Raw genomic sequence first — 57,671 nt, forward strand, 5'->3', positions numbered from 1 at the left:
AAGCTCAGCTGTTACTTGATAAGGTTGGGTTAAGCCATCGTGTTGATCACCGACCTTCAGAGCTTTCTGGTGGTGAAAGACAGCGTGTGGCAATTGCTCGTGCATTGGTGAATAAACCTGCTTTAGTTTTGGCTGATGAGCCGACAGGTAACCTTGACCACAATACCGCCCTGTCTATTTACGACTTAATGCGTGAGCTCAACTGTGAATACGATACTGCCTTTTTGGTGGTGACTCATGATGGTGAGCTAGCTGGCAAGATGGACCGCCAACTGCACATGCAAGATGGTTTACTGGTTAACGTAGAAACAGAGGAGAGCTAAGTGTTTTCTTCTTTATCTCTATTGATAGGTGGTCGATTTAGCCGAGCTAAACAACGAGACAAGATGGTCTCGTTCATCTCTTTGTCTTCGACGATCGGTATTGCGGTTGGTGTGGCGGTGATCATTATTGGTTTGTCGGCCATGAATGGTTTCGAGCGTGAGCTTGAATCGCGCGTGCTTTCTGTTATTCCACACGGTGAGTTTGAGGGGGTGAATGAACCAGTCACTCGCTGGGAGCATGTGATTACACAGTCTGAGCAACACGACAAGGTTGTGACAGCAGCGCCCTATGTGAAAATTACAGCACTTGCTGAAAAGGGCAAAGAGCTGAAAGCAATTGAAGTGCGCGGTGTTGACCCTAAACGTGAACAAGAAGTATCAAGCCTGTCTAACTTCATCGACAAACACGCTTGGAGTGAATTCAAAGCGGGGCAACAGCAGATCATCTTAGGTTCTGGTGTCGCGAATGTGCTTGGCGCTAAAGTCGGCGATTACCTAACCCTGATGATTCCGACGGTGAACGGTACGGTGAAGGTTCAAGCGCCAAAACGTGTTCGAGTTAAAGTCGTTGGTTTGCTGACTCTTAATGGACAGATAGACCACAGCTTGGCTCTAATCCCGATTGGTGATGCACAAGTTTACGCAAACTTAGGTGAGGCGGTCACTGGAGTTTCATTGAAAGTCACCGATGTTTTGAACGCGAATTCTATTGTCCGTGAGGTTGGTAATCAGCTTGATGTCTATGTATATCTGCGTAGCTGGCAACAGAAATTCGGTTTCTTATATCGTGATATCCAATTGGTGCGTACCATTATGTATCTGGTCATGGTACTGGTTATTGGTGTGGCTTGTTTCAACATTGTTTCGACATTGATGATGTCGGTAAAAGATAGAGCATCAGAGATCGCTATTTTAAGAACCATGGGCGCATCGAACGGTTTGGTGAAACGCATTTTTGTATGGCAGGGTGTGTTTTCTGGTGTATTAGGCAGCTTGGTTGGTAGTGCGGTAGGCGTTTTGGTAGCACTTAACCTAACGACTCTTATTAAAGGGCTTGAAAGGTTACTCGATCATCAGTTTTTGTCTGGTGATATCTACTTCGTCGATTTTTTGCCATCACAACTCAATATGATTGATGTTGTTGTGGTTTCAGGTACTGCAATTACTTTGAGTGTACTTGCTACATGGTACCCAGCATCACGAGCAGCCAAGTTAAATCCGGCCTCGGTGCTTAGTTCTAAATAACGTCCGTTTCTAGTAACAAATAAATCGTCTTGCTCCAGATGCAAAAAAGGATCCCCCGATGGGATCCTTTTTTATTGAATTCAAACTGCATTTCTTACAACTTTCCTTACATGCCAATATTGCAGAGGTTAGTTGTTCATCTGATTTTTGCTTGTATGCGTTTTAAGTAAGGCACATACAAGGTTAGGTTTAATACCTAGCTTTTCGCTTCTTCCAGCTTCTTACTACTGAATAGCGCCATAAGCCACGAATGCCAAAGTAGCCAATCATTGCTGAAACCACGCCACAAATTAGACAACCTAATAGGAATGGAGGTCCTATAGTACTCATTTGCGCCAAAATGAAGTCCCACGACAGTTCGAAATGAAATTCTTGAGGTGGTACATGCATAATAAAAGCCCCTACTTTATAAGCAAAGTAGAAGAGTACAGGCATGGTGACTGGGTTGCTTATCCAAACGAGTGCAACAGCCAATGGCAGATTAACGCCACACGCAATGGCAAGGCCTGCAGACATAATCATTTGACTTGGTAGAGGGACAAACGCCATGAATAACCCAACAGCGAACGCACCAGCCGCAGAGCGACGATTAAGACACCACAAGTTGGGGTTGTACAAAACATTGCCAAAAACTTTCAATGCTTTCTGACGCTTGATGAGCTCATGGTCAGGCATAAATCGTTTGATAAACTTTCTTGGCATAGGAGGAAGCTACTCTCTTGTTTAACACTTGGTTCTTGATTTCATTTGCTGCGACAGCTGTGTCAGCAAGCTTTTGGCCTGTGATGCCACATTGGGTTGGGGCACCATTGATGATGTTATTACTTATAACGTCAACAAAGTATAGCGTTTTCCGGAGTGCAAGAGGTTCAGTAACAGCATTGATACTAGTTATCTGCCTAGGGAATGCGATTGAAATGCAGACAGGTCGATTATTTCAATCAGGACAGAATACTACCATAAATGCTTCGGTTGTTAGCCTTTTTAGTGAAAATAGCCATGGTTTTGAAAGTGTAATAGTAGCTAGATCAATTGGTGGCGAAAAACTAATCTTCCCTCAATTGATAAAATTGAGGTTATTTACACCTTTCAAGTTGACGCTTGGAGATAGTGTCCATTTGTCCGTTTCAATAAAACCGGTGTGGGGCAAACTCAATGAGGCGGGATTTGATTTAGAAAAATATCTGTTTAGCACTGGTATTGTTGCCAATGCAACTTACAGAGCGGGTACCAAATATCGAATCTATTCTAGTACGAATTTACGATCCAAGTGGTTTGAAAATAGCCTTCAAAGGTTAAATCAATTGGAGAATAGAGATCTCATGATGGCTTTAGGTTTTGGTTATCGAGAACTTATCCTCCCTGAACGTTGGGATTTACTGAAAAGCAGTGGGTTGATCCACTTAGTGGCCATTTCAGGACTTCATATTGGCATTGCTTTTGGGATCGGTTATCAACTGGGAAAGCTCGCTAGGTTATTATCACCTCAGCTTCTTTGGTTACCGACGTTACTAGGACTTGGGTTGGCGTATTTCTACAGTTGGTTTGCTGGGTTTACGTTGCCAACGCTGAGGGCTTTGGTGATGTGTGTTGTTGCGAGCTATTTTTTGTGGCGGGGTCAAAATATAGGCGTGATTCGGTATGTTACTTTAAGCTTATGCGTTGTTTTACTTATATGGCCGTTTTCAGTTTTGTCGAGTAGCTTTTGGTTATCCTTTGGCGCACTAGGGGTGGTTCTTTATATTGCTCTAAATAATAATTCATCATCTTCAAATCTTACATTGATGAATCGAGGGTTAACCCTTACTAAGATTCAACTAATGTTGACGATACTGATTGCTCCCCTTTCTATACTGTTCTTTAAAGGAGTCAGTTTAGTCTCTGTTTTTTATAACTTACTCCTTTTGCCGTGGGTTTCGATAGTGACGATCCCATTGCTGTTTTCGGCAATGTTTATCAGCCTATTATCTGAATCAGCACTTTGGGCAAGTAGTATTGCACTGATGGCAAACGTTCTTGCTGATCAACTTTGGACGTTGGTTGACTTGTCGCTTGAGCCTCTGGTTTATAGCCTTCCTTTTTCTAAACGTTTTTGGATTCAAGTTGATGATCACACGATGGCGTTGTCTGTGTTTCTCATTTTATTCTTTGGTTTCATTAACAAGTACCTTAAACAGGCTCTATCGATATTCGTCATTGCGGTGTTTGTGCTGTGGTGGGAGTCGATCAGCCTTAAGCAGGATAGATTAACCATCGACATTTTGGATGTCGGACACGGGTTATCATTGGTTCTGGAAAAGAATAATCAAGTTGTGGTTTACGACCTTGGTAATGTGTGGGCCGGTGGCTCGATTGTCGAATCTTTGCTTATCCCTACATTAAATCGAAGGGGGATTAACGAACTAGATGGGGTGATTGTGAGTCATTTTGATTCTGATCACGCTGGTGGTTATCCGGCGTTACTTGGCTATTACGATCCAAAGTGGATAAGAACTAGTCAAAGCACAAATGCACCAGCGGAATCTAATCTTCGAGCATGTACTATCGGGCAAGTTTGGACTTGGCAAAATGTTGTTTTTGAAGTTCTTTGGCCTCCTGAACGCGTGGAGAGAGCGTATAATCCACATTCTTGTGTGGTAAGAGTATCAGAGCCCAGTTCAGGGTTCTCTATGTTGCTAACTGGTGATATTGAACTCGTCAGTGAGTGGTTACTTTCTCGTGAAGGAGAACGGCTTGAGAGCGATGTGATGCTGGTCCCGCATCATGGTAGCGACACGTCTTCTATTACTCGATTTCTCGAGGCGGTTTCACCTCAAGTGGCAATCGCTTCTTTAGCAAAAGGTAATCAGTGGGGGATGCCAAACTCATCTGTTATTGAACGTTATCGAGATGTGGGCAGTGTTTGGCTTGATACAGGAGAAAGTGGCCAAATAACCATCACTGTCAATCAGGAAGGTTGGAAATATCATACGATTAGAGAACAACAAGGTGGGCAGTGGTATAGGCAGATGCTTCGTAAGGGAGTAGAATAGATAGATTATTGTGAGAAAATTAAGCGATTTTATGTCAACACAAACAGATGAAACCACCTGGGTCACATTTAAAAGACTTTGGACTTATATTCGACTATATAAGGCTGGCCTCGGTGTTGCGGTTATTGCGCTTATTATTAATGCCGTCTCTGATACCTATATGATTTCCTTGCTAAAACCTTTACTTGATGAAGGCTTTGGCAACGCTGAGTCTGATTTTCTACGTACACTTCCTTTCATTGTTTTTGCCATGATGTTTATTCGTGGTGTCAGCGGTTTCGTTTCAACCTATTGCTTGAGCTGGGTTTCTGGCAACGTGGTTATGGAAATTCGTCGTAAAATATTTAGTCACTTCATGCATATGCCAGTTTCTTTCTTCGATAAAGAGCAGACGGGCGCATTGCTATCTCGAATTACTTATGACTCAGAGCAAGTGTCTGCCGCAACGAGTAAGGCTTTAGTTAGTATTGTACGTGAAGGTGCAAGTATTATTGGCTTGTTGACACTGATGTTCTGGAATAGTTGGCAGTTGTCTTTAGTGTTGTTTGCTGTCGCCCCTCTTGTGGCGTGGGCGATTGGCATCGTCTCGAAGCGATTCCGGAAGATTTCGAAAAACATGCAGACCAGCATGGGCCATGTTGCTTCTTCAGCAGAACAAATGCTGAAGGGGCATAAAGTTGTTCTAACATACGGTGGTCAAGATCTAGAAAAGCACCGCTTTGATAAGGTGAGCAACCAGATGCGTCAACAAAGCATGAAGTTGATCACCGCTCAAGCCGCTGCGAACCCGATTATTCAGATGATTGCTTCGGTTGCGATTGTGGTGGTTCTTGTGCTTGCTAGTGTTGATTCGATCAAGGCAGAGCTAACGCCGGGTACCTTCACGGTTGTGTTCTCTGCGATGTTTGGTTTAATGCGTCCACTAAAAGCGCTAACGAACGTAACATCTGAATTCCAACGCGGTATGGCAGCAAGTACCACGTTATTTGGTTTGATGGATCTAGATACTGAGCAAAACACCGGTACGTTGAAGCCTAAAACGGTAACTGGTGAGGTTGCTGTAAAAGATGTGACGTTTACTTATGATGGTGCAGAGAAACCTGCACTTGATAAGGTGAGTTTCAATATTCCGAAAGGTAAGACGGTCGCTCTTGTTGGCCGGTCTGGTTCGGGCAAGAGTACTATCGCTAACCTGTTTACTCGTTTCTATGACGTAGATTCGGGCTCTATCGAGCTTGATGGACACGATATTCGTGATTACGAATTGAGAAACCTACGTGAGCACTTTGCTCTTGTTTCTCAAAATGTTCACCTATTTAACGACACGGTGGCGAACAACATCGCTTATGCGGCAGAAGAGCAATATTCCCGCGAACAGATCGAACACGCCGCTAAGCTTGCTCATGCAAGTGAGTTTATCGAAGGCATGGAAAATGGCATCGATACCGTTGTTGGCGAAAACGGCGCGAGCCTTTCTGGTGGACAAAGACAGCGTATTGCGATTGCCCGTGCTCTATTAAGAGACGCACCTGTGCTGATTCTTGATGAGGCGACTTCTGCATTGGATACTGAATCAGAAAGAGCGATCCAGTCTGCATTGGAAGAGCTACAAAAAGATAAGACTGTATTGGTGATTGCTCACCGTCTATCAACTATCGAGCAAGCCGATGAGATCTTAGTGGTTGATGATGGCCAAATTGTAGAAAGAGGCGCGCACGCAGAACTTATTGAACATGATGGTGCTTACGCGCAGCTGCATCGAATTCAGTTCAGCGGATAAGATTAGGTCGTTGTTGTGATCGAAAAGATTTGGTTTAACAATCATCCGTTGAAATATCTTCTTTGGCCACTGTTGTGGCCATTGAGCCTGCTGTTCAAAATGATCAGTGGTCAACGTCGTGATGCGTACTTATCTGGTAAAAAAGAGACTTATCGACCAGCTCTACCAGTGATTGTTGTTGGTAACATAACCGCTGGCGGTAATGGCAAAACACCTGTTGTGATCTGGCTCGTTGAGATGCTGCAAGCCAATGGCTTTAAACCTGGTGTGGTGTCTCGAGGTTATGGGGCTAAAGCGCCAAACTATCCACTCGTGCTAGATGAAAATACGCCAGCCGAACATTCGGGTGACGAGCCTCGTTTGATCCGCAAGCGAACCGGTTGCCCTGTTGCGGTTGACCCTGTACGTGCAAATGCAGTGAAGGCTTTGCTGAGTGAAGGTGTTAATGTCATTATCACTGATGATGGACTGCAACATTATGCGCTTGAACGCGATATTGAGTTTTCAGTTATTGACGGTGCAAGACGTTTCGGTAATGAGAGCCTAATTCCACTGGGTCCATTGCGAGAGCCAGTATCACGTTTAGATGATGTCGATTTCTTGATTAACAATGGTGGAAAGGCGCAAGGGCGAGAGTTCTCAATGTCTTTGTTGCCTAGTGAAGCGGTTAATCTAAAGACTAGACAGAAAAAGTCAGTAGCAGAATTACCGAAGCTGGTGGCTTTTGCAGGAATAGGCCATCCGCCACGCTTTTTTAAAACATTAGACGAACTTGATGGTGATGTGGTTTTCACTCAAGGCTTCTCCGATCATCAAGATTTTGATAAAGATGAACTTCATACCTTAGCAAAGAAAGGTATGAATATGATTATGACAGAAAAAGACGCTGTAAAATGCGAAGAATATGCTCAAGACAACTGGTGGTATCTTCCAGTTTCTGCGCAGTTTGATGAAGATTCGCAACAGCAAATTTTAAAAAGAATAAAAGAGGTTATGGAATACTATGGATCACCGTCTGCTTGAGATCGTTGCTTGTCCTGTATGTAAAGGTAAACTAACTTTTGACAAAGATAAGCAAGAGCTTATTTGTAAAATTGACCGTCTTGCTTATCCAATCAAAGAGGGAATTCCTGTTCTTCTAGAGCCTGAAGCGCGCACTGTTTCGATGGATGAGGGTAAGTAATGTCTTATACGGTTGTTATACCTGCAAGATACCAATCGAGCCGTCTGCCAGGGAAGCCACTTGCTGACATTGGTGGAAAACCGATGATTCAATGGGTATACGAACAGTCAATGAAGACAGGTGCTGATAACGTTATTATCGCTACTGACGATGCCCGAGTTGAAAAAGCGGTTAAAGCATTTGGTGCCACTGTTTGTATGACATCACCGAATCATGACTCGGGTACAGAGCGTTTAGCTGAAGTGATTGAAGTCATGAAGATTCCTGATGATCATATCATCGTGAATGTTCAAGGTGATGAGCCTCTTATCCCACCTGCAATTATTAATCAGGTTGCAAATAACCTGGCGAATAGCACAGCACCAATGGCAACACTAGGTGTAGAAATTACTCACGCTGATGAAGTATTTAATCCTAACGCTGTAAAAGTGGTGACGGATAAAGACGGTTATGCACTGTATTTTAGTCGTGCGACGATTCCTTGGGATCGCGATGCCTACGCGAACAATGGTACAGCTGCGGAATCTCCTTTACTGCGTCATATCGGTATCTACGCTTACCGTGCGGGCTTTATCAATACTTACATCAATTGGGAACCAAGTACCCTTGAACGTATTGAGTGTCTAGAGCAACTACGAGTACTGTGGTACGGCGAGAAAATTCACGTAGACGTTGCAATGGAAGCGCCTTCTGCAGGGGTGGATACTCTAGAAGACTTAGAAGCGGTTCGCGCTATTATTGGTTAAATTTCTTCGAGCCACTACTTCTTTGCTCTACTAAATGCAAAATCATGAGCCTTGCTTATTGCGAGGCTTTTTTATGCCGATAGAAAATGTGCACGTGTCTACTCGCCTAAGCTGGCGGATATTGAGTCGATTGTATTTGCTAATGCATCATCCACTCTGAATTATATGAGATTTACCTCGCTCGACTTCCAATTTTTCTCTATAATATGCCGCCTATAAAGTAGTAGCGAATCGCTAGTACAGAATAAAATTTACGACAAAACGTGGAGTAAAAGATGCCTTCTCAAAGCCCAGTGATTACGGTTGATGGACCAAGTGGTGCAGGTAAAGGTACCCTGTGTATGTTACTAGCAGATAAGCTAGGCTTTCATCTTCTAGACTCAGGTGCGATCTATCGCGTACTGGCTTTAGCTGCAATTCACCACGGTGTCGATACTGAATCAGAAGAAGCTTTAGTACCGCTTGCAACTCACTTAGATGTGCAGTTTATTGCGGAAGGCGATTTGGTTAAGGTTATCTTAGAAGGTGAAGACGTGTCTGGTGAGCTTCGTAAAGAAGAGACTGGCATGGCGGCTTCAAAAGTGGCTGCTTTACCTCGCGTTCGTGAAGCTTTACTTCGTCGTCAACGCGCATTCAGCTCAGTTCCTGGTCTGGTCGCTGATGGCCGTGACATGGGAACGGTTGTGTTTCCTGAAGCTGAAGCCAAAATATTTTTAGATGCAAGTGCTGAAGAGCGCGCGAGTCGCCGCCTTAAACAGTTGCAACAGAAGGGGTTAGATGTTAAATTTGACGACCTTTTGAGCGAGATCCAAGAGCGAGACGATCGAGATCGTAATCGCCCAGTTGCGCCATTACGCCCAGCTGAGGATGCGCTTGTGCTTGATTCTACCTCGATGAACATCGAGCAAGTAGTAGAAAAAGCGCTACACTATATTGAATCGAAGCTGGCTGGGTAATTTCACCGAGCGAGTAAGAACGTTGGTCGCAAGGATGATGACCGGCGAATTTATCAACCCCATGCGGTAGGATACCCATGGACGTTTAATTATTGAAGATTAAATAATGACTGAATCTTTTGCTCAACTCTTTGAAGAGTTTCTATCTGAAACTGAATTCCAACAAGGCAGCATCGTTAAAGGTACTGTAGTAGCTATCGAGAACGGTTTCGTTCTTGTAGATGCTGGTCTTAAGTCTGAATCTGCTATCCCTGCTGAACAATTCAAGAACGCTGCTGGCGAACTTGAAGTTGAAGTTGGTGCTGAAGTAGACGTAGCTCTAGACGCTGTTGAAGATGGTTTCGGTGAGACTCAACTTTCTCGTGAGAAAGCTAAGCGTCACGAAGCTTGGATCGTACTTGAGAAAGCTTGTGAAGAAGCTGAAACTGTTGTTGGTATCATCAACGGTAAAGTTAAAGGCGGTTTCACTGTTGAACTTAACGGTATCCGTGCTTTCCTTCCTGGTTCTCTAGTAGACGTACGTCCTATCCGTGACACTGCTCACCTAGAAAACAAAGAGCTAGAGTTCAAAGTAATCAAGCTAGACCAGAAGCGTAACAACGTTGTTGTTTCTCGTCGTGCTGTTATCGAATCTGAAAACAGTGTTGAGCGTGACGAACTTCTTGAAACTCTACAGGAAGGTACTGAAGTTAAAGGTATCGTTAAGAACCTTACTGACTACGGTGCATTCGTTGATCTTGGCGGTGTTGACGGTCTTCTACATATCACAGATATGGCTTGGAAGCGTGTTAAGCACCCATCAGAGATCGTTAATGTTGGTGACGAAATCCTAGTTAAAGTTCTTAAGTTCGATCGTGAGCGCACTCGTGTTTCTCTAGGTCTTAAGCAACTAGGCGAAGATCCATGGGTAGCAATCGCTAAGCGTTACCCAGAAGGTCACAAGCTTTCTGGTCGTGTTACAAACCTAACTGACTACGGCTGCTTCGTTGAAATCGAAGAAGGCGTTGAAGGTCTAGTACACGTTTCTGAAATGGATTGGACTAACAAGAACATCCACCCTTCTAAAGTTGTTAATGTTGGCGACGAAGTTGAGGTTATGGTTCTTGATATCGACGAAGAACGTCGTCGTATCTCTCTAGGTCTGAAACAGTGTAAAGCTAACCCATGGCAGTCATTTGCAGAAATGCAAGCTAAGGGCGACAAAGTTACTGGTAAGATCAAGTCTATCACTGACTTTGGTATCTTCATCGGTCTAGAAGGCGGTATCGACGGTCTAGTACACCTATCTGACATTTCTTGGAACGCTGCAGGCGAAGAAGCTGTACGTGAATACAAGAAAGGCGACGAAATCTCTGCTGTTGTTCTAGCAGTAGATGCAGAGCGTGAGCGTATTTCTCTTGGCGTTAAGCAAATGGAAAACGACCCGTTCAACGCATACGTTGCTGACAACAAGAAAGGTGTTCTTGTAAACGGTACTGTAACTGCAGTTGACGCTAAAGGCGCTACTATCGAGCTAATCGAAGGCGTTGAAGGCTACCTACGTGCTTCTGAAGTTTCTCGTGACCGTATCGAAGATGCATCTCTAATCCTAAGCGTTGGCGATAGCGTTGAAGCGAAGTTCACTGGTGTAGACCGTAAGAACCGCGTAATCAACCTATCTATCAAAGCTAAAGATGAAGCTGATGAGCAAGAAGCAATGGCTTCACTGAACAAGTCTGATGAAGGCGCGTTCGGTAACGCAATGGCAGACGCATTCAAAGCTGCTAAAGGCGAATAATAGCTTCTCATTAAGAGAATTATAGCTATATAGCTAAGAAAGGAGCCGTAAGGCTCCTTTTTTTTTGCTTATTTTTCCGATAGGTCTATAATTTCTAAAAAGAAAACCAACGAGGGTAACTATGACTAAGTCTGAATTGATTGAAAGACTGTGCGCTGAGCAAACGCACCTTTCTGCTAAAGAAATTGAAGACGCTGTAAAAGACATTTTAGAGCATATGGCTTCAACATTAGAAAGTGGTGACCGAATCGAAATTCGCGGTTTTGGTAGCTTTTCTCTTCACTACCGTGAACCTCGTGTTGGACGTAATCCAAAGACTGGCGACAAGGTAGAATTGGAAGGTAAATACGTTCCTCACTTTAAACCGGGTAAAGAGCTACGTGAAAGAGTAAATTCAGGATTGTAGTCCATTTATCGGAATTAAGAAAAGCGGCATACTACAATGTATGCCGCTTTTTTATGACCATAATATGGTGGTCTGATTAGCAATTTTCCTGCATAATCGTACAGCTAACCAACCAATGAGTGATGAACTATGAAAATTATAAAAATAGTCGCCGTTATCGCACTTTTCCTAATTGCACTGGCTTTAGGCTCTCAGAACCAAACCACTGTGAACTTCAATTATCTGCTAGCACAAGGTGACTTCCACTTATCCAGCTTATTAGGTGTGGTCTTCGTTTCAGGCTTTGGCCTTGCTTGGTTAGTCTTTGGTAATATGCACATGCGATCTCAGCTGAAAATTCATCGCTTGAAAAAACAGCTTAATAAGCAATCAAAGCAGGTAGCTGCTGCCACTAAAGCTTAAGGCTATATTTGATGTTAGAGTTACTGTTCTTACTTTTACCAATTGCCGCTGCTTATGGTTGGTATATGGGTAATCGTAATGCTCAGCAAGAAAAACAGAAACAATCACACCAGATCTCCCGTCAGTATGTGACGGGTTTGAATCTACTGCTGTCGGACCAATCTGACAAAGCAGTAGATCATTTTATCGAGCTACTTCAAGTAGACAATGAAACCATCGATACGCACTTGGCCTTGGGCAATTTGTTCCGTTCAAGGGGTGAAGTCGACCGTGCTATTCGTATTCACCAAAATCTTATCTCTCGTTCGGGGCTTACTCTCGATCAGAAAAACCTCGCACTACAACAGTTAGCTAAAGACTATATGGTCTCTGGTTTTCTCGACCGCGCCGAGAAGATCTTTGAACAGCTTGTCGAAGAACCCGATCACAAAGAGGGTGCTTTACAGCAGTTGGTTGCTATTTATCAGCAAACACGAGAGTGGCACAAAGCTATCCATTACGGAAATATCTTAGTGAAACTCGGTAAGAAGAAAGTGAAGATGCGTGCGACAGTTGCACATTTTTGGTGTGAGCTTGCGATGCAAGAACAAGCTGATGGTAATCGCGCTAAGGCACTTCAACACTTTAAGAAGGCTTTATCTGAAGACCCTAAATGTGTTCGTGCTAGCATTGCCTTAGGTAAGTTCCATTTAGCAAACGAAGATTATCAAAAGACAATTACTTGTCTGGAGTCGGTTCTCGAGCAAGATATCGACTTTATTAGTGAGGTATTGCCAACCCTTGCAGAGTGTTACCACAAGATCGGACGGGAAGCTCAATTGGTTGAGTTCCTTAAAGCTTGTATTCAGAAGAAAGCCGGAGTATCCGCTGAACTGATGCTTGCTCAGTTGGTTGCTCACCATGAAGATGTCGGGTCAGCCCAAGAACTACTGACTAAGCAACTTGTCAAAAACCCAACAATGAAAGGTTTTTATCGACTAATCGATTACCACCTAGCTGAAGCAGAAGAAGGCCGAGCGAAAGAAAGCTTAACTACTCTACAGTCTATGGTGGGTGAACAATTGAAGCTTAAGCCGCATTATCGTTGCCATCAGTGTGGTTTCTCAACACACTCAATGTATTGGCACTGTCCTTCGTGTAAAGGGTGGGGGACGATCAAGCCTATTCGTGGGCTTGATGGTGAATAGATTTGTGGTCATTTTAAGACCAAATTTTTAATTGCAGCTTTCGGGCTGCATTTTTATGACTGTTATTTATCACCCGCTATGTGTAGGTGAGTAGATATTTTGTAGAAAGTTAACTGCGTTAGGAGATGAAATGAACGACCAAAAAATCATTGTAGCCTTGGATTATGACAACCAAGCGGATGCGTTAGCCTTTGTTGATCGTATTGACCCAGCATCTTGCCGCTTAAAAGTCGGCAAAGAGATGTTTACCTTGTTTGGCCCTGAGTTTGTTCGTGAATTACATAAGCGTGGTTTCTCAGTATTCTTAGACCTTAAATTCCACGACATCCCTAACACATGTTCAAAAGCAGTGCGTGCTGCCGCTGAATTAGGCGTTTGGATGGTGAATGTACACGCCAGTGGCGGTGAGCGTATGATGACGGCTTCGCGTGAAATCTTAGAACCATATGGTAAAGATCGTCCGTTGTTAATCGGTGTGACGGTACTAACCAGCATGGAGCAGTCTGATCTAGCGGGTATCGGTTTAGACCTAGAACCACAACAGCAAGTAATGCGATTGGCTTCTCTTACTAAAAACTCTGGCCTAGACGGTGTTGTATGTTCAGCACAAGAGGCTTCTTTACTGAAAGGCGCTCTTGGTCAGGAGTTTAAGCTAGTGACTCCTGGTATTCGTCCTGTAGGTGCTGATGTTGGTGACCAGAAGCGTATCATGACGCCGTCTAAAGCGATTGAGTCGGGGTCTGACTATCTTGTTATCGGCCGCCCAATTACGCAAGCTGTAGACCCTGCAGCGGTTCTTGCTGAGATCAACGGCACGCTTGTGTAAGTTTATCTGTAGATAGCGATGCAAAATAAGAAGGCCAGCAATTTGCTGGCCTTCTTATTTATTGATGAGACATAAATTGGTTTGGATTTACTATGCTGAGCTTAAACTGGAGTACCGCTATGGAATTTAAAATCACTGTCTTCTGAAGTTATTAAGTCAGCTTCTACTTGCGCAAAGTGAGCAATACGCTCGGAGATATCTTTGCCTGCGATCTGCTCTGCTAACTCAAGGTAATCTTGATAGTGACGCGCTTCTGAGCGAAGTAGAGACACGTAAAACTTCTCCATGTCTTCTTCTAAGAAAGGAGCAAGTTTCGCGAAGCGTTCACAAGAACGAGCTTCAATGAAGGCGCCGATTATAAGTTTATCGACCAGAGCATCTGGCTCGTAAGTTTTTACTTGTTTGATTAAACCTTTAGCATAGCGACCCGCCTCTATCGGTTGGTACGTGACGCCTTTCTTTTCCATCAATTCTAGTACTTGGTATAAGTGATGCAGCTCTTCTTTGATCAGTAACACCATTTTCTCGATCAGGTCTGCACCATAATTGCAGCCATCTTTCGCTGTGATTTGTTTTGATACGTTGCTTTTACCACGAAGTGACTCTAGATCTCCGATACGACGATAAGCAAACTGCTCGTATGGCAGGATCCACTCATTCAGTTGTTTTGCACTCTCTTTATCAACCGCGTACTTACGGATAAGGAACAGAGCGCTCTGAGCCGCTTTAAGCTCACAAAGCATGTGATCACGTAGAATGATGTGCAGGTTTTCTGGCTTTTTGGCTTCATCGATCCATGAATCTGGCGTTTCAGCTTTAAGAAAGGAGTGAATTGGATCTAATAATTCTTGATACATGTTCGGGGCAAGTTTGTTGATAATGCGGGATTTTATCACAGCTGAAGAGATCTCCCTATATCGGGGAAGGAAATTCGATAGGCACAAAAAAGGCCACTTATTTACTATAGATAAAGTGGCCTTTAAGCATTTTAGTTAAACTCTTACCACTTCTTCTTCTGACCGAAGAGGGCATCCATATCGTCATCACGCTCTTTAGATTCTATTTGTTGTAAATCTTGTGCGTTTTTATCTAGGCGCTTCTGATCAAGGTCGTTTAGCATCTGCTGAAGCTTTTCTTTTGCTTGATTAGAATATGCATCGTTTTTGGTTGCTAGTGCATCTATACCTTTACGTAGTAACTGAATCGCCGTTCCCGGTTGTCCACGAGAGATAGAGTCATTTGCACGTTTAATAACGTTCTCGATGTTGATGCGGATCTGAATCGTTTCTAGACGAGCGTTTTCTACTACATAAGCCTGAGTCTCGAAGCGGCCTTTATTGTGCTCGTTACGCACCGTATCGCGTAGGCGCTTAACTAATTTAAGCATCATGATCGCCTGCTTGTCACTGCTTGGAACTCGAAAAGTAGTGCTCTCGCCACCTTGATAGTTCTCTTTGAGCTGAGTGATTTGTTGCTTTACGCTTTCGATGCGTTGAGCTAGTTGCTTATTTTTTGGGTCGAGTTGATACATGTTTTCCAATGCATCAAGAATTCGATTATTTAAGCATACAAGAAGATCTTGGCTAAAAGGCATGTGATGAGCATTGCCAATCAACTCTTCTGTTCCGTCAATAATGGTTAGATAACGAGAAGCTTCCTGCTTCTTTGCTGTTTCTACCTTAACTTTATATTGAAGCATGATGTTGTAGCCTAAAACTAACACCAAAAGAACGGCTACTAAGGCAATGATTAAACCAATATTCATATATTTGTGTCTGCTTGTTGTTTTTTATAGCTAACTAGAAAGGATACACGATTCCATGGCGTATCGGCACTCGTAAATTGCAATTTATCATTATCTCTTGTTGAGCGTAATCGGCAATCAAAACTTACTAACTAATGTATGAGAATGAGGAGTAGGTTGCAAAGCGTTATTGGTATTATTGTTTTTTAACCTATAAAAACTCAATATTTCTGTCATTTTAGGGCTTGAGGCGTTATAACTATTAATTATATTACACGAGACTATAACGCTCCCTTTACAAATAAGTTATCACAGAAATGAGTAAAGGATTACGGGGTTAAATATGAAGTTACAGCAACTGAAGTACATTGTTGAGGTTGTAAACCATAACCTAAATGTTTCTGCGACAGCAGAGAGTTTGTACACATCTCAACCGGGTATTAGTAAACAAGTTAGATTATTAGAAGATGAGTTAGGGATTCAGATCTTTGAACGTAGCGGTAAACATTTAACGCAGGTTACTCAAGCTGGTGAAGATATTATTCGTATCTCTCAAGAGATCTTAGCCCGTGTTGAAAGTATTAAATCCGTTGCGGGTGAACACACTCATCCTGAGATGGGGACATTGAATATTTCAACAACACATACTCAAGCTCGTTATGCTCTGCCTGATGTAATTAAGGGCTTCACGGCGCGTTACCCAAAAGTATCACTTCACATGCACCAAGGTACGCCTAGCCAAATGTCGGAAGCGGTTGCTAAGGGTACGGCTAATTTTGCAATTGCAACGGAAGCGCTTCATCTTTACCAAGATGCGATTATGCTGCCTTGTTACCATTGGAACCGTTCAATAGTTGTTACTAAAGATCATCCTCTGGCGCAAAAACGAAATATCACTATCGAAGATCTTGCTGCTTACTCTCTGGTTACCTATGTATTTGGTTTTACTGGTCGCTCTGAGCTGGATACAGCATTCAATAAAGTTGGCTTAACACCTCGAGTGGTATTTACAGCCACTGATGCTGATGTGATTAAGACTTATGTTCGAATGGGCATCGGTGTTGGTGTTATTGCAAGTATGGCCATCGACCAAGAACAAGATACTGATTTGGTGGCCATTGATGCCAGCCATCTGTTTGGTGCAAGCACCACAAGCATCGGCTTTAGAAAGGGCACCTTCCTGCGTTCTTACATGTTTGATTTCATGGAGCGTTTTGCACCGCACTTAACTCGCCCTGTAGTAGAGCAAGCGATTTCTTTGAAATCGAATGAAGAGATTGAAGAGATGTTTAAAGATATCGAGCTACCTGTTCGTTAATCCCATCGTGCAAATCTAGATTCTTATTCGGCCTGTAGATACAGGCCGTTTTTCTTTCTGATTTCTATCTTTCTTTGCTGTTCTTTTTATATCGACCCTTTCTATTTCTTTTTCTTACCCCTACAATCCTCGCACCATAGGGGGAAGCATGCATTCACGATTTAAAACACTCGATTCATTCCTGCTTGAGAACCAAGTTTACTGGCGTTCAGATCCTTTCCACCTATGCCAAACTCAGCAACAACCTTGGGTTGATGTGAATCGCCCGCTTGTCGATTGGTTGGATAGATTGAGTATCGAGAATATTCAGATTCTTAAAGAACAGCCTCAAGTGTTGGTAGAAGAGCTTATTGGTTTTCTTCCCGAGTTAGAGGAAGCGAATCAAAGCATTCAGTTCACTTCCACAGCACTTAAAGGGCTAACGCTTCCACGAGGTACCGAAGATGGCATTCCGGGAAGAAAGCTACAACAGATTGTTTCGATGGGCGAGGCTTCGCTTGACCATCACCACGGCAAAGAGTGGTTGGAGTGGTGTTCTGGAAAGGGCTTCCTCGGTCGTATCTTATCTCAACAATCGAAGCAAAAAGTGACCAGCTTCGAGTGGCAACAATCACTATGCGAAAGCGGGCAAAAGATTGCAGATTCACAACGTTTAGAAATGATGTTTGTTCAAGGTGATGCGTTTTCTGACAGTGCAGATGAGGTATTTAATCCAAATCAACACGCTGTCGCACTGCATGCCTGTGGCGACCTTCATGTTGAGTTGGTTAAAAAGTCGGTCTCACACGGGCTACCAGCAGTCACTATCTCACCTTGTTGTTATCACCTTATTCGTGACGAAAAATACCAACCAATGTCATCAGTTGCGAAAAAATCCGCTTTAACACTGAGTAAGAGTGATTTACGAATCCCACTTCAAGAAACGGTTACTGGTGGTGAAAGAGTAAAGCGACATCGTCAGTTAGAGATGAGTTATCGTTTGGGTTTTTGCCAACTGCTTAAGGCTGAGCTAAATATCGATGAATACATCCCAGTACCGAGCATCAAGAAATCAGAGCTATCTGACGGGTTTGAATCATTTTGCCTGTGGGCATCTGAAGTGAAAGAGTTACCACTTGGTACGGATATCGATTTTGAGTTCTATTTTGCTCAAGGCGAGAAACTTTTCTGGGAAATGGAGAAGCTGAGTTTGGTTCAGCAAGTTTTCAGGCGACCGCTAGAGATATGGCTAGCTTTAGATCGCGCTATCTACTTGCAAGAGCAAGGATATGAGGCAAGCATCGAAGAGTTTTGTGATCGCAGTGTCACGCCTCGAAATCTGTTGATTCATGGTGTTAAGAGCGACCGGTAAATCTCACGAGTATAAGACAGGCCGTTGATCATAGTTCACGAGCGATAGTGCTATAGATACAAAAAAGCCAGTTCGAGAAATGTCGGACTGGCTTTTTATGTGTGGGTTAACTGGACGCTTCAACGAGAAGATGTACGCTCAGTTAGTCACTACATCATTAGTTAAACATTGCGATAGCTTCTGCTGGGTCTACGTATTCTAGGTCAAAGCTCTCTGCAACTTCTTTACAAGTCACTTTACCATGAATGACGTTTAGACCTTCTAGGAAACCTTCATCAGACAGAAGTGCTTCGCGGTAGCCTTTGTTTGCTAGCTTAACAATGTAAGGAAGTGTTGCATTGTTTAGCGCGGAAGTAGAAGTACGAGCAACGGCACCAGGCATGTTTGCAACACAGTAGTGAACTACGTCATCAACGATGTAAGTTGGGTCTGCGTGAGTGGTTGCGTGAGAAGTCTCGAAACAACCACCTTGGTCTATTGCAACGTCAACAACTGCTGAACCTGGCTTCATCTTAGCGATATGCTCTTTAGTAACCAGTTTAGGAGCCGCTGCGCCTGGGATCAGTACAGCACCGATCACTAGGTCAGCTTCTAGAACATGCTTCTCGATAGCGTCTTCAGTAGAATAAACCACTTTTGCGCGGCCTTGGAATTCTTCATCCAGGCGACGAAGTGTATCTAGGTTACGGTCAAGGACTGTAACATCAGCGCGAAGGCCAACAGCCATACGTGCTGCGTTAGCACCAACAACACCGCCGCCAACAACAACAACTTTTGCCGGCTCAACACCTGGAACGCCACCAAGAAGAAGGCCACAACCACCATTAGATTTCTCTAATGTTTGTGCACCAGCTTGAATAGACATGCGCCCAGCGACTTCAGACATTGGTGCTAATAGTGGCAAGCGACCCATATTATCTGTTACAGTCTCATAGGCTACACAGACAGCTTTGCTCTTGATAAGCTCTTCAGTTTGTGGAAAATCTGGTGCAAGGTGTAAATAGGTAAATAATATTTGCCCCTCGCGAAGCATAGCTCGCTCGACAGCTTGAGGTTCTTTAACCTTTATAATCATCTCTGCTTTTGCGAAAACGTCAGAAGCAGTAGGAAGAATGGATGCGCCTACAGCGATGTAATCATCGTCTGAAAAACCGATACCATTACCGGCATTGGTTTCTACAAAAACTTGGTGGCCGTGTGAAATAAGTTCTCTCACGCTAGCTGGGGTCATACCAACGCGGTATTCGTGGTTTTTGATTTCCTTAGGTACGCCAATGATCATCCTGATTCCTTATTTTATTTTGGTTGTTTTATCTATGTGTAGGGTAATTCTGTCGAATTAATAGCTAGTATAGATGGGTTTAAATAAAATTTGATACTGAATATTAAAAAGTTGTAGTATATTTTTTTGCAAGGAAGTAATAAGGTGGAATAAAAAATGGCAGACAATTATAAGAAGCCGTCCAAGGAACTAGATCGTATTGACCGCAACATTCTTAATGAGTTGCAAAAAGACGGTCGTATCTCAAACGTTGAACTCTCGAAAAGAGTAGGACTTTCTCCAACTCCATGTCTTGAGCGAGTTCGCCGTTTAGAACGTCAAGGTTACATTAATGGGTACACAGCGTTGCTGAACCCACAGTACCTCGATGCTTCACTTTTAGTGTTTGTTGAAATTACGTTGAACCGTGGTGCTCCAGATGTGTTCGAGCAATTCAACACCGCTGTTCAGAAACTTGATGATATCCAAGAGTGTCATTTAGTGTCGGGTGATTTTGACTACCTTCTAAAAACTCGAGTATCCGATATGGGTGCTTACCGTAAGTTATTAGGTGATACGTTGCTGCGTCTACCAGGCGTAAACGACACTAGAACTTACGTGGTAATGGAAGAAGTGAAACAAACTAATCAACTTGTGATTAAGACTCGTTAATCATAATTGATGAAATGAAAGAAAGCGGACTTTTGTTCCGCTTTCTTGCTTTCTGGAATTGGGTTTTTTGGTTTGATATGGTTAAATCAACAGTAGTTTCATTGAAACGAGCGGCTTGGTCCGCTCGCTGTGTTTTTATCTCGTTCAATTATTAAGTTGGTTTATGTTCAAGCAGAGCAGTAATAAAGTAGAAACAATCATTAAAACGAGTGAAGAGCCTCAGTCTCCTCGTTTAAGTGGTTCTCAACGTCTAAAAGAGTGCAGCCTCATACTGGGTGTTCTTTTCTCTATTCTACTTGCCGTGGCGTTATTAACTTTTAGTCCTGCAGACCCATCATGGTCACAAACGGCATGGGGTGGTGACATTCAAAATGCGGGTGGCTATCTAGGTGCATGGTTGGCGGATACACTTTTCTTTATATTTGGCTCTCTGGCCTACCCGATACCTATATTGGTAACGGTTACTGCATGGGTGCTGTTCCGAAAACGTAATGAAGATGAACAGATAGACTTCATGTTATGGGGATCTCGCTTACTTGGGCTTACTGTGCTGATTCTTACTAGTTGTGGTCTAGCGGATATCAATTTTGACGACATTTGGTATTTTTCATCAGGTGGTGTGGTTGGTGATGTACTAAGTAGCCTTGCACTTCCAACTCTGAATATTCTTGGTAGCACACTTGTTCTCCTGTTCTTATGGGGGGCTGGCTTTACTCTATTAACGGGTATTTCTTGGCTAAGTATTGTTGAATGGCTAGGCGAAGGCGCGCTCAAACTTTTTACGTCTGCAGTCAATCGAGCACGCGGACAAGATCAAGAACTGCTAGAACCTGAGTTGAAGGAGTCGGCAGATCGAGATCGGTTTGAAATGCGTCATCAAGAGCCTACTTACCGGGATATATCTTTTACTGAAGACGCGAAAGACGCAGATCAAACCGCTTTTGATCCTGCAATGAGTTTCCCTGCGACAGCTGAGCCTTCAGAGACTGCTACAAGCACGTTAGACGATACTGCATCGCAAAGGCGCCATTACAATATCCACATGCCTGTAGAGGCTCCTAATAAGACGGTTGCCTCCTCAAATGAACAAAAAACATCAGCCCACAATGAGAGAGCCTCTGTAGAGCAGCCCCTTGTTCCCCCTGTCCAAGATACAAATGAGTTATTGGAAGAGGGCGTAGAGCGTTCAAAACAGTTGAATGCGACTATAGAACAGTTAGAAAGTGCCGCTATGTATGAAGATGATCTTGCTGAACATGATCAGGTGGGTGCACACGAATCTCAAACCTCATACCAAGAATATGCGCAGAGTGATCAGTCACAAGTTAGTGCTGCTAGTGATATTGACGTTGATAATGCGGCCTCAGAAATGGGTAGGACAGAAAAAGTAAAGACTGAGTTCGATTCAGAAGGTGTTCAACCTGAGTCGTTGTATGCTGCATCAGCGGATGAGCAAAGAGAAATGTCACAAGCGTTTTCAGCGCAAGAACCACCTATTGATATGACTGAAAACCCGTTCTTTGAACCGAATTCAAAATTTGATATTGAACGAGCAGAAGACGAAAACACAGAACAACCGGAGTCTTTGTCTAATGGACAAGAGCAGTCTGAACTTACGAAATCAATAGAGCAAAGGCAAGATCCTATCGTTGATCTTCCTTGGGAAGAAGTGACAGAAGAAGAGCCTTTACATGAGGACCAAGATGTTGCTGCGTTCCAAAGCAAAGTGTCTAAAGCACAGGCTAATATGGCAGCGGCACAAAATCCGTTTTTAGTTCAGCAAGATGTGAACTTGCCAAAGCCAGCAGAGCCGTTGCCAACACTTGAATTGTTGTTCCATCCTGAAAAGCGTGAAACCTTTATCGACCGTGACGCACTAGAAGCGATTGCTCGTCTGGTTGAATCGAAACTAGCGGACTACAAGATCAAGGCTGATGTAGTTGATATTTTCCCTGGTCCAGTGATTACTCGATTTGAGTTGGATTTGGCTCCCGGTGTGAAAGTAAGCCGTATCTCAGGGCTTTCAATGGACTTAGCACGTTCGCTGTCTGCATTGGCAGTACGTGTCGTGGAGGTTATTCCGGGTAAGCCTTATGTAGGCTTGGAATTACCGAACATGAGTCGTCAAACGGTATTCTTCTCAGATGTGGTAAGCAGTACTCAGTTCCAAGAAGCGAAATCACCAACAACCGTAGTCCTCGGGCAAGATATCGCAGGTGAAGCGGTGATTGCTGACCTATCGAAAATGCCACACGTTCTTGTAGCGGGTACAACTGGTTCTGGTAAGTCTGTAGGTGTGAACGTGATGATCTTGAGTATGCTTTACAAGGCATCACCTGAAGACGTTCGTTTCATCATGATTGACCCGAAAATGTTGGAATTGTCTATATATGAAGGTATTCCACATCTATTGTCTGAAGTTGTGACTGACATGAAAGATGCGTCTAACGCCCTTCGTTGGTGTGTAGGCGAAATGGAACGTCGTTACAAGCTGATGTCGGCGCTTGGTGTTCGTAACATTAAAGGCTACAACGATAAGCTTAAGATGGCTGCTGATGCGGGTCACCCAATTCATGATCCATTATGGAAGCCGGGGGACAGCATGGACCCTGAAGCACCATTGCTTGAAAAGCTGCCCTACATTGTGGTGATCGTTGATGAATTTGCCGACTTAATCATGGTAGTGGGCAAGAAAGTAGAAGAGCTGATTGCTCGTTTGGCACAAAAAGCGCGAGCAGCCGGTGTCCATTTGATTCTTGCAACTCAACGCCCATCTGTAGACGTAATTACAGGTCTTATCAAAGCTAATATACCAACACGTGTTGCTTTCACCGTATCGACTAAAACGGATTCTAGAACCATTCTTGACCAAGGTGGTGCGGAGTCGCTACTTGGTATGGGTGATATGCTTTACTTACCACCGGGTTCTAGTCATACCATTCGTGTACATGGTGCCTTTGCATCAGATGATGATGTGCATGCGGTTGTGAATAACTGGAAAGCACGTGGCAAACCGAACTATATTGAAGAGATTACTAACGGCGATCAAACCCCAGAAGCACTGTTACCGGGTGAGAAAATGGAAGGCGATGAAGAAGTTGATCCTTTGTTTGATCAAGTTGTCGAGCACGTGGTTCATTCACGTCGAGGTTCAGTTTCGGGTGTTCAGCGTCGATTCAAGATCGGTTATAACCGTGCCGCACGTATTGTCGAGCAACTTGAAGCGCAAGGTATTGTAAGTGCTCCGGGTCATAATGGTAATCGAGAAGTCTTAGCGCCAGCACCACCAAAAAATTAGTTCCACTAGGAACTCATACCCATTAAGTCGGTCAAATCGAAAATATGACCGACTTATGTTTTAACAGGATTATTGATGAAAAAAGTATTCGCACTTTTATTTATGAGCTTCTCAGTGTTTGCTTCTCCGAAAGAAGAGTTGAGTAGCCGCTTGGCATTGAACGCTGGCTTTAGTGCTGACTTTAAACAAGTCGTCACTAGCCCTGATGGTGACGTTGTTATGGAAGGTGAGGGCACGGTAGAGATTGCACGTCCTAGCTTATTCCGCTGGGAAACTACGTTCCCTGATGAAAACCTATTGGTATCTGATGGCCAAAGCTTGTGGTACTACAGCCCGTTCATTGAGCAAGTGAGCATTTACTGGCAAGAACAAGCAACATCACAAACGCCTTTTGTACTGCTGACTCGCAACCAAGAGAGCGATTGGGACAACTACAACGTCGCGCAAACTGGTAATCAATTTACGCTAACGCCAACGGCTGTGGATTCTAATCAGGGTGATTTCCAGATTAATATCACCCAAAAGGGCATTGTTCAGGGCTTTAATGTGATTGAACAAGATGGTCAGAAAGGGGAGTTTACCTTTAGCAATGTTGACTTAGGTAAGCCAGCAGCAGACCGCTTTACTTTTGTGGCGCCGCAAGGTGTCGAGGTCGACGACCAAAGAAATTGATCCAAACTGACAGATCGTTTGGTAGTAAGTCGATAGGCATTGATGCCATCAACGAATCAAGAGATTGCAATTGAGTAATTACAGCTTAGATTTTGCAGGGGACGAAGATTTTCGTCCCCTTGCTGCTCGTATGAGACCTGAAACTGTTGAACAGTACATCGGTCAGCAGCATATATTGGGTCCAGGTAAACCGCTTCGCAGAGCGTTGGAAGCGGGCCATATTCACTCGATGATTTTATGGGGTCCTCCTGGCACCGGTAAAACCACGTTAGCGGAAGTGGCTGCGAACTATGCGAGCGCAGAGGTTGAACGCGTATCAGCGGTAACCTCGGGCGTAAAAGATATTCGAATTGCGATTGAAAAAGCGCGTGAAAACAAGCAAGCCGGGCGTAGAACAATTCTGTTTGTGGACGAAGTCCATCGCTTTAATAAAAGTCAGCAAGATGCGTTCTTACCTCATATCGAAGATGGCACGGTTACGTTTATCGGCGCGACTACAGAAAACCCTTCTTTTGAATTGAATAACGCTTTGTTGTCGCGTGCGCGAGTCTACAAACTGACTTCTCTCAATACTGAGGATATCTCCCTCGTTATTTGCCAAGCTATCGAAGATAAACAGCGTGGGTTGGGTGATGTGTCTGCCAATTTTGCCGATAACGTCTTAGATCGCCTTGCTGAACTGGTCAACGGTGACGCACGTATGTCGCTCAACTATCTTGAGCTGCTGTATGACATGGCAGAAGACAACGACAAAGGCGAGAAAGCGATAACGTTGCAGTTGTTAGCTGAGGTAGCTGGTGAGAAAGTCGCTCGCTTTGATAACAAGGGCGATATTTGGTACGACCTAATCTCTGCCGTTCATAAGTCGATTCGTGGTTCAAACCCTGACGCGGCTCTGTATTGGTCGGCGCGAATGATTGCCGCCGGTTGCGACCCTCTGTATATCGTTAGGCGTTTATTGGCGATTGCTTCTGAAGATATCGGTAATGCTGATCCAAGGGCGATGCAGGTCGCGATGTCGGCTTGGGACTGCTTTACTCGCATTGGCCCTGCGGAAGGGGAACGTGCTATTGCTCAAGCGGTTGTCTATTTAGCGTGTGCACCAAAGAGTAACGCCGTTTACACCGCTTGGAAACAAGCGTTAACCGATGCGCACAACCTTCCTGAATATGAAGTGCCTCATCATTTGCGAAATGCACCGACAACTTTGATGAAGGACATGGGCTATGGGCAAGAATATCGTTATGCTCATGACGAGCCGGGAGCCTACGCGGCTGGCGAAAAGTATTTGCCTCCTGAAATCGGAGAGAAGCAATACTATTTCCCAACAAAACGAGGCTTAGAGACCAAGATTGGCGAGAAGCTAGATTATCTGGCGGATTTGGACGCAAAAAGCCCACAAAAACGCTATGAAAAGTAGTCTTTTTTGGATATCGTTACCTAGTCATAAAAATTCAATTAAATCGTTAATAATTGGTCGAAATAGCACCAGTTTTAGGGGTTTAGCAGTGATTCAGTAGCAAACTACTGAATATTCAAATAACTAAAGCATAGGATTAGCAATGCTGGATTCTAAATTACTTCGAGCTGAGCTGGATGAAACAGCGGCAAAATTAGCACGTCGAGGTTTCGCCCTTGATGTAGAGACAATTCGTGAACTTGAAGAAAAACGTAAGTCCCTTCAGATGAAAACTGAAGAGCTACAAGCGTTACGTAACTCTCGATCGAAGTCCATTGGTCAAGCGAAAGCAAAAGGCGACCATGAAGAAGCTGAGCGTATCCTTGCAGAAGTAGGCAACTTAGGCGCAGAACTAGACCAAGCTAAAGTAGCATTGGCTGACCTTCAATCTGAGCTAGAAACGATCACCATGTCGATTCCTAACCTTCCTGACGCAGAAGTGCCAGATGGTAAAGACGAAGATGACAACGTAGAAGTTTCTCGTTGGGGTCAACCTAAGACTTACGACTTCGAAGTGAAAGATCACGTAGATCTAGGCGAAATGTCTGGCGGTCTTGATTTTGCTAGCGCAGTTAAAATCTCAGGTTCTCGTTTCATCGTGATGAAAGGCAAATTTGCACGTCTACACCGTGCGATTGCTCAGTTCATGCTGGATCTTCACACTGATGAGCACGGCTACACAGAAATGTACGTACCGTACCTAGTGAACCACGATAGCCTATACGGTACTGGTCAACTTCCTAAGTTCGGCGAAGACTTATTCCACACAAGTCCGCTGACTGAACAAGTGAGTGATGTTCCTCTTAAGACTCTATCGCTTATCCCTACTGCGGAAGTACCGGTAACGAACATGGTTCGTGACACGATTACTGACGAAGCTGAACTGCCACTTAAGATGACAGCTCACACACCATGTTTCCGTTCTGAAGCGGGTTCTTACGGTCGTGACACTCGTGGCCTTATCCGTATGCACCAATTCGACAAAGTTGAATTAGTACAAATCACCAAGCCAGAAGACTCAATGGCAGCGCTTGAAGAGCTAACAGGTCACGCTGAGAAAGTACTTCAACTTCTAGAACTTCCTTACCGTAAAGTGATTCTATGTACGGGCGACATGGGCTTCGGTTCTGCGAAAACTTACGACTTAGAAGTATGGGTTCCAGCACAAGAGACTTACCGTGAGATTTCTTCTTGTTCAAACATGTGGGATTTCCAAGCGCGTCGTATGCAAGCTCGTTTCCGTCGTAAAGGCGAGAAGAAACCTGAACTTGTGCACACACTAAACGGTTCTGGTCTTGCTGTAGGTCGTACTATGGTTGCTATTCTTGAGAACAACCAAGAAGCTAACGGCCGTATTGCTATCCCAGCAGTACTTCAACCATACATGGGCGGCGTAACGCACATTGGTTAGGCAGCTCCTAGAGTCCTATTAATTTTGTAACCCAGCCATTCGGCTGGGTTTTTTATTTGCGATAAGATAAAGGTATACGTATAAGACGCGACCTGCATGAGTTAAGTAAAGCAGTGGCTATCTTTTAATGCGCTATCAATGGCGCAAACAAGTTGTTCGATGTGCTCAGGCTTGCTAATGAAAGGAGGCATCATATAAATCAACCTGCCAAACGGGCGTATCCAAACACCTTGTTCAACAAAGTGGGCTTGGATTATTTCCATATCGACAGGCGTGTGAGTTTCAACAACGCCAATTGCGCCCAACCAGCGAACGTCTTTAACCAGATCATGCTCCAGCAGAGGTGGCAGTAACTCAGAAAAGAGCAGTTCAATCTGTTGAGTCTGATTTTGCCAATGGCCTTGCTCTATGATGGATAAACTTGCCGCACCCACGGCACAAGCTAATGGGTTCCCCATAAAGGTTGGTCCGTGCATAAAGCAGCCCGCTTCACCGCCACATACCGTATCAGCGACTTCTTTGCTCGCCAGCGTTGCTGACAGCGTCATGTAGCCGCCAGTCAGCGCTTTGCCTAAACATAGAATGTCCGGTTGAATGTCGGCATGTTCACACGCGAACAGTTTCCCTGTGCGGCCAAATCCGGTCGCAATCTCATCCAAAATAAGCAATACGTTAAATTCATCACACAGCAATCGCACCTGTTTCAGAAATTCAGGGTGGTAGATACGCATACCGCCAGCGCCTTGAACGATCGGCTCCAAGATCACGGCTGCGACGTCTTGATGATGTGTTGCTAGCTTTTCACGGAAGCTGTTTATGTCGTTAGCGTCCCATTGATCCCAAAAGCCTGTTTTCGGTGAATCTGCAAAAATGTGCTCAGGCAAAAAGCCTTTGTAGAGGCTGTGCATTGAATTATCTGGGTCGGTCACTGACATCGCTGCAAAGGTATCACCGTGGTAGCCATCCCTGAGTGTGAGGAACTTCGAACGAGGTTCTCCTTTGGCATGCCAGTATTGAAGCGCCATCTTGAGGCTAACTTCTACGGCGACTGAGCCTGAATCAGCCAAGAATACATGTTCAAGATTACTTGGTGCTAGGTTGAGAAGCTTCTTACATAAATCGATGGCAGGCTGATGGGTGATACCACCAAACATAACGTGTGAAACCTTATCGATTTGGCTATGAGCAGCGGCATTCAGAGCTGGATGATTGTAGCCGTGAATGGTTGACCACCAAGACGACATGCCATCAATAATTCGTTTTCCGCCTTCTAATTCTAAGTAAACACCGTCTGCATTGGTGACTGGGTAGCAGGTCAGAGGTGTTAACGTTGATGTGTAGGGATGCCAGATATGCTGGCGATCAAAGGCGAGATCCATAGTAACTTCCATTCTTGGTGTGATTAGAAAATAACCAAATGTAAACTTTTGATATTATCAATGTGTTGACAGTCTAAAGCTTGTCGGTAGACTAGCCAAGCATAAATGCAAACTCTAGACACAGAGTTGTAACATCAAAAAAATAAAAAAGGATCGACACGTGGAAGTTCGTCATGACTGGACAGTTGCTGAAGTAACAGCGCTGCTTGAAAAACCGTTTATGGATTTAATGTTTGAAGCTCAAGTCGTTCATAGACAGTACCAAGAGCACAACCACGTGCAGGTGAGTACGCTTTTATCGATAAAGACAGGTGCTTGTCCTGAAGATTGTAAGTACTGTCCTCAAAGTGCTCACTACCGAACTGATGTCGACAAAGAACGCTTAATGGAAGTTGAGCGTGTTTTGGATGCGGCGCAAAAAGCCAAGAATGCGGGCTCAACTCGCTTCTGTATGGGCGCGGCATGGAAAAACCCGAAAGAACGCGATATGCCTCACCTGACTGACATGATCAAAGGTGTGAAAGGCATGGGTCTAGAAACCTGTATGACACTGGGTATGTTGACGCCGGATCAAGCAGGTGAGCTAGCAGACGCAGGTTTGGACTACTACAACCATAACCTTGATACGTCTCCAGAGTTCTACGGCAGCATTATTACCACTCGTACTTACCAAGATCGTTTAGACACGTTGTCTCACGTGCGTGATGCCGGAATGAAGATCTGTTCTGGTGGCATCATCGGTATGGGCGAAAGCACCAATGACCGAGCAGGCCTTCTTGTAGAGCTGGCGAACCTTCCAGTACACCCAGAAAGTGTGCCAATCAACATGCTTGTAAAAGTGAAAGGCACACCGATGGAAAACGTCGATGATGTTGAGTCTTTCGACTTCATTAAGCTGATTGCGATTGCTCGTATCATGATGCCTATGTCTGCGGTTCGTTTATCTGCAGGCCGTGAGAACATGAACGAACAGATGCAGGCGATGTGTTTCATGGCGGGTGCGAACTCTATCTTCTACGGTTGTAAGCTACTGACGACGCCAAACCCTGATGAAGACACGGATATGCAGTTGTTTAAGAAGCTGGGTATCAACAGCCAAGAAGTGGCTCAAAAGCCAGACGAAATTCAAGAAAACGAACTGTTAGATCAAGTGGTGGAGCGCGTTGCGGCTCGTCCAACTAAAGATGACATGTTCTACGATGCCACTGTTTAAAGCTCGCATTAAAGAAGCCCTTGTTCATCGCCATGAGCAAGGGTTGACTCGTCAACTCAAGGTGCTAGAAAACAGCAATAGTCCTTTGCTCAATAGCGAAGGTTCTAGTTTCATCAATTTTTCGAGTAATGATTATTTAGGTCTGGCGAACGATCCTGAACTGGTCGATGCATGGCAAACAGGTCTTTCCCAATATGGTGCTGGAAGTGCGGCATCGCCATTGGTTATTGGTTTTAGTCCAGCTCATCGAAACTTAGAGGCTCTGCTGTGTGAATGGCTTGGCTTCGAACGTGCCATTCTGTTTAGCTCTGGTTTTAGTGCTAATCAAGCCTTGTTGTTTTCTCTGCTCGAAAAAGACGACTCATTACTGCAAGACAAACTTAACCACGCTTCTTTGATGGAAGCGGGGATGCTTTCTCCTGCAACAATGAAACGCTTTAAGCATAACGACACGCAACATCTAGAGTCGCTGCTGAGCCGTTCTCCACAATCCTTGGTTGTGACGGAAGGCGTGTTCAGCATGGATGGCGACCAGGCTCCCCTCAATCAAATATCTAACCTGACTCATCAATACGACAGTTGGTTGGCGGTTGATGATGCCCATGGTATTGGCGTATTAGGTGATAAAGGGGCAGGGAGCTGCAGTGCGGCACAAATCTCCCCCGATATTTTGGTGGTGACCTTTGGTAAAGCATTTGGCCTATCTGGTGCTGCGATTTTGTGTTCGTCAGAAGTGGGTGATTACTTAACTCAGTTTGCTCGCCATCATGTGTACTCGACGGCGATGCCACCTTCACAAGCGGTGGCTTTGTCGCATGCGTGCCAGATGATTCAGACGCAAGAGTGGCGTCGTGAGAAGTTAACTGAGTTAGGAGCTCTCTATAAAGAGCAGATGAGTGGTGTAACAGGTTTCATTGATACTCAGACTCCGATTAAGCCGTTTGTGATTGGCGATGCTCAAGCTGCCTTATCTATTGCCGAAGAGTTGAAGCGTAACAAAGTTTGGGTAACGGCGATAAGGCCACCCACGGTTCCGACCGGGACGGCGCGTCTGCGTATTACGTTAACCGCCAGTCACACTCAAAAGCAGATTCTTCAATTAACTGGTTCGTTACGTCAAGCAGTGGAAAGAAACGTTCAATCAAGTGAATCAAGCTTTGAGTCGAATAGCGAAACTAACACCGAAATAAATAATGAGGCTCAGTAAATGTCACAAGAAGCAGTCGTGCATAATTACGTAGGCCAAGATAAGAGTGCGATTGCCGAAGCTTTCGGTAAAGCAGCAACAACCTATGACAAACACGCTGAGTTTCAGCGCGATGTTGGCCATCGACTACTGGATAAGTTACCAACCGACCTCTCAGGTTTAAAGGTACTCGATTTAGGGTGTGGTACGGGTTATTTCTCCGAACAGATAGCGAAGCGTGGTGCTGAGGTAGTGTGTGCTGACCTATCTATTGGAATGTTAAAAGCGGCAGAACAACGCTGCGGCTCATCGGTCTCTTTATATCAACAAGCTGACGCTGAACAATTGCCGTTTGAAGATGGATGTTTTGATGTCGTTTTTTCGAGCTTAGCGTTGCAATGGTGTGACGATTTATCGTCGCCTTTGAAAGAGATGAAGCGTGTTACAGCGGTTGGTGGACGTGTGATTTTCTCAACTTTGCTTGATGGGTCACTGTTTGAACTGGAAAAGTCATGGTCCAAAATTGACGCACATCAACACGTTAACCATTTTATTACAATCAATCAGGTAAAAATTGCGTTAGCGCAATCTAGCTGTACTGCTCATCAACTAGACTTGCCCACCATCACCGTTTGGTACGACACTGCGTTTGAACTGATGCGCGACCTTAAAGGTATCGGCGCTAATCACGTAAGTGGTCGCTCACAAGGTTTAACAAGTCGCCGAATGTTGCAGCTTGTTGAACGGGAATATCGAGAGTTCAAAAACCATCAAGGTTTCTTACCAGCAACATATCAAGTTTGTTTAGGGGTTATTCAATTATGATTGATGCATTATTCATTGCAGGTACGGATACCGAAGTGGGAAAAACTGTGGTTTCAAAAGCGATTCTTCAAGCTTTGGCCGCACAAGATTTATCAACAATTGGCTACAAGCCAGTTGCTGCAGGGTGTGAACAATACCCTGAAGGGTTACGTAACAGTGATGCGCTGCATCTTCAAGAAGCGGCGACACAAGACATTGCTTACGAAGACGTTAACCCGTACGCGTTGCTACTACCATCATCACCTCACATCGCAGCTAAACATGACGGTGTCGTGATTGATGAAGCGATATTATCAGCGAAACTAGACGAGCATAAGCAAAACTCTGACATCGTTCTAGTGGAAGGTGCGGGTGGCTGGCGTGTGCCTGTTTCAGATGACGAATACTTGTCTAGCTGGGTCAAGAAAGAGCAGCTTCCCGTTGTATTGACGGTAGGTATTAAGCTGGGTTGTTTGAGCCACGCTCTATTAACCGCAGAAGCGATTCGTGCAGATGGTCTAAACCTAGTCGGTTGGGTAGCAAACCGCATTAACCCAGGCACTGAACATTACGCTGATATTATTGCGATGCTTGAAGATAAGCTTGGTGCGCCAAAGTTAGGTGAGATCCCTTACGTACCAAAAGCGAAGTCTAAGAATATTGGTAAGTACATTAATGTACAGCCATTGCTTGAGCTTTAATTCTCAAGCTATACGTGAAACAAGAAAAGGGCTGCGATTGCAGCCCTTTTGCTATTTTAAGCCTATGTAGAAGCTTGGGGTTAATGCTCTTTTGTCAGTCCCATTAGCGCTTGTTGTGTCTCTGTTATATTGGTTTGCGCTGCTTGTGGCGTAAGAATACCGATCTGTTTCTTTGCTTCTTCTTCAGTAATCCCTAGGTGACAGCACAGTAAATCAATAGCCATTTGAGTGTTAGTACCTTCAACCATGATTGTTCCCTTGTTGTACATGGACAAGCCAATAAATCATCTGAAGCCACTGTAAACGGATTGTTATATTGATGCCATACGACTTAGGTCTAATAGAATGCGAGCAATCCGAATGCAGCTTCGTAATCAAATGTTGCAATTTAATGCTTAACCTTGTTTTCTTAATCTAAGACTATATGTATAAGTAAGTATAAGTCTTCAAGGTTGAAATATATTGCTGTCTGCCTTGTCTATAACAATAAGTTTTATAAAAACAGCTTTCATGCGGAGATAAGTAATGAAGCGAGTAATGTTGTTCCTTGCAACCAACCTTGCGGTTGTATTGGTACTAAGTGTTGTTCTTAATATTGTATACGCAGTCACAGGTATGCAACCAGGAAGCCTCTCAGGCTTGTTGTTAATGGCTGCGGTATTTGGTTTTGGCGGCTCATTTATTTCATTGATGATGTCAAAGAAAATGGCGCTACGCTCAGTAGGCGGCATGGTCATTGAAAGCCCACGTAATGAAACAGAACATTGGTTGATGAAGACGGTAAGCCGTCAAGCTCAACAAGTTGGTATTGGTATGCCAACAGTGGCGATCTACGATTCGCCAGACATCAACGCATTCGCAACGGGTGCTAAGCGTGATGATTCATTGGTAGCGGTATCAACAGGCTTGCTACACAACATGACGCGTGATGAAGCTGAAGCTGTATTAGCGCACGAAGTGAGCCACATAGCAAACGGCGACATGGTGACAATGACGCTAATGCAAGGTGTCGTGAACACGTTCGTTATCTTCTTATCTCGTTTTATCGCCAACATTGTTGCGTCGAATGACAGCGAAGAAGAGGGTGGCAGCAATATGATGGTGTACTTCGGTGTGTCTATGGTGTTGGAATTGGTGTTTGGTTTCTTGGCAAGCTTCATTACGATGTGGTACAGCCGTCATCGTGAATTCCATGCCGATGCAGGTGCAGCGAACCTAGTGGGTAAAGAGAAGATGATTGCCGCGCTAGAGCGTCTAAAGGTGAGCCACGAACCACAACTAGAAGGTTCTATGATGGCGTTTGGTATCAACGGTAAGAAGTCTCTTACTGAGCTGCTAATGAGCCACCCACCACTAGATAAGCGTATTGCGTCTCTACGTAATCTGTAATTTCTAATATGATTAGCCATCGCTAGTCGATAAGATAAATCTAAAGGTTTCCCTCGGGAGGCCTTTTTTGATCTTGGTATCTAAGACAGCAAGTTCCTGAGGTATGCGTGTTTGGTGGTGGCGTGAATGGACTGATGTGAGTAGGGAACTAAGAGGGAGTACTTGTTCTTTTGCCGACGGTTCTTGTATCGATACACTTTATTGCGCGCAACAAAAAGGCCTCCACATGGGAAGCCTTAGTCTATTCTGCGATTCGAAATTCGAATCTTACAGCTTGTCAGTTAGCTCGATTGCTTGACCGATGTAGTTTGCTGGAGTCATCTCTTTCAGACGAACTTTTTCGTCTTCAGGAATCTCTAGACCGTCGATGAATGCACGCATGCCTTCGCCGTCTACACGCTTACCACGAGTTAGCTCTTTAAGCTTCTCGTATGGCTTCTCGATGCCGTAACGACGCATTACTGTTTGTACTGGTTCTGCTAGTACTTCCCAGTTCTTGTCTAGCTCAGCAAGTAGCGCTTCACGGTTAACTTCTAGCTTGCTAATACCTTTCAGAGTTGAAGTGTATGCAATGATTGCGTAGCCAACACCAACACCTAGGTTACGAAGAACCGTAGAGTCAGTTAGGTCACGTTGCCAGCGAGAGACCGGAAGTTTCTGTGCTAGGTGGCCAAATACAGCGTTAGCTAGACCAAGGTTGCCTTCAGAGTTCTCGAAGTCAATTGGGTTAACTTTATGCGGCATTGTCGAAGAACCGATTTCGCCAGCAATAGTCTTCTGCTTGAAGTGACCAAGAGCGATGTAGCCCCAAACGTCACGGTCGAAGTCTAGAAGAATCGTGTTGAAACGAGCAACAGCATCAAACAGCTCAGCGATATAATCGTGAGGTTCGATTTGAGTTGTGTATGGGTTCCAAGTTACGCCAAGAGATTCAGTGATGAACTCTTCGCTGAACTGGTGCCATTCAACTTCTGGGTATGCAGAAAGGTGTGCGTTGTAGTTACCTACCGCGCCGTTGATTTTCGCTAGGATCTCAACGCTTTCGATTTGCTTGTATTGACGTTCCATACGGTACGCAACGTTAGCCATCTCTTTACCCATAGTAGAAGGAGAAGCTGGCTGACCGTGTGTACGAGACAGTAGAGGAATGTCACGGTACTCGTTCGCAAGTGCTTTGATAGCATCAATTACGTTACGAATTTCTGGAAGAATCACTGTGTCACGAGCTTCTTTAAGCATCAGCGCGTGAGATGTGTTGTTGATGTCTTCAGAAGTACATGCAAAGTGAATGAATTCGTTAACTGCGTGAAGCTCAGGAACGCCCGCAACTTTCTCTTTCAAGAAGTACTCAACCGCTTTTACGTCGTGGTTTGTTGTGCGCTCGATCTCTTTGATACGAAGAGCGTCTTCTTCGCTGAAGTTAGCGGCTAATTCATCAAGAAACTGGTTAGCTTCTGCACTGAACGCTGGTACTTCTTTGATTGCATCAGTAGCTGCAAGCTTTTGTAACCAACGAATTTCAACGATAGAGCGGTACTTTAGCAGTCCAAACTCACTAAAGATGCTGCGTAATGCAATAGTCTTACTTCCGTAACGGCCGTCTACTGGTGAAACAGCAGTCAATGCTGACAGTTCCATGGTGTTCTCCTGAATTGAGTTTTCTAAATTTTGAGAGGTTTATACCAGTAACAATCTCAATTGTCACGCACATTGCGCAATCGTTTGCGTGAGAGTTGTGTTGATACAAAAAACAAGCTCGCGACGAGGCGCGAGCTAATAAATTACATTCGAGCTAGTAGGATTTGAGCCTGCTCGATCATCTTCTTGCGACCGAAGATAAGGTGGCGACGCTTGCCGCCAACTTGACGCCATAACACAGCGCTTCGAATCCCTGATAGAAGCAGTGCGCGAACCTTATGTTGGCTCGATGTCTGTTGAAGTACAGCCGGTGTACCAGAAACCTGAATGCGTGGGCCGATAGGGCTGACAACATCAAGGTAGATGCTCGCAAGGTTGCTGATCATTTGCTCGTCAAACAGATCAAAGTGTTCAGTTTGGCGCTCTGCAGTTTGAATGCGATCACCAAGCTGAGACATAGAATCGTTGCGAGAAGATAGCTTACGCTCAAGCGCCATCAAGCTGATGATGTAACGAGTGATATCGCTACCTGCTGGAGTACTATCGATACCTTTTACTAAGCACTCAAGGCCAAGCTTTAGGTTCGCTTCACGTCCAAATACGCCCACGGTATTCGCTGGGTTGGTATTTACAATGGCACTGAGTGAAGCTTCGAAGGCATCTTTATCACAATGTCCGTCTTTTGCTACTTGCTGAACCAAAGCCACAGCTTGGCAAATCCCGGCGAAAGCAATAGTACGGTCATAAAGTGTATTAGCCACGTAGTAACTCCTAGTTGTCTTCTATCGTTGTCGTTCGTTTGATTAGTTAGATGCGCTTTTCGATAATACCACCACCAAGACATACTTCGCCTTGGTAGAAAACCGCGGATTGACCTGGAGTCACTGCGATCTGTGGTTCGTCAAAAATAACCTTAATGTTCTCGTCATCAATTGGGATGATTGTACAAGGAATATCGGTCTGACGGTAACGTGTTTTTACCGTGCATGTCATAACTTCAGTAATTGGTGTGCGATTTACCCAGTGAAGCTGAGATGCGATCAAGCCTTCTGATTTTAGAAGCGGGTGATCTTTGCCTTGTACTGCGATCAGAACATTACGCTTCAGATCTTTTTCACCAACAAACCATGGCTCTTCGTTACCGCCGCCACCTTTAGTGCCGCCAATATGAAGGCCTTTACGCTGACCTAGTGTGTGGTACATCAAGCCTTGGTGTTGACCAATCACTTGGCCTTCTGGCGTTTCGATGTTACCCGGTTGTGCTGGTAGGTATTTGCCTAGGAATTCAGTGAACTTACGCTCACCAATAAAGCAGATACCTGTAGAGTCTTTTTTCTTCGCAGTGATCAAGTCTTGCTCTTCAGCAATACGTCGCACTTCAGGCTTCTCTAGTTCACCAACGGGGAATAGGCTGCGTGCTACTTGATCTGAGCTTAGCGTATAGAGGAAATAGCTCTGGTCTTTGTTGCTGTCTAGACCACGTAGCATTTCTGGTTTAACGCCAGCATCTAGTTCTTCTTGAGTTGGGAAAGTACGACGAACGTAGTGACCCATCGCGATGTAGTCTGCGTCTAGCACTTCATCCGCAAACTCTAAGAATGCTTTGAATTTGATTTCTTTGTTACAAAGGATATCTGGGTTAGGCGTGCGGCCTGCTTTGTATTCTTCAAGGAAGTATTCGAATACGTTGTCCCAGTACTCTGCAGCAAAGTTAATGGTGTGAAGGTGGATACCTAATTTGTCACATACCGCTTGAGCATCAGCAAGATCTTCAGCTGCCGTGCAGTACTCTTCGTTATCATCTTCTTCCCAGTTTTTCATGAAAAGGCCTTCTACCTGATAGCCTTGTTGCTGAAGAAGATACGCCGATACTGACGAATCTACACCGCCGGACATACCGACAATTACTTTCTTTTCGCTGTTTCCAGAGCTGATATCTGACATGTCTAAACACCGTTACTATTACTTGGTCGCAGATTCTAACAGAAAGAGAAACGCCGTGACAGATCCGAGACCGGAATCACAGTTTCATTTGCACAAAATAGTGTGCTGACTTTGTTAGAGAATTGCATGAGAGCGAGGTGAGTCGCTAGGATGTCAGAAGTATATGTGGCATAGTCGCTCGAAATCCAAGACCTGAGATAAAAAATGTCTGAACAAAATGAATTTATGCAAGAAGAAGAGTTGATTGAGATTATTGAAAATCAGCTTGAAGATGGCGAACCTGTAAAAGTAAAAGAGACGCTAATGCGTTTAATGATGACAGGCACTCCTCGTGAAGAGGCGATTGCGGCGATGGCATGTGCACTGGCTATTGAAGTATTTGATGTAATGAAGAACGGTGCAGAGTTTAATCAAAAGCGTTATGCAGAGCATTTAGGAATGCTGCCTGATCTAAGCTTTATGGAAGGCGAATAAAAAAATAGTTCGGCAAACGTTTGCTATAGTTTGAAAGATTGCCGCGTTAAATATAGCGCGGTAGAATCCGCCACCTATTTCCCCTTGACTTAGACTAGCCCTATGAAATTCCCTGGACAACGTAAATCAAAGCATTACTTTCCGGTTCACGCACGTGACCCTCTAGTGAGCCAAGCTCAAAGTAGTAAAAGAATGTCACGCACTCATATTATCGGTATTGACCAAACTTTGGTGGATATTGAAGCAAAAGTGAGTTCCGAACTTATTGAGAAGTATGGTTTAAGTAAAGGGCATTCATTGGTTATCGGTGACGAAGCCGCTGAGTCTTTATATCAAGAATTAAAAGAACATTGCCTAATTACCAATGAGTACGCTGGTGGCACAATTGGTAATACATTACACAACTATTCAGTACTGGCGGATGATCGCTCAACACTGCTTGGTGTAATGAGTCAAGATATTAAGATTGGTAGCTATGGTTACCGCTATTTATGTAATACATCAAGCAGAATGGATCTGAACCACTTACAAGGGGTAGATGGCGCAATTGGTCGCTGCTTTGCATTAATTACAGAAGATGGTGAACGTACTTTCGCAATCAGCGAAGGTCAGATGAACCAATTAAATCCAGAAAGTATTCCAGAGAAAATTTTCAAAAGTGCTTCTGCTTTAGTATTAACGGCATATTTAGTTCGTTGTAAGCCAGGTGATCCTATGCCTGAAGCAACGATGAAAGCTATTGAATATGCGAAAAAATATGATGTGCCCGTTGTTTTAACGTTAGGTACAAAGTTCGTTATTCAAGATGATCCTGAATTTTGGAAAGACTTCTTAGAGCAGCACGTAACGGTTGTTGCAATGAACGAAGATGAAGCGGAAGCCCTAACCGGTGAAAGTGATCCGCTTGCTGCCTCAGACAAAGCGCTAGAGTGGGTGGACTTAGTTCTCTGTACGGCTGGCCCTGTTGGCCTATTCATGGCGGGTTACACTGAAGATGCAGCAAAGCGTGAAACATCACTGCCTTTACTTCCTGGTTCAATTGCAGAATTCAACCGTTTTGAATTTAGCCGTCCTGCGCATAAAGATTTATGTGAGAACCCGACTAAGATCTATTCTCATATTGCCCCTTACATGGGTGGCCCAGAAACGATCAAAAATACGAATGGTGCTGGTGATGCGGCGTTGTCTGCTCTATTACATGATATGGCGGCAAATAAATACCATAAAGAAAATGTACCAAATTCAAGTAAGCACCAACATTCATTCTTGACGTACTCTTCTTTCTCACAAGTTTGTAAATATTCAAACCGTGCTAGTTATGAAGTGTTAGTTCAACACTCACCACGTTTATCTCGTGGTCTTCCTGAAAGAGAAGATAGCCTAGAAGAAGCTTACTGGGAAAGATAATACGCTTTACTTATCAAATCCATTTCTAGTGATGAATTTGAAATATAAAAAAAGGCTTCGAAAGAAGCCTTTTTTATTTCTGAATATATTGAAGCCGTAAATAATACTTTGGTCGACTGTAATATTAATTCAATTGTTGAGTGTGTGGTGAGTCACCCACTGAAGGTTTAGCTAGATTGCAAACTCTTCTAGAGATTTACCAGCATCTAGTTGCTCTTGGATAGCTGAAGGCGTACGGCCTTGACCTGTCCAAGTTTTCTCGTTGCCGTTTGCGTCTACGTATTTGTATTTCGCTGGGCGAGGAGCGCGTTTAGCTTTAGTTGTTTTAGATTTTGCTTCACCAGAAAGAGCTGCAATAAGATCGGCAACATCAATTCCGTCTTTTGCAATTTGTTCAGCGATAGCAGAAAGCTTAGCTTCTTGTTCTGCTTTAGCAGCACGTTCTTCAGCTTCAGATTCTTGACGCTCTTGTACAACAATAGTTAGCTTGTCTAGCGCTTCTTCAAGTTGCTCAAGAGTTAATTCACGTGAGAATGCACGAAGGCTGCGGATATTTAATAAAGTTTTTGTTAATTCAGACATGATATTTCCCATCAAGGTAAACCAAATAATCCTGCTAATAATAAACAGAGCACAGGAATAAAACAAATAGTATTTCTAGTAAAGGTTATTTAAATATAAAAGTGAGATGAATAGTTGAAAATGAAGAGATACATTCCTCTATTGAATTTCTAATAATCATTAGAGTATCTAAAAATAGATATGTGACTTGTAGAGCAGCAACCTTATGTTGATTATTTTCTGGTATTACGTCACTAACAAAACCCTATTTTTCTTGGAATGATATGTTGCATTGTTGCTTTTGATGGGTACAATTGCGGCTACCTGATGCGATGCTTCAGTTAATTTATTGTTAAACTCTGGTTTCAATGGTTAATGATGTTATCGCACGTAGAGGTGCAATTATGAAGAGTAGTTATCGTTGGGGTGATGCCAATGAACGAGAATGAAAGGTGTAATTGCCGAAGTAAATTGTATATCTAAGCAATTTGCTGGGGTTGTGCTCAATAGGTACAACACTGCCATAGTCTTAATTTTAAACTATGGAGCGCTACTGTAGGGTTGGGTGAAGTGTTCACTTCCCTTTCGCTTAGTTCAACATGAGCTTGATAAATCGTATCAAGTTTATCTGCAGTAGATCTCTAGCCAAATAAAAAACTGGTTCTTGAAGATCATGAATTTAATAGATTTCGCAACATCACCTTTATCTTTGCTTCCTCCACTTGTGGCTTTAAGTCTTGCTATTGTTACCCGTCGTGTATTGGTTTCTTTGGGTGTTGGTATCGCTATGGGGGCTATTTTACTTGCTGACTATTCAGTAGGGAACGCAGCTAGCTACGTGTTTACCAAAGCTTCAGGAGTTTTCATCGAAGATGGTGGTATTAATACATGGAACATGAGCATTATCGCATTCCTAATTATTCTTGGAATGACAACTGCACTGTTAACACTGTCTGGCGGTACTCGTGCATTCGCTGAGTGGGCTCAATCCCGTGTTAAGAGCAAACGTGGTTCAAAACTACTTGCTGCTTTCCTAGGTGTATTCATCTTTGTTGATGATTACTTCAATAGCTTAGCGGTAGGTGCTATCTCTCGTCCTGTCACAGACCGTTTCTATGTATCGCGCGCTAAGCTTGCTTATATTCTCGATTCTACTGCGGCTCCAATGTGTGTGATCATGCCAGCTTCTAGCTGGGGTGCGTACATCATTACTATTATTGGTGGCATCTTAGTAACACACGGTGTGACAGAGTATTCTGCTCTGGGTGCTTACGTTCGTCTTATTCCAATGAACTTCTATGCGGTATTTGCACTTCTTATGGTGTTTGCCGTTGCATGGTTCGGCTTAGACGTAGGTAAAATGCGTGAACATGAAATTGAAGCATCTCAAGGCCGCGGTTTTGACGGAGACAACGATCAAAAGCAAGCTCATGATCTAAACGAAGAGCTAGATATTAAAGAGAGCGATAATGGTTCTGTATCTGATCTAGTGATGCCAATCGTATCGTTAATTGTAGCGACCGTTGCCGCAATGCTGTACACAGGCGGCCAAGCGCTGGCTGCTGATGGCCAAGCATTCAACCTCCTAGGTGCATTCGAAAACACTGATGTAGGTAAGTCTCTTGTTTATGGTGGTATTATTGGCTTGTTGTTTGCGTTAGCAACCGTGTTCAAGCAGAAGCTATCGATGTCTGACATCGCAAGAACGATGTGGATTGGTGCAAGCTCAATGTTTGGCGCTATCTTAATTCTTGTGTTTGCATGGACAATAGGTTCTGTAATCGGCGACATGAAAACAGGTTCGTACTTATCATCTCTAGCGACGGGCAACATCGACTACCACTGGCTACCTGTTATCTTGTTTCTTCTTGCTGGCCTGATGGCATTCTCAACAGGTACCTCTTGGGGTACGTTCGGTATCATGTTACCTATCGCGGGTGATATGTCTGCAGCATCTGATATCGCGCTAATTCTGCCGATGCTCAGTGCGGTTCTGGCTGGTTCTGTATTTGGTGACCATTGTTCTCCTATCTCAGATACAACGATTCTTTCTTCGACAGGGGCTCGTTGTAACCATATTGATCACGTCGCAACTCAGCTTCCTTACGCGTTGTCTGTGGCACTCGTGTCGTGTATCGGTTTCATCACCCTAGGTATGACTGCATCGATTGCTATTGCATTTAGCTCTGCATCTCTAGCATTTGTTTTTGTGTGTTTTGTATTAGCTTATTTCTCTCGTAGTAAAATGGCGAAGTGCAAAAGTTAATCTGCACTTGATCTAATAGTGAAAAGGGAGACTGTGGTTTCCCTTTTTTGTGCCTGCTGAATGAATTTGAAATTTAGTGAAAAAAGTTAAAATTAATAGTTGAAAAAGGATGTCAGCTTAGTTAGTGTGGATACAAGTCAGCAAACAACCTAAGAGCCGATTAAGTATGCGTAAATTAGTAATGAACATTCATCACCATCATCACCCTATCTAGTCTTTCGGGGAGATTTACGTATACCCGGGAGCAGGAATTCTCCCGGAGGTTAAGTCAAAACATTTAGATTTAAACCCTCGGGACGACAAAGTCTTCCGAGGGTTTTTTAGTTTTAGCGCTTTTAAATAATCAATAAATTCAAATATTTGCACAGGGATACAGCAATGCAGACACAACGCCTAAGAATCGCAATTCAAAAGAAAGGTCGCTTAAGTAAAGAGTGCCAAGAGCTACTAAAAAAATGTGGTGTTAAATTTAACATCATGGGTGAGCGCTTAGTGGTTCACTCACTAAATATGCCAATCGACTTGCTGCTTGTTCGTGATGACGACATCCCAGGTCTTATCATGGACGGTGTGGTTGATTTAGGCTTCATTGGTGAAAACGAACTAGAAGAAGTTCGTCTAGACCGTGTTGCTTTAAAAGAGCCATCAGAGTTTCGCACTCTACGTCGTTTAGATTTCGGTGATTGCCGCCTTTCTATCGCTATCAACAAAGACGAAGAATACAACGGTCCACAAGATTTAGCAGGAAAACGTATTGCGACCACTTACCCACACCTGCTTAAAGCCTACATGGACGAGCAGGGGGTTGAATTCAGCACTTGTATGCTAACAGGCTCGGTTGAAGTTGCTCCTCGCGCAGGTTTAGCTGACGCTATCGCCGATTTAGTTTCTACTGGCGCAACGCTGGAAGCGAATGGCCTAAAAGAAGCAGAGGCTATCTTCCAATCTAAAGCGACACTGATTCAACGTGTTGGTGACTTCGACGCAGACAAAACCGCACTGATTGAAAAACTATTGACTCGTATGCAGGGTGTTCAACAAGCGAAAGAATCGAAGTACATCATGCTTCACGCGCCAACCTCTCAACTAGAGCAAATCAAAGCACTACTGCCTGGCGCTGAAGATCCTACTGTTCTTCCTCTATCTACAGACAAAGACAAAGTTGCTGTTCACCTAGTCAGTACTGAGAACTTGTTCTGGGAAACTATGGAACAGCTTAAAGAGTTGGGTGCAAGCTCGATTCTAGTATTACCAATCGAAAAAATGATGGGGTAGCGACGATGAGAACCGTTGTTTGGCAATCTTTAAGTGAATCACAGCAAGACTCGGTATTAGAGCGTCCAGCCATTACTGAAGGTGCAAACATCACAGCGACAGTTTCTGATGTGATTGCAAAAGTACGAAATGAAGGCGATGCTGCGCTTAAAGAACTGACTGAGAAGTTTGATGGTGTGACTCCCGAATCGATTCGAGTTAGCTCGGGTGAGATCGAAGAGGCGTGTGCTCGTCTAACACCAGAAATGAAGCAAGCGCTAGAACAAGCTTATAGCAATATTGTTAAGTTCCACGAAGCTCAAAAGCCTCAACCGATTAAGGTAGAGACGCAACCGGGCGTGGTGTGTGAGCAAGTGACTCGCGCGATTAATACTGTTGGCCTTTACATCCCAGGTGGCAGTGCACCACTTCCTTCAACGGTTCTTATGTTAGGTGTACCCGCTCAAATTGCAGGTTGTCGGAAGGTTGTGCTTTGTTCACCTCCGCCAATCGCTGATGAAATACTGTATGTCGCTAAGCTTTGTAAAATCGATGAAGTTTACAATGTCGGTGGTGGTCAAGCCGTTGCTGCAATGGCTTACGGTACTGAGAGTGTTGCTAAAGTTGATAAGATATTCGGCCCAGGTAATGCCTACGTAACGGAAGCGAAGCGTCAAGTGAGTAATGATTTCCGTGGTGCGGCGATTGATATGCCTGCCGGTCCATCAGAAGTGTTAGTGATTGCCGATGAAACCGCTGATGCAGACTTTATTGCTGCAGATCTATTGAGCCAAGCGGAACATGGTCCTGACTCTCAAGTTGTACTGGTAACGCCATCTCCAGTGGTTGCTGACCAAGTAACCGATGCGGTGCAAAAACAGCTGAAAGAGTTATCTCGCGCTAATATTGCTCAACAAGCATTGGCATCTAGCTTGATTATCATCGCTGAATCGATCACTCAAGCGATTGCGATTTCTAACTTCTACGGGCCTGAGCACTTGATTGTTCAGACCAAGAACCCACGTGAATTGCTGCCATTGTTGGATAACGCGGGTTCTATCTTCCTCGGTGACTGGTCTCCGGAATCTGCAGGTGATTATGCATCTGGCACAAACCACGTTCTACCGACTTACGGTTACACCAAAACGTATTCGAGCTTAGGTTTAGCGGATTTCTCTAAACGTATGACAGTACAAGAACTAACAGCCGATGGCTTGAAAGGCTTAGCACCAACAGTCGTGACGATGGCTGAAGCCGAAGGTTTGGATGCTCACAAGCGCGCTGTGACTATCCGAGTTGAAAAATTGAATAAAGCGAATTAAGGGCAGGCATGGAAAAGTTAGCAAGAAAAGCAGTTCAGGCTCTTACACCTTACTTGTCTGCAAGACGAATTGGTGGCAGCGGAGATATATGGTTGAATGCCAACGAATCTCCATTTGATAACGAGTACAACCTAAATCTGTCTCGTCTTAACCGCTACAGCGAATGTCAGCCAAAAGAGTTGATTGGTGCTTACGCTCAATATGCAGGTGTAACGCCAGAGCAAACACTGACAACACGTGGTGCTGACGAAGGTATTGAGTTGCTGATTCGTGCTTTCTGTGAGCCGAACGAAGATGCGATCCTTTACTGTCCTCCGACTTACGGCATGTACGCAGTCAGTGCGGAAACCATTGGTGTTGAACGTAAAGTCGCACCTTTGACGTCTGAATGGCAATTGGATCTTCCTGCTATTGAAGCGCAACTAGACAACGTAAAAGTCGTGTTTGTTTGCAGTCCAAATAATCCAACCGGCAATTTGGTTAATCGAAAAGACATCATCAAGCTGCTTGAAATGACACAAGATAAAGCGATTGTCGTAATGGATGAAGCGTATATCGACTTCTGCCCGGAAGCGTCAACCGTCGATTTACTTGAACAATATCCGAATCTTGCGATTCTACGTACTCTTTCTAAAGCTTTCGCATTGGCCGGTTTACGTTGTGGCTTTACTTTAGCAAATCAAGAACTGATCGATGTTCTATTGAAAGTGATTGCGCCATACCCTGTGCCAATCCCAGTTGCTGATATTGCTGTTCAAGCACTTTCGGAACATGGGCTTGCAAGAGCGAAGTACCAAGTTTTGGATCTAAGTGCTAACCGAGCGTATTTGCAAGCGGGTTTATTGAGTATGCCTCAAGTGACGGTCTTTGATGGTTGGGGTAACTACTTATTGGTTAAATTCCCGAATGGCGATGAGCTATTCAAAGCGGCATGGGACACTGGCATTATCTTACGTAACTCGCCAATCGAAGATTGTGTTCGCATTAGTATTGGTAACCGCGAAGAGTGCGAAAAGACACTCGGATTTATTCGTAACTTTTTTCAGTAACGAAAGGCTTACCAGTAATAGCATTGGTCAGTTGTGTTTAATCAACATGACTGGCAAATGAATCAGACATTTGGGTCAGCGGTTGATTTTAGCTAGGCCACCAGATTTAAAATTAAAAGGAAGTTCAAGTGAGTAAACAACAGAAAATACTTTTTATAGACCGCGATGGCACCTTAATTGTTGAGCCGCCAGTCGACTTTCAAGTAGACCGTTTAGACAAACTAAAATTCGAACCGCTCGTGATTCCTAGCCTGCTTGCTTTGCAAGACGCGGGCTACCGCTTAGTGATGGTCACTAACCAAGATGGCCTAGGCACTGATAGCTACCCACAGGAAGATTTCGATGCACCACACAACATGATGATGGAGTTCTTCGAATCTCAAGGCGTTAAGTTTGATGACGTGCTTATTTGCCCTCACTTTGATGAAGACAACTGCTCTTGCCGCAAGCCTAAGCTGGGTATGGTTAAAGAGTACCTACAGGGTGGTAAAGTAGACTTCCAAAAGTCAGCCGTGATTGGCGATCGAGTGACTGACCTTCAATTAGCAGAAAATATGGCAATCCGCGGTATTCAATATGGCCCGGATGCAGAAACGGAAGGCACGCTTAACTGGCCACAAATCGTTAAAGATCTAACGGTTAACGCTCGTGTTGCTGAAGTGGTTCGTACGACTAAAGAAACCGACATTAAGGTAGCCGTAAACCTTGATGAAACCGGTGGTAATAAGATCGATACAGGTATGGGTTTCTTCGACCACATGCTTGATCAAATCGCGACACACGGTGGTTTCCAAATGAACCTAACTGTGAAGGGTGACCTACATATTGATGATCACCACACTGTGGAAGACACCGCACTTGCGTTAGGCCAAGCACTTAAAGATGCATTAGGCGAAAAACGTGGTATTGGCCGTTTCGGTTTCAGCCTACCAATGGATGAATGTTTGGCTCAGTGTGCACTCGACCTTTCTGGCCGCCCATACTTGAAATTCGATGCTAAGTTCAGCCGCGAGCAAGTGGGTGATCTTTCAACAGAGATGGTGGTTCACTTCTTCCGTTCTCTAACCGATACACTGGCTTGTACGTTACACCTTTCTTCTAATGGCAATAATGATCACCACATCATTGAGAGCCTATTTAAAGCGTTTGGTCGTACTCTTCGCCAAGCAATTAAAGTTGAAGGTAACGAGTTGCCAAGCAGCAAAGGCGTACTGTAAGGCTAACGTTAGCAAGGAAAAAACCATGAAAGATCAAAAAATCGTCATTATTGATACTGGTTGTGCCAACGTTTCTTCGGTGAAATTTGCCATTGAACGTTTGGGCTACGCAGTTGAAACTTCAAAAGAACCAGAAGTGGTTCTTGCCGCCGACAAGCTATTCCTACCCGGAGTCGGAACTGCAAGTGAGGCAATGAAGAACCTACAAGAGCGTGACCTTGTTTCTCTTGTGAAGCAAGTAGAGAAGCCTCTGCTTGGTATCTGTTTAGGTATGCAACTGCTAGGTAAACTGTCTCAAGAGAAAGGCCAAAAAGCTGATGAGTTGGTTGAATGTTTAGGGCTGTGTGATGGCGAAGTTCGTTTACTTGAAACGGGTGATTTACCGTTACCACACATGGGTTGGAACACCGTAACGGCAACACCTAATCACCCTCTATTTAAAAACATTGAAGAAGGCGAATACTTCTACTTTGTTCATAGCTTTGCAATGCCAGTGGGCAACTACACAATCGCACGATGCGATTACGGTAATCCGTTCACAGCGGCGGTGCAAAGTGGCAATTATTATGGTGTTCAGTTCCACCCAGAGCGATCTTCGAAAGCTGGCTCTAAGCTGATTCAGAACTTCTTGGAATTGTAATAAGGATTAGGCAGCGGTTAACGTTGCCCTATAAGGAATGTAAATGATTATTCCCGCGTTAGATTTAATTGAAGGCCAAGTTGTTCGCTTATTCCAAGGGGATTACGGGCAAGTAACAGAATATAAAGTAGACCCAGCAGAGCAGTTCAACCTGTATCACCAAGCTGGCGCTGGTTGGCTGCACCTTGTTGACTTAACGGGTGCAAAAGATACAACCGCTCGTCAACTTGACCTCATCGCCAAGCTACTTGCTAGTACGCCTGCCAATATCCAAATTGGTGGCGGAGTTCGTAACGAGCAAGACGTGGTCGACCTACTTGAAGCAGGCGCGCAGCGCGTTGTAGTTGGTTCAACAGCGGTAAAACAACCTGAGCTTGTGAAAGGTTGGATGGAAAAATACGGTGCTGAAAAAATCGTACTGGCTTTGGATATCAACATCGACCAAAGCGGCACACGTAAAGTGGCAATTTCCGGTTGGCAAGAAGATTCCGGCGTGACCATTGAAGCGCTGATTGAAGACTACCTCACGGTTGGTCTTAAACACGTTCTGTGTACCGATATTTCACGTGATGGCACGCTAGAAGGATCAAACGTAGAGCTTTACGTTGACCTTTGTAAACAGTACCCACAGGTTCAATTCCAATCATCGGGCGGCATCGGCAGCCTAGCGGATATCGAAGCTCTAAAAGGCAGCGGTGTTGCAGGCGTGATTGTGGGTCGTGCGCTACTTGATGGCAAGTTCACCGCAGAGGAGGCATTTGCATGTTGGCAAAGCGAATAATCCCTTGTTTGGATGTCCGTGACGGACAAGTGGTAAAGGGCGTTCAGTTCCGTAACCACGAAATCATTGGCGACATCGTTCCGTTAGCACAGCGCTACGCGGAAGAGGGCGCTGATGAACTGGTATTTTACGATATCACGGCATCAAGCGATGGTCGTGTCGTCGACAAGAGTTGGGTCAAGCGTGTCGCAGAAGTGATCGATATTCCTTTCTGTGTAGCTGGTGGTATTAAATCAGCAGAAGATGCAGCGCGCATTCTAGAGTTTGGTGCGGATAAAGTATCGATCAACTCGCCTGCACTGGCTAACCCTCAACTGATCACTGACCTAGCTGATAAGTTTGGCGTGCAGTGCATCGTTGTTGGTATCGACTCATACTTCGATAAAGAAACCGGTAAGTATCAGGTTTATCAATTCACAGGCGATGAAGCGCGTACTAAAGCAACCGCGTGGGAAACCAAAGATTGGGTACAGGAAGTACAGAAGCGTGGGGCAGGCGAGATCGTATTAAACATGATGAACCAAGATGGCGTTCGCAACGGTTACGATATTGAGCAACTTAATATGGTGCGCTCTGTATGTAACGTGCCTTTGATTGCCTCTGGTGGTGCTGGCGCGATGGAGCACTTTGCTGAAGCCTATAAGAAGACCAACGTGGACGGAGCATTAGCGGCTTCGGTATTCCACAAACAAGTCATCAATATTGGTGAACTTAAACAGTATTTAAAACAACAGGATGTAGAGGTGCGACTATGAGTTTTGAACCAGTATGTTTATCAAAAACAGCAGTAGGCGCATTATCAGAGCGTATTGATTGGGAAAAAGTGGGTGGCTTAGTGCCAGCTATTGTTCAGGATTACCAATCTAGCCAAGTGCTAATGATGGGATACATGAACCCAGCAGCACTAGAGAAAACAGGCGAAACTGGGCAAGTGACGTTTTTCTCTCGCACAAAAGAGCGTTTGTGGACCAAAGGTGAAACGTCGGGCAATGTATTGCAACTGCAAAACATTGCCTTGGACTGTGACAATGACACTTTACTGGTTAAGGTCAATCCCATTGGTCCAACGTGTCATACTGGTACAACAACATGTTGGGATGTAGACAAACAAGAAGAATCTCAGATGGTGTGGCTTCATCAGCTTGAGCAGCTACTGGCTGCCCGCAAGGACGCAGACCCTGAGTCTTCTTATACTGCCAGTCTATATGCCCGTGGCACCAAGCGTATTTCGCAAAAAGTGGGCGAAGAAGGCGTTGAAGTCGCGCTTGCGGCGACGTCGGGCGATAAGGCGGAGTTAGTGTGTGAATCAGCAGATTTGATTTACCACCTAATGGTTCTTCTTCAAGACCAAGGCCTATCAATGAACGACGTAGTGAATAAACTTAAAGAGCGCCATAAGTAAGCCCTCTTTAGATTCATAGAACTGCCTAGAAGACAGACAAAAGCCCCGTAGACAGCCATGTTTACGGGGCTTTTTAGCTGGCCTTTCCGAGGAGCCTTAGTGACTTAAAGGATCTCATTCACTACTTTGTTACCTTAAACGTTGGTCTTACCCGCAGCACTTTTTATACTTTTTTCCACTGCCACAGATACAAGGGTCATTGCGACCGATCTTAAAGCTCTCCACCGTTTGATTTAAGCGAGGATCTACCTCCGGCTGCGTGGTTTCTTCCTGTTCGGGGAAGGTGCCATCAATGTAGTACCAAAGACCGCCTTCACGAACGAAACGCGATCGCTCTTGCATACAAAATTGTGAATCACCATCGTTGAAGTAAGCTTTAAACTCAACGAAACCTTCGTTCTCGTGTGAACCTGCAGCAGTATTGATGACTTCTAAGCCCGCCCAACCACTGTTGATAGATTCGGTAATGCCTTCTCTTTGTGCTTCTGCATTGCAGCTAGGGTGGTAGGTAGCAACGACATAATCAACCAAACCCAATACGTGCGCTGAATAGCGAGAGCGCATTAGTTGCTCGGGTGTTTCAATATTTTTGTGGTCAAGGTGTGCCGCTTCACAGCACTGTTGGTAAGTGTTTTGGCTACCGCATGGGCATAAAGACATAGTCTGGTCCTGTAAAAATGGCCTCTAGTAAGAGGCCATAAATGTATGCGTTGAAGTTTAACAAGAAATGATTACTCACCAAAGTTTAGTTTCTATCGAAGCAGTTTTGAGGCGACTATTTTAATGGAGGTGATAACAGTTCTTGAGCCCAAGTTGTGGCTTCATCATAAGCTTGGCCGAGTTGAGTTTCACTTAAGTTAAGCAGTTTCCGAATACGCGTTGCTTCGTCCCATTCAGCCTGCTCATAAGCGATGACCATTGCCATGATCGCTCCTAACACGCCTTTTCTTTGTATTAAAGCCTGCTTGATCTCTTCATCAATGGGGACAGAGTCCAAAACGTGCTTCAACGGTTGGTCAAATAGTGAATCGAGTAGGGAGAACATACCAGTCAAAAAAGCTTGTCCGGGTTCAACTTTGACATTCATCTTTTCTACCAATAGTTCACACTGACGAGCACGCAGTACTGCTAAACCATAAAGTGAGTCTGGTTTATCTTCTTTCGCTGATGCAATCGCCACAAGTGAGACAAACTTCCGCAGCTTTTGTTCTCCAAGAAAAATAAGGGCTTGTCGGAATGAACGAATCATCGTTGCTGAACCGCCGGCGGAGTTCACGTAGGTGAGTAGCTTATATGAAAGTGTCACATCCAAGGTTATCAAGCGTTCAACTTCACTAAAATCAATGGGATCATGAGCTATTTCTTTTAACAACTGAACGATCGTTAAAAAGGCAGGGTTCAAAGCTCGAGTTTGAATCATTTCTGGTTTACTAAAGAAATAACCTTGAAAATAGGTAAAGCCTGCTTGATTCGCCTCTTGATACTCATCGTAAGTCTCGACTTTTTCAGCAAGAAACTTGATATTCAGCCCTTTTAGCGAGGTCATGAACATCGAAGCTTTCTCAATTGAGATCTGGCGGATATCAAATTTGATAATCGATATGTAGGGTAAGAAACGCTTCCAAGCTTTGCTTGGCACAAAATCATCTAATGCGATGGTGTAGCCCGCATCATAGATAGTCTTGATTGCTTCAAGTAATTCGTCTGTTGGTTCGCAGTCTTCAAGCACCTCTACAACGAGGCTTTCTTTGGGGAACAAAGTAGGAACTAAGTTAATCAGGCTTGCATAAGGAAAGTTAACGAACCCAAGCCTATCACCCAGTGTATTGTAGTGAGTTGACAAGAAGTGATCTGAAAGTAAACGACTAGTAGCGAGCTCCGGTTCTACTTCAGGGAAAGTGTTCTTAGGACCATCCCTGAATAGCAACTCGTAACCTATGGTTTTTTTATCTGTGTCGAGTATTGGTTGACGTGCTACATATGAATATTTCAACTTGGTACTGTGTTCGGTTTATTTCTGATAGAGAAATAATAGCTAATTCGGCAGAAATTACCATCTACAATCTTAGAAAGTCTGATCGATAATTATAATCAAAGTAAAAGTTTAAGAGTAATGTTGAAAGCTATTGCCAAACTCTCGATTCTGTAGTTCAAAACCTTTTGGAGTGAAGACTAAAACTGAGCCTTGCGTGTACCAATCACCAAGTACTATACGTGTTTTAGTGCAGCTATTGGCATTAAAGGTGTGGATGTCGGGGCGGTGAGTATGTCCGTGTATCATTAAATCTACGTGGCTTCGCTCCATCACACTTTCAACTTCTTGTTGCGTCACATCCATGATGTCTAAAGATTTAGTCTGTTTGTCATCTTTGATATCAGATTGAACTTTAGAGACGATTTTCTTTTTAATAAAAAACGGAATTTTATTGAAGATCCATTGTAACCAAGGTTGATGAACTTTTTCTCTAAAGGCGAGATACTTTACATCTTCGGTACATAAGGTATCACCATGCAACACAACGGCTTTTTGTCCGTAGATATCGATCGTCGATACTTCGTTTAGAAGTTGCACGCCTGTTTGTTTGGCAAATTTTTTGCCGACGAGGAAATCACGGTTACCTTGAGTGAAGTAGCAAGGTACACCCGTTTTTACTAGGTCAATAAACGCTTGGCGTATGGAAGTCGCGAACTCACTTTTGTCGTCGTCACCAATCCAGAACTCGAAAAGGTCACCTAAGACGTAGAGTGCATCTGCTTCTACCGCTTCGTTCTTCATAAATGTTAAGAAGCAGTCGGTGATGTCTTGTCTTGACGGAGTAAGGTGCAGATCTGAAATAAAATATGTTTTCATAGGTCCAAAAAAGGGAGCAATTCGCTCCCTATATCCTGATTTTTATCGGCTCATCAATTATTCATACTAGAGCGTGTTGAGCTTTCTCGGTCATATTTAATTCGAGAGCAACACGCTCTAACCGAAAGCGATGAATTAAGCTTCGATTGTAGTACCAGTGATGATCACTTCTTCTAGAGGTACATCTTGGTGCATGCCCATAGAGCCAGTGCTCACACCTTTAATCTTGTTTACGATGTCCATGCCTTCAACAACTTCAGCAAATACACAGTAACCCCAGCCGTCTAAGCTTTCGCTACGGAAGTTAAGGAAAGAGTTGTCGTTCACGTTGATAAAGAACTGAGAGCTCGCTGAATGCGGTTCCATAGTACGAGCCATTGCAAGTGTACCTACTTTGTTAGTTAGGCCGTTGTTTGCTTCGTTCTTGATTGTTGCGCGAGTCGCTTTTTCTTTAAGGCCAGAAGTCATACCGCCACCTTGAATCATGAAACCATCGATAACACGGTGGAATAGCGTGTTGTCGTAGAAACCGTCACGGCAATACTGTAGGAAGTTTGCGCTTGTTTCTGGTGCTTTTTCTTCGTTAAGTTGAACTTTGATGTCACCAAAATTTGTGTGAAGGATGATCATGATTGTTACCTTACTGTCTTTTTAATATGAAGTTCGAATTCTAGCGCATGTTGGCTGACTTTCAAATCACCAAATCATTCACTTAACTGGATTGTTTAAGCTAATTACTGCTTTGGGGGATTACCTAATAACGCATGAATTGATATACTTGCTGTCTTATTTTGATTAATACACAAATATAGATAGAGATCATGCTGAAAATTTATAACACACTCACAAGACAGAAAGAGGAATTCAAGCCAATTACAGCCGGTAAAGTCGGCATGTATGTCTGTGGGGTAACCATCTACGATCTCTGTCACATTGGTCATGGCCGTACGTTCGTCTCTTTTGACGTCGTAACTCGTTACCTGCGTTACCTTGGTTACGATTTGAACTTTGTTCGTAACATCACAGATATCGATGACAAAATCATCAAGCGTGCTAACGAGAACGGTGAGTCTTGTGATTCTCTTACTGAGCGTCTGATCAATGAAATGTATGCCGATTTTGATGCTTTGAACATGAAACGCCCAGATGTTGAGCCTCGTGCCACAGAATTTATCACTGAAATTGTCGAGCTAGTAGAAAAACTAATTCAACGTGGTTTTGCTTATGTAGCAAGCAACGGTGATGTGATGTTTGAAGTGAAGAAGTTTGACGAGTACGGCAAATTGTCTAAGCAAGATCTTGAGCAGCTTCAAGCCGGCGCTCGTGTAGACGTTGATTCTGCAAAACGTAGCCCATTAGACTTTGTGCTTTGGAAAATGTCTAAGCCAGGTGAACCTACATGGGAATCTCCATGGGGGCCTGGTCGTCCAGGTTGGCACATTGAATGTTCAGCAATGAACTCTTCTATACTTGGTAATCATTTTGATATCCACGGCGGTGGTTCAGATTTACAATTTCCTCACCACGAAAATGAAATCGCGCAATCTTGCTGTGCGCATGGCACTCAGTATGTAAATACTTGGATGCACAGTGGTATGGTGATGGTAGACAAAGAAAAGATGTCTAAGTCGTTAGGTAACTTCTTCACTATTCGTGATGTATTGGCACATTACGATGCTGAAACGGTTCGTTACTTCTTAATGTCTGGTCACTACCGTAGCCAACTCAATTACAGTGAAGATAATCTGAACCAAGCACGAGCTTCACTAGAGCGTTTATATACGTCACTTCGTGGCTTAGATTTAACGGCTGCTCCTGCTGGTGGTGAAGAGTATGTAACTCGCTTCTCGACAGCGATGAACGATGATTTCAACACTCCTGAAGCGTATTCAGTATTGTTCGAAATGGCTCGCGACATTAACCGTATTAAGACTGAAAGTATCGAGAAAGCCAGCGCTCTTGGTGCGTTGATGCGTGAATTAGCGGACATCATTGGTATTCTTCACCAAGACCCAGAAGCTTTCCTAAAAGGTAATGTAGTGGATAATAATGAGGAAGTCGCTGAAATCGAAGCATTAATCAAACTGCGTAATGATTCCCGTGCTTCCAAGGATTGGGCGAACGCCGACCTTGCACGTGATAAATTGAACGAGTTGGGTATTGTTCTGGAAGATGGTCCAGAAGGGACGACATGGCGTCGTAAGTAAATTCTATATAGAGAGGGCTGATTGTCAGCCCTTTTTTTTAAGCAAAAACTCTTTTATTTCTCCTTTATCTAACAGGAATATTTCTGTGGCTCAGATGTATTTTTATTACTCGGCAATGAATGCGGGTAAATCAACAACGCTTCTTCAATCTTCATTCAACTATCAAGAGCGCGGTATGACGCCTGTGATCTTTACTGCAGCGTTAGATGACCGCTATGGCATTGGTAAAGTGAGCTCGCGAATTGGTCTGCAATCTGAAGCTCAACTTTTTATGAATGACACGAATTTGTTTAATGCGGTTCAAGAGCTAAACGAAATAGAAAAACGCCACTGTGTATTGATCGATGAGTGTCAGTTTTTATCGAAAGAGCAGGTGTACCAATTAACTGAAGTGGTCGATAAACTGCATATCCCAGTGCTTTGCTACGGTTTACGTACTGACTTTCTGGGGGAGTTATTTGAAGGTAGCCGTTACTTATTATCTTGGGCAGATAAACTCGTAGAACTAAAAACGATTTGCCACTGTGGCCGTAAAGCGAACATGGTGATTCGTACTGATGAGCACGGGGTGGCTATTGCTGAAGGTGACCAAGTTTCCATTGGTGGTAATGACCAATATGTTTCTGCTTGCCGTCAGCATTATAAAGAAGCGTTAGGAAAATAGCGGCTCTTTAATCGGTGTGGTTAAAACTAAAAACGGTGGCCAAGAGCCACCGTTTTACTTATTGAACTACTAATTCTGCTTTATATCAATCGTCGTAAATAACTGGTCACTCTAGCTTGCTAAACACTCGAAAATGTCAGCTTTGCTCCTGCGCTATTTATGATCACTTAGTGTGATTGGTATTATTCGAAGCCCAATTTCTTCAATGCTTGATAGGCGTGGTCAACATCGTTGGGAATAGGCATCTCAATCTGAAATCCCTGGATTGGGTATAATTTTATTCTCTCAAAATCGGCAATTAACGCGCCTAACACCATATCTAATGACAGCTCTTCATTATAATAATCGTCCCAATTTCTCCATTGTGAAGTCACAGTGAGTTCCGAAGCTTCGTCAGGCCATTGTTTACTGAAAGTAGCGTAAGTACGTTTCTCCATAAAGGGTTTCTGTACCAAGGTAAGTCGCTTCGGTGATAGCCCGCGTTGTTTGAGCAACTCGTAAGTAAAGCGTACATTCTCACCCGTATTGGTTGCGTACTTTTCAATAATAATATCTGAGTCGGGTACGCCACAATCTCTTGCGATAGCCGCAAATGTTTCGGCTTCTGAGAGATCAAAAACCTCTTCGGTAAAGCGTCCCACACCACCAGAAAAAACGATATAAGGTGCTATTTTTTTGTGATAAAGCTCAGATGCGTATTCAGCCACACGAGTGTCATTACTGCACAAAACAAAAATACAGTCAGAAGGCTTTACCTTGTGACCCATAGACATAAAATTCCAAAGGGTGTCGATCGCGCGGTGTAGTTTAATGCTGGGATCTTTCTTCGCTGTAGATAGTTCAGTCATGAAGTGCGTCCAATGTGGATTCGAATTTAAACGAATAACCTAAGTCGAGAATCTTTTTCGATGAGATCAGCTTGTCGGGTGTATCGACAACTGGTGGTAGAGGCTCGCTGCTGTTGGCGCTTTTCAGTGCCGCGGCATAAAACTCCGCCTTACTTACAGTATTTGGGGTGGTCACATTAACAACTTCATTGTGTAGGTGGTTAATGGCGAAGTCGATAGCACCGATAGCATCGTCAAGGTGAAGCATATTGGCTGGGGCTTGGGTACTGACCTGTTTCAGTTTACTTGCAAACCTTGATGGATGACGACTAGGCCCAATCAACCCACTAAAACGTAAAATGGTGTAGTCGATCCTGGAATCTATCACCAATTGTTCCGCTTGCAGCATAACTCGTGCGTTATCGGAAAACGAATACGTTTGTTCGTCGTCTGAAATGGCAAGGGTGAGTGAGGCATCTTCCTCTTTTAATACCCCAGGTTTGGTTGGGTACACCGTTGTTGAGCTAACCATAATGAGCTTCTTAACGTTTGCCTTCTGACAAGCTTTGGTTAGCTGTTTCCAGTAATCGGCATACTGTTGGCCTGCGCCTTTTCTAAAGCCAGGAGGGAAGCTACCAATCACAATCTCGGCATTATTTTCGAGTAACAGCGAATAAAGTTGAACGACAGTTTGCTCTGCCTGTGATGAGTCAAACCGAAATACTTCACATGGAATACGCTCGCGGCCAATCGCGTCAGCTCCTGCTTGGGTCGTTTTCGTAACCACCACTCGGTTACCATGTTTCTCTAGATGCTCAGATAAAGGTGCACCTACCCATCCCGCACCGACTATAAATATAGAAGCCATGTGTTCCTCACAACTGTAAGTTATGGATTTACAATAATATCAACCGTAGTAACTAACGGGTCACCAAGCTTGTTCGTACGCTATTGCTACTTAGTCAATTACTGTGATTGGTATAAGCCTAACAAACCTTTGCCCAAAAATGAAAAAACTCCACGGCCGAGGCAAGTGGAGTTTTTATTGGAACAATGGAGCTTTAGTTTAGTACGCGAATGAGTTTGTCTGCGCGCTCAGCCATCTCAATACCTTCATCAGTTAGGTAACCGCCGTCTGGTTGAGTACAAAGATTCTTTTCGAATAGACGCTTAACGGCGTCTTGAGTTTCTTGAGCAGCCTCTTGATGAACTTTAATACCAGTAGCGGCGCTACTTACATCAAATTGAAGAAGGAGGTTTAAATCAGCAATATGTTCAGCGTTGTACTTCATAATTAACCTATATTGATAACGTTCTCTATCCTCACCTTAGTGCGCATTCTCAGCTCAATCAATAGTAAATAAAAAGAATTGATAAGTGACACGAAATTGGGTGATTAATCGCCGATTGATGGGTTTGTTTTGGTGATGTTGGGTTATTTTTGCT

55 protein-coding genes, 1 riboswitch and 1 other annotated feature (1 of these 57 only partly in view) are annotated in these 57,671 nt (G+C 44.0%); of the genes, 38 read left to right on the top strand and 17 right to left on the bottom strand.

Annotation, left to right across the window (positions count from 1 at the left end; translation table 11 throughout):
• Window positions 1-323 carry the 3' end of a lipoprotein-releasing ABC transporter ATP-binding protein LolD gene (gene lolD, locus OCT63_RS12515; RefSeq protein ID WP_269983834.1) on the top strand. 370 nt of this gene lie to the left of the window's left edge, so only the last 323 of its 693 coding nucleotides appear in the window; its start codon lies beyond the left edge, outside the window; its stop codon occupies window positions 321-323.
• Window positions 324-1,568: a lipoprotein-releasing ABC transporter permease subunit LolE gene (lolE, locus tag OCT63_RS12520; RefSeq protein ID WP_269983835.1), complete on the top strand. Its 1,245-nt coding sequence runs from the start codon at window positions 324-326 to the stop codon at window positions 1,566-1,568.
• A gap of 189 nt (window positions 1,569-1,757) precedes the next feature.
• Here the strand turns inward: lolE and OCT63_RS12525 are convergent, their stop codons facing one another.
• Window positions 1,758-2,270 carry a DUF2062 domain-containing protein gene (locus OCT63_RS12525; RefSeq protein WP_060468055.1) on the bottom strand — a complete coding sequence of 171 codons (513 nt, stop codon included), beginning with the start codon at window positions 2,268-2,270 and terminating at the stop codon, window positions 1,758-1,760.
• A gap of 215 nt (window positions 2,271-2,485) precedes the next feature.
• On the opposite strand from OCT63_RS12525, the gene OCT63_RS12530 reads away from it, so the two are divergent.
• The 11 genes from OCT63_RS12530 (at window position 2,486) to pyrF (ending at window position 13,863) form a co-directional block, all read left to right on the top strand.
• The gene (locus OCT63_RS12530) at window positions 2,486-4,600 is read left to right on the top strand and encodes a DNA internalization-related competence protein ComEC/Rec2 (RefSeq protein ID WP_269983852.1); all 2,115 of its coding nucleotides are present in this window, start codon (window positions 2,486-2,488) and stop codon (window positions 4,598-4,600) included.
• 31 nt (window positions 4,601-4,631) lie between these two features.
• Entirely contained in the window at window positions 4,632-6,380 is a 1,749-nt protein-coding gene (msbA, locus tag OCT63_RS12535) for a lipid A ABC transporter ATP-binding protein/permease MsbA (protein WP_161673438.1), read from the top strand.
• A 15-nt stretch (window positions 6,381-6,395) separates the two neighbouring features.
• Window positions 6,396-7,403 carry a tetraacyldisaccharide 4'-kinase gene (lpxK, locus tag OCT63_RS12540; protein ID WP_161673436.1) on the top strand — a complete coding sequence of 336 codons (1,008 nt, stop codon included), beginning with the start codon at window positions 6,396-6,398 and terminating at the stop codon, window positions 7,401-7,403.
• A complete protein-coding gene (locus OCT63_RS12545) occupies window positions 7,384-7,563 on the top strand; it encodes a Trm112 family protein (RefSeq protein ID WP_086712203.1) in 180 nt (59 codons plus the stop codon). The genes lpxK and OCT63_RS12545 overlap by 20 nt, the downstream gene beginning before the upstream one ends.
• A complete protein-coding gene (kdsB, locus tag OCT63_RS12550; RefSeq protein ID WP_269983836.1) occupies window positions 7,563-8,309 on the top strand; it encodes a 3-deoxy-manno-octulosonate cytidylyltransferase in 747 nt (248 codons plus the stop codon). Before OCT63_RS12545 ends, kdsB begins: the two co-directional genes overlap by 1 nt.
• 275 nt (window positions 8,310-8,584) lie before the next feature.
• Window positions 8,585-9,265 (top strand): (d)CMP kinase, encoded by a 681-nt coding sequence (cmk, locus tag OCT63_RS12555; protein ID WP_161686166.1) that lies wholly within the window; start codon window positions 8,585-8,587, stop codon window positions 9,263-9,265.
• 106 nt (window positions 9,266-9,371) lie between these two features.
• The gene (gene rpsA / locus OCT63_RS12560) at window positions 9,372-11,042 is read left to right on the top strand and encodes a 30S ribosomal protein S1 (RefSeq protein WP_017057038.1); all 1,671 of its coding nucleotides are present in this window, start codon (window positions 9,372-9,374) and stop codon (window positions 11,040-11,042) included.
• A 121-nt stretch (window positions 11,043-11,163) separates the two neighbouring features.
• A complete protein-coding gene (gene ihfB, locus OCT63_RS12565) occupies window positions 11,164-11,448 on the top strand; it encodes an integration host factor subunit beta (RefSeq protein ID WP_010439923.1) in 285 nt (94 codons plus the stop codon).
• 129 nt (window positions 11,449-11,577) lie between these two features.
• Window positions 11,578-11,850 (top strand): LapA family protein, encoded by a 273-nt coding sequence (locus tag OCT63_RS12570; protein ID WP_017057039.1) that lies wholly within the window; start codon window positions 11,578-11,580, stop codon window positions 11,848-11,850.
• A gap of 11 nt (window positions 11,851-11,861) precedes the next feature.
• On the top strand, window positions 11,862-13,037 hold the full coding sequence (gene lapB, locus OCT63_RS12575; RefSeq protein ID WP_161686164.1) for a lipopolysaccharide assembly protein LapB: 1,176 nt from the start codon (window positions 11,862-11,864) through the stop codon (window positions 13,035-13,037).
• A gap of 130 nt (window positions 13,038-13,167) precedes the next feature.
• A complete protein-coding gene (gene pyrF, locus OCT63_RS12580) occupies window positions 13,168-13,863 on the top strand; it encodes an orotidine-5'-phosphate decarboxylase (protein ID WP_161673434.1) in 696 nt (231 codons plus the stop codon).
• Between the two features lie 101 nt (window positions 13,864-13,964).
• Here pyrF and miaE read toward each other — a convergent pair whose 3' ends face one another.
• Together miaE and OCT63_RS12590 are read right to left on the bottom strand one after the other, a co-directional pair.
• Entirely contained in the window at window positions 13,965-14,759 is a 795-nt protein-coding gene (gene miaE, locus OCT63_RS12585) for a tRNA isopentenyl-2-thiomethyl-A-37 hydroxylase MiaE (protein WP_269983837.1), read from the bottom strand.
• Window positions 14,760-14,863: 104 nt separating this feature from the next.
• Complete coding sequence (locus OCT63_RS12590; protein WP_060468047.1) at window positions 14,864-15,628, bottom strand: hypothetical protein; 765 nt, start codon at window positions 15,626-15,628, stop codon at window positions 14,864-14,866.
• 322 nt (window positions 15,629-15,950) lie between these two features.
• Between OCT63_RS12590 and cysB the strand changes: the two genes are divergently transcribed.
• Window positions 15,951-16,925 (top strand): HTH-type transcriptional regulator CysB, encoded by a 975-nt coding sequence (gene cysB, locus OCT63_RS12595; protein ID WP_060468046.1) that lies wholly within the window; start codon window positions 15,951-15,953, stop codon window positions 16,923-16,925.
• 148 nt (window positions 16,926-17,073) lie between these two features.
• Window positions 17,074-18,276 (top strand): methyltransferase, encoded by a 1,203-nt coding sequence (locus OCT63_RS12600; RefSeq protein ID WP_060468045.1) that lies wholly within the window; start codon window positions 17,074-17,076, stop codon window positions 18,274-18,276.
• 157 nt (window positions 18,277-18,433) lie between these two features.
• Here the strand turns inward: OCT63_RS12600 and ald are convergent, their stop codons facing one another.
• Window positions 18,434-19,558: an alanine dehydrogenase gene (ald, locus tag OCT63_RS12605; RefSeq protein WP_161686096.1), complete on the bottom strand. Its 1,125-nt coding sequence runs from the start codon at window positions 19,556-19,558 to the stop codon at window positions 18,434-18,436.
• Between the two features lie 156 nt (window positions 19,559-19,714).
• On the opposite strand from ald, the gene lrp reads away from it, so the two are divergent.
• From lrp to serS, 5 genes are all read left to right on the top strand, one after another.
• A complete protein-coding gene (gene lrp / locus OCT63_RS12610; protein WP_017057048.1) occupies window positions 19,715-20,209 on the top strand; it encodes a leucine-responsive transcriptional regulator Lrp in 495 nt (164 codons plus the stop codon).
• 163 nt (window positions 20,210-20,372) lie between these two features.
• Window positions 20,373-23,507: a DNA translocase FtsK gene (locus OCT63_RS12615; RefSeq protein WP_060468042.1), complete on the top strand. Its 3,135-nt coding sequence runs from the start codon at window positions 20,373-20,375 to the stop codon at window positions 23,505-23,507.
• A gap of 75 nt (window positions 23,508-23,582) precedes the next feature.
• Window positions 23,583-24,179 (top strand): outer membrane lipoprotein chaperone LolA, encoded by a 597-nt coding sequence (lolA, locus tag OCT63_RS12620; protein ID WP_046223800.1) that lies wholly within the window; start codon window positions 23,583-23,585, stop codon window positions 24,177-24,179.
• 64 nt (window positions 24,180-24,243) lie between these two features.
• On the top strand, window positions 24,244-25,599 hold the full coding sequence (locus OCT63_RS12625) for a replication-associated recombination protein A (protein ID WP_269983838.1): 1,356 nt from the start codon (window positions 24,244-24,246) through the stop codon (window positions 25,597-25,599).
• Between the two features lie 142 nt (window positions 25,600-25,741).
• Window positions 25,742-27,049, top strand: coding sequence for a serine--tRNA ligase (gene serS, locus OCT63_RS12630; RefSeq protein ID WP_161686094.1), 1,308 nt, complete (start codon window positions 25,742-25,744; stop codon window positions 27,047-27,049).
• Window positions 27,050-27,150: 101 nt separating this feature from the next.
• Here the strand turns inward: serS and bioA are convergent, their stop codons facing one another.
• Entirely contained in the window at window positions 27,151-28,428 is a 1,278-nt protein-coding gene (bioA, locus tag OCT63_RS12635; protein WP_269983839.1) for an adenosylmethionine--8-amino-7-oxononanoate transaminase, read from the bottom strand.
• Between the two features lie 160 nt (window positions 28,429-28,588).
• Here bioA and bioB point away from each other — a divergent pair, with 160 nt between their 5' ends.
• Genes bioB through bioD form a run of 4 tightly spaced genes read left to right on the top strand, consistent with a single transcriptional unit; the run spans window position 28,589 to window position 32,332 of the window.
• Window positions 28,589-29,641, top strand: coding sequence for a biotin synthase BioB (bioB, locus tag OCT63_RS12640; RefSeq protein WP_048609384.1), 1,053 nt, complete (start codon window positions 28,589-28,591; stop codon window positions 29,639-29,641).
• Window positions 29,628-30,848 (top strand): 8-amino-7-oxononanoate synthase, encoded by a 1,221-nt coding sequence (gene bioF / locus OCT63_RS12645; protein ID WP_269983840.1) that lies wholly within the window; start codon window positions 29,628-29,630, stop codon window positions 30,846-30,848. The genes bioB and bioF overlap by 14 nt, the downstream gene beginning before the upstream one ends.
• On the top strand, window positions 30,849-31,652 hold the full coding sequence (bioC, locus tag OCT63_RS12650; protein ID WP_269983841.1) for a malonyl-ACP O-methyltransferase BioC: 804 nt from the start codon (window positions 30,849-30,851) through the stop codon (window positions 31,650-31,652).
• Window positions 31,649-32,332 carry a dethiobiotin synthase gene (bioD, locus tag OCT63_RS12655; RefSeq protein ID WP_269983842.1) on the top strand — a complete coding sequence of 228 codons (684 nt, stop codon included), beginning with the start codon at window positions 31,649-31,651 and terminating at the stop codon, window positions 32,330-32,332. Before bioC ends, bioD begins: the two co-directional genes overlap by 4 nt.
• A gap of 80 nt (window positions 32,333-32,412) precedes the next feature.
• Here the strand turns inward: bioD and OCT63_RS12660 are convergent, their stop codons facing one another.
• Window positions 32,413-32,580, bottom strand: coding sequence for a hypothetical protein (locus OCT63_RS12660; RefSeq protein WP_017057057.1), 168 nt, complete (start codon window positions 32,578-32,580; stop codon window positions 32,413-32,415).
• A gap of 277 nt (window positions 32,581-32,857) precedes the next feature.
• Here OCT63_RS12660 and htpX point away from each other — a divergent pair, with 277 nt between their 5' ends.
• The gene (gene htpX, locus OCT63_RS12665; RefSeq protein ID WP_161686088.1) at window positions 32,858-33,721 is read left to right on the top strand and encodes a protease HtpX; all 864 of its coding nucleotides are present in this window, start codon (window positions 32,858-32,860) and stop codon (window positions 33,719-33,721) included.
• Window positions 33,722-33,988: 267 nt separating this feature from the next.
• Here htpX and purB read toward each other — a convergent pair whose 3' ends face one another.
• From purB to mnmA, 3 genes are all read right to left on the bottom strand, one after another.
• Window positions 33,989-35,359, bottom strand: coding sequence for an adenylosuccinate lyase (gene purB / locus OCT63_RS12670; protein ID WP_161686086.1), 1,371 nt, complete (start codon window positions 35,357-35,359; stop codon window positions 33,989-33,991).
• 143 nt (window positions 35,360-35,502) lie between these two features.
• Complete coding sequence (gene hflD / locus OCT63_RS12675; RefSeq protein ID WP_017057060.1) at window positions 35,503-36,120, bottom strand: high frequency lysogenization protein HflD; 618 nt, start codon at window positions 36,118-36,120, stop codon at window positions 35,503-35,505.
• Window positions 36,121-36,166: 46 nt separating this feature from the next.
• Window positions 36,167-37,303 (bottom strand): tRNA 2-thiouridine(34) synthase MnmA, encoded by a 1,137-nt coding sequence (gene mnmA, locus OCT63_RS12680; protein ID WP_017060260.1) that lies wholly within the window; start codon window positions 37,301-37,303, stop codon window positions 36,167-36,169.
• Between the two features lie 204 nt (window positions 37,304-37,507).
• On the opposite strand from mnmA, the gene OCT63_RS12685 reads away from it, so the two are divergent.
• Both OCT63_RS12685 and OCT63_RS12690 read left to right on the top strand, forming a co-directional pair.
• Window positions 37,508-37,777: a hypothetical protein gene (locus OCT63_RS12685; RefSeq protein ID WP_010439986.1), complete on the top strand. Its 270-nt coding sequence runs from the start codon at window positions 37,508-37,510 to the stop codon at window positions 37,775-37,777.
• Window positions 37,778-37,879: 102 nt separating this feature from the next.
• Window positions 37,880-39,184, top strand: coding sequence for an inosine/guanosine kinase (locus OCT63_RS12690; protein ID WP_017057062.1), 1,305 nt, complete (start codon window positions 37,880-37,882; stop codon window positions 39,182-39,184).
• A 171-nt stretch (window positions 39,185-39,355) separates the two neighbouring features.
• Here OCT63_RS12690 and OCT63_RS12695 read toward each other — a convergent pair whose 3' ends face one another.
• Complete coding sequence (locus OCT63_RS12695) at window positions 39,356-39,766, bottom strand: H-NS family histone-like protein (RefSeq protein WP_017057063.1); 411 nt, start codon at window positions 39,764-39,766, stop codon at window positions 39,356-39,358.
• A gap of 362 nt (window positions 39,767-40,128) precedes the next feature.
• Window positions 40,129-40,306: riboswitch (Lysine riboswitch) on the top strand.
• 112 nt (window positions 40,307-40,418) lie between these two features.
• Between OCT63_RS12695 and OCT63_RS12700 the strand changes: the two genes are divergently transcribed.
• The 9 genes from OCT63_RS12700 to hisIE all read left to right on the top strand — a co-directional run bounded on the left by OCT63_RS12700 (window position 40,419) and on the right by hisIE (window position 49,676).
• Entirely contained in the window at window positions 40,419-42,011 is a 1,593-nt protein-coding gene (locus OCT63_RS12700) for a Na+/H+ antiporter NhaC family protein (RefSeq protein WP_060468033.1), read from the top strand.
• 189 nt (window positions 42,012-42,200) lie between these two features.
• Window positions 42,201-42,336: a sequence feature (His leader region), on the top strand.
• Window positions 42,337-42,389: 53 nt separating this feature from the next.
• Window positions 42,390-43,286 (top strand): ATP phosphoribosyltransferase, encoded by an 897-nt coding sequence (gene hisG, locus OCT63_RS12705; RefSeq protein WP_060468032.1) that lies wholly within the window; start codon window positions 42,390-42,392, stop codon window positions 43,284-43,286.
• A gap of 5 nt (window positions 43,287-43,291) precedes the next feature.
• Window positions 43,292-44,587 carry a histidinol dehydrogenase gene (hisD, locus tag OCT63_RS12710; RefSeq protein WP_269983843.1) on the top strand — a complete coding sequence of 432 codons (1,296 nt, stop codon included), beginning with the start codon at window positions 43,292-43,294 and terminating at the stop codon, window positions 44,585-44,587.
• Between the two features lie 8 nt (window positions 44,588-44,595).
• Window positions 44,596-45,636: a histidinol-phosphate transaminase gene (gene hisC / locus OCT63_RS12715; RefSeq protein ID WP_269983844.1), complete on the top strand. Its 1,041-nt coding sequence runs from the start codon at window positions 44,596-44,598 to the stop codon at window positions 45,634-45,636.
• A gap of 128 nt (window positions 45,637-45,764) precedes the next feature.
• Complete coding sequence (gene hisB / locus OCT63_RS12720) at window positions 45,765-46,853, top strand: bifunctional histidinol-phosphatase/imidazoleglycerol-phosphate dehydratase HisB (RefSeq protein WP_077680609.1); 1,089 nt, start codon at window positions 45,765-45,767, stop codon at window positions 46,851-46,853.
• A 25-nt stretch (window positions 46,854-46,878) separates the two neighbouring features.
• On the top strand, window positions 46,879-47,493 hold the full coding sequence (hisH, locus tag OCT63_RS12725; RefSeq protein WP_269983845.1) for an imidazole glycerol phosphate synthase subunit HisH: 615 nt from the start codon (window positions 46,879-46,881) through the stop codon (window positions 47,491-47,493).
• Window positions 47,494-47,536: 43 nt separating this feature from the next.
• A complete protein-coding gene (hisA, locus tag OCT63_RS12730) occupies window positions 47,537-48,274 on the top strand; it encodes a 1-(5-phosphoribosyl)-5-[(5-phosphoribosylamino)methylideneamino]imidazole-4-carboxamide isomerase (protein ID WP_060468027.1) in 738 nt (245 codons plus the stop codon).
• The gene (gene hisF / locus OCT63_RS12735; protein ID WP_060468026.1) at window positions 48,256-49,029 is read left to right on the top strand and encodes an imidazole glycerol phosphate synthase subunit HisF; all 774 of its coding nucleotides are present in this window, start codon (window positions 48,256-48,258) and stop codon (window positions 49,027-49,029) included. The genes hisA and hisF overlap by 19 nt, the downstream gene beginning before the upstream one ends.
• Window positions 49,026-49,676, top strand: coding sequence for a bifunctional phosphoribosyl-AMP cyclohydrolase/phosphoribosyl-ATP diphosphatase HisIE (hisIE, locus tag OCT63_RS12740; RefSeq protein WP_060468025.1), 651 nt, complete (start codon window positions 49,026-49,028; stop codon window positions 49,674-49,676). The genes hisF and hisIE overlap by 4 nt, the downstream gene beginning before the upstream one ends.
• 147 nt (window positions 49,677-49,823) lie before the next feature.
• Here hisIE and OCT63_RS12745 read toward each other — a convergent pair whose 3' ends face one another.
• The 4 genes from OCT63_RS12745 to OCT63_RS12760 form a co-directional block, all read right to left on the bottom strand.
• Window positions 49,824-50,336, bottom strand: coding sequence for a YchJ family protein (locus OCT63_RS12745; protein WP_161686074.1), 513 nt, complete (start codon window positions 50,334-50,336; stop codon window positions 49,824-49,826).
• A gap of 115 nt (window positions 50,337-50,451) precedes the next feature.
• Entirely contained in the window at window positions 50,452-51,669 is a 1,218-nt protein-coding gene (locus OCT63_RS12750) for an EAL and HDOD domain-containing protein (protein WP_029627081.1), read from the bottom strand.
• 111 nt (window positions 51,670-51,780) lie between these two features.
• A complete protein-coding gene (gene lpxH, locus OCT63_RS12755; RefSeq protein WP_060468023.1) occupies window positions 51,781-52,527 on the bottom strand; it encodes a UDP-2,3-diacylglucosamine diphosphatase in 747 nt (248 codons plus the stop codon).
• A gap of 135 nt (window positions 52,528-52,662) precedes the next feature.
• Window positions 52,663-53,157, bottom strand: a complete 495-nt coding sequence (locus OCT63_RS12760; RefSeq protein WP_017057076.1) for a peptidylprolyl isomerase — start codon at window positions 53,155-53,157, stop codon at window positions 52,663-52,665.
• 191 nt (window positions 53,158-53,348) lie between these two features.
• On the opposite strand from OCT63_RS12760, the gene cysS reads away from it, so the two are divergent.
• Both cysS and OCT63_RS12770 read left to right on the top strand, forming a co-directional pair.
• A complete protein-coding gene (gene cysS / locus OCT63_RS12765) occupies window positions 53,349-54,734 on the top strand; it encodes a cysteine--tRNA ligase (RefSeq protein WP_269983846.1) in 1,386 nt (461 codons plus the stop codon).
• An 85-nt stretch (window positions 54,735-54,819) separates the two neighbouring features.
• Window positions 54,820-55,398: a thymidine kinase gene (locus tag OCT63_RS12770; protein WP_017057078.1), complete on the top strand. Its 579-nt coding sequence runs from the start codon at window positions 54,820-54,822 to the stop codon at window positions 55,396-55,398.
• A gap of 182 nt (window positions 55,399-55,580) precedes the next feature.
• On the opposite strand, the gene OCT63_RS12775 is transcribed toward OCT63_RS12770, so the two are convergent.
• From OCT63_RS12775 to OCT63_RS12785, 3 genes are all read right to left on the bottom strand, one after another.
• The gene (locus OCT63_RS12775) at window positions 55,581-56,246 is read right to left on the bottom strand and encodes a YdcF family protein (protein WP_077680605.1); all 666 of its coding nucleotides are present in this window, start codon (window positions 56,244-56,246) and stop codon (window positions 55,581-55,583) included.
• Window positions 56,239-57,093: an NAD(P)H-binding protein gene (locus OCT63_RS12780; protein WP_269983847.1), complete on the bottom strand. Its 855-nt coding sequence runs from the start codon at window positions 57,091-57,093 to the stop codon at window positions 56,239-56,241. Before OCT63_RS12780 ends, OCT63_RS12775 begins: the two co-directional genes overlap by 8 nt.
• A gap of 193 nt (window positions 57,094-57,286) precedes the next feature.
• A complete protein-coding gene (locus tag OCT63_RS12785; protein WP_010440041.1) occupies window positions 57,287-57,517 on the bottom strand; it encodes a TIGR02647 family protein in 231 nt (76 codons plus the stop codon).
• Between the last annotated feature and the right edge of the window lie 154 nt (window positions 57,518-57,671).

The sequence above is a fragment of the Vibrio sp. RW genome (genome assembly GCF_027587105.1).
GTDB lineage: Bacteria > Pseudomonadota > Gammaproteobacteria > Enterobacterales > Vibrionaceae > Vibrio > Vibrio toranzoniae.

Coding starts and splice junctions, on each gene's coding strand:
- OCT63_RS12780 (WP_269983847.1), bottom strand. CDS start 57,093: ATGGCTTCTATATTTATAGTCGGTGCGGGATGGGTAGGTGCACCTTTA.
- pyrF (WP_161673434.1), top strand. CDS start 13,168: ATGAACGACCAAAAAATCATTGTAGCCTTGGATTATGACAACCAAGCG.
- purB (WP_161686086.1), bottom strand. CDS start 35,359: ATGGAACTGTCAGCATTGACTGCTGTTTCACCAGTAGACGGCCGTTAC.
- OCT63_RS12695 (WP_017057063.1), bottom strand. CDS start 39,766: ATGTCTGAATTAACAAAAACTTTATTAAATATCCGCAGCCTTCGTGCA.
- lpxH (WP_060468023.1), bottom strand. CDS start 52,527: ATGAAAACATATTTTATTTCAGATCTGCACCTTACTCCGTCAAGACAA.
- lolA (WP_046223800.1), top strand. CDS start 23,583: ATGAAAAAAGTATTCGCACTTTTATTTATGAGCTTCTCAGTGTTTGCT.
- bioC (WP_269983841.1), top strand. CDS start 30,849: ATGTCACAAGAAGCAGTCGTGCATAATTACGTAGGCCAAGATAAGAGT.
- OCT63_RS12590 (WP_060468047.1), bottom strand. CDS start 15,628: ATGAATATTGGTTTAATCATTGCCTTAGTAGCCGTTCTTTTGGTGTTA.
- ald (WP_161686096.1), bottom strand. CDS start 19,558: ATGATCATTGGCGTACCTAAGGAAATCAAAAACCACGAATACCGCGTT.
- OCT63_RS12660 (WP_017057057.1), bottom strand. CDS start 32,580: ATGGTTGAAGGTACTAACACTCAAATGGCTATTGATTTACTGTGCTGT.
- rpsA (WP_017057038.1), top strand. CDS start 9,372: ATGACTGAATCTTTTGCTCAACTCTTTGAAGAGTTTCTATCTGAAACT.
- OCT63_RS12685 (WP_010439986.1), top strand. CDS start 37,508: ATGTCTGAACAAAATGAATTTATGCAAGAAGAAGAGTTGATTGAGATT.
- OCT63_RS12530 (WP_269983852.1), top strand. CDS start 2,486: ATGCAGACAGGTCGATTATTTCAATCAGGACAGAATACTACCATAAAT.
- htpX (WP_161686088.1), top strand. CDS start 32,858: ATGAAGCGAGTAATGTTGTTCCTTGCAACCAACCTTGCGGTTGTATTG.
- msbA (WP_161673438.1), top strand. CDS start 4,632: ATGTCAACACAAACAGATGAAACCACCTGGGTCACATTTAAAAGACTT.
- OCT63_RS12690 (WP_017057062.1), top strand. CDS start 37,880: ATGAAATTCCCTGGACAACGTAAATCAAAGCATTACTTTCCGGTTCAC.
- mnmA (WP_017060260.1), bottom strand. CDS start 37,303: ATGTCAGATATCAGCTCTGGAAACAGCGAAAAGAAAGTAATTGTCGGT.
- bioA (WP_269983839.1), bottom strand. CDS start 28,428: ATGGATCTCGCCTTTGATCGCCAGCATATCTGGCATCCCTACACATCA.
- lrp (WP_017057048.1), top strand. CDS start 19,715: ATGGCAGACAATTATAAGAAGCCGTCCAAGGAACTAGATCGTATTGAC.
- hisA (WP_060468027.1), top strand. CDS start 47,537: ATGATTATTCCCGCGTTAGATTTAATTGAAGGCCAAGTTGTTCGCTTA.
- cmk (WP_161686166.1), top strand. CDS start 8,585: ATGCCTTCTCAAAGCCCAGTGATTACGGTTGATGGACCAAGTGGTGCA.
- OCT63_RS12760 (WP_017057076.1), bottom strand. CDS start 53,157: ATGATCATCCTTCACACAAATTTTGGTGACATCAAAGTTCAACTTAAC.
- OCT63_RS12525 (WP_060468055.1), bottom strand. CDS start 2,270: ATGCCAAGAAAGTTTATCAAACGATTTATGCCTGACCATGAGCTCATC.
- bioD (WP_269983842.1), top strand. CDS start 31,649: ATGATTGATGCATTATTCATTGCAGGTACGGATACCGAAGTGGGAAAA.
- ihfB (WP_010439923.1), top strand. CDS start 11,164: ATGACTAAGTCTGAATTGATTGAAAGACTGTGCGCTGAGCAAACGCAC.
- hisF (WP_060468026.1), top strand. CDS start 48,256: ATGTTGGCAAAGCGAATAATCCCTTGTTTGGATGTCCGTGACGGACAA.
- OCT63_RS12615 (WP_060468042.1), top strand. CDS start 20,373: ATGTTCAAGCAGAGCAGTAATAAAGTAGAAACAATCATTAAAACGAGT.
- OCT63_RS12600 (WP_060468045.1), top strand. CDS start 17,074: ATGCATTCACGATTTAAAACACTCGATTCATTCCTGCTTGAGAACCAA.
- lapB (WP_161686164.1), top strand. CDS start 11,862: ATGTTAGAGTTACTGTTCTTACTTTTACCAATTGCCGCTGCTTATGGT.
- hisIE (WP_060468025.1), top strand. CDS start 49,026: ATGAGTTTTGAACCAGTATGTTTATCAAAAACAGCAGTAGGCGCATTA.
- hisC (WP_269983844.1), top strand. CDS start 44,596: ATGGAAAAGTTAGCAAGAAAAGCAGTTCAGGCTCTTACACCTTACTTG.
- OCT63_RS12545 (WP_086712203.1), top strand. CDS start 7,384: ATGGATCACCGTCTGCTTGAGATCGTTGCTTGTCCTGTATGTAAAGGT.
- hisD (WP_269983843.1), top strand. CDS start 43,292: ATGAGAACCGTTGTTTGGCAATCTTTAAGTGAATCACAGCAAGACTCG.
- serS (WP_161686094.1), top strand. CDS start 25,742: ATGCTGGATTCTAAATTACTTCGAGCTGAGCTGGATGAAACAGCGGCA.
- OCT63_RS12785 (WP_010440041.1), bottom strand. CDS start 57,517: ATGAAGTACAACGCTGAACATATTGCTGATTTAAACCTCCTTCTTCAA.
- OCT63_RS12775 (WP_077680605.1), bottom strand. CDS start 56,246: ATGACTGAACTATCTACAGCGAAGAAAGATCCCAGCATTAAACTACAC.
- OCT63_RS12570 (WP_017057039.1), top strand. CDS start 11,578: ATGAAAATTATAAAAATAGTCGCCGTTATCGCACTTTTCCTAATTGCA.
- cysB (WP_060468046.1), top strand. CDS start 15,951: ATGAAGTTACAGCAACTGAAGTACATTGTTGAGGTTGTAAACCATAAC.
- OCT63_RS12745 (WP_161686074.1), bottom strand. CDS start 50,336: ATGTCTTTATGCCCATGCGGTAGCCAAAACACTTACCAACAGTGCTGT.
- hisH (WP_269983845.1), top strand. CDS start 46,879: ATGAAAGATCAAAAAATCGTCATTATTGATACTGGTTGTGCCAACGTT.
- OCT63_RS12700 (WP_060468033.1), top strand. CDS start 40,419: ATGAATTTAATAGATTTCGCAACATCACCTTTATCTTTGCTTCCTCCA.
- bioF (WP_269983840.1), top strand. CDS start 29,628: ATGCCACTGTTTAAAGCTCGCATTAAAGAAGCCCTTGTTCATCGCCAT.
- hisG (WP_060468032.1), top strand. CDS start 42,390: ATGCAGACACAACGCCTAAGAATCGCAATTCAAAAGAAAGGTCGCTTA.
- kdsB (WP_269983836.1), top strand. CDS start 7,563: ATGTCTTATACGGTTGTTATACCTGCAAGATACCAATCGAGCCGTCTG.
- cysS (WP_269983846.1), top strand. CDS start 53,349: ATGCTGAAAATTTATAACACACTCACAAGACAGAAAGAGGAATTCAAG.